The organism is Azotobacter beijerinckii (assembly GCF_900110885.1).
In the GTDB taxonomy this organism is placed as follows: Bacteria; Pseudomonadota; Gammaproteobacteria; order Pseudomonadales; family Pseudomonadaceae; genus Azotobacter; species Azotobacter beijerinckii.
In genome coordinates this window covers 169,464-224,508 of the sequence record NZ_FOFJ01000001.1, presented here as the reverse complement: position 1 = coordinate 224,508, position 55,045 = coordinate 169,464, and the positions used below count along the sequence as shown (strand labels likewise).

39 protein-coding genes (1 of these 39 running past the window's edge) are annotated in these 55,045 nt (G+C 68.9%); 30 read left to right on the top strand and 9 right to left on the bottom strand.

The window, feature by feature from the left end:
* The coding region (gene tnpB, locus BMY22_RS00960; protein WP_143068435.1) for an IS66 family insertion sequence element accessory protein TnpB at positions 1–259 on the bottom strand (259 nt) is incomplete at its 3' end.
* A gap of 298 nt (positions 260–557) precedes the next feature.
* On the opposite strand from tnpB, the gene BMY22_RS00955 reads away from it, so the two are divergent.
* Positions 558–866 carry a DUF1883 domain-containing protein gene (locus BMY22_RS00955; protein WP_090618833.1) on the top strand — a complete coding sequence of 103 codons (309 nt, stop codon included), beginning with the start codon at positions 558–560 and terminating at the stop codon, positions 864–866.
* A gap of 114 nt (positions 867–980) precedes the next feature.
* On the opposite strand, the gene BMY22_RS00950 is transcribed toward BMY22_RS00955, so the two are convergent.
* Complete coding sequence (locus tag BMY22_RS00950; protein ID WP_090618831.1) at positions 981–1,985, bottom strand: nuclease-related domain-containing protein; 1,005 nt, start codon at positions 1,983–1,985, stop codon at positions 981–983.
* 63 nt (positions 1,986–2,048) lie between these two features.
* On the bottom strand, positions 2,049–5,741 hold the full coding sequence (gene metH, locus BMY22_RS00945; RefSeq protein ID WP_090618830.1) for a methionine synthase: 3,693 nt from the start codon (positions 5,739–5,741) through the stop codon (positions 2,049–2,051).
* 501 nt (positions 5,742–6,242) lie between these two features.
* On the opposite strand from metH, the gene mnxG reads away from it, so the two are divergent.
* From mnxG to BMY22_RS00865, 16 genes are all read left to right on the top strand, one after another.
* Positions 6,243–11,987, top strand: coding sequence for a manganese-oxidizing multicopper oxidase MnxG (mnxG, locus tag BMY22_RS00940; RefSeq protein WP_244158759.1), 5,745 nt, complete (start codon positions 6,243–6,245; stop codon positions 11,985–11,987).
* Between the two features lie 108 nt (positions 11,988–12,095).
* Positions 12,096–12,389: a hypothetical protein gene (locus BMY22_RS00935; protein WP_090618828.1), complete on the top strand. Its 294-nt coding sequence runs from the start codon at positions 12,096–12,098 to the stop codon at positions 12,387–12,389.
* Positions 12,390–12,470: 81 nt separating this feature from the next.
* Positions 12,471–14,225, top strand: coding sequence for a cytochrome D1 domain-containing protein (locus BMY22_RS00930; RefSeq protein WP_090618827.1), 1,755 nt, complete (start codon positions 12,471–12,473; stop codon positions 14,223–14,225).
* Positions 14,226–14,227: 2 nt separating this feature from the next.
* Positions 14,228–14,887, top strand: coding sequence for an SCO family protein (locus BMY22_RS00925; protein ID WP_090618825.1), 660 nt, complete (start codon positions 14,228–14,230; stop codon positions 14,885–14,887).
* The gene (locus tag BMY22_RS00920; RefSeq protein ID WP_090618824.1) at positions 14,884–15,489 is read left to right on the top strand and encodes an SCO family protein; all 606 of its coding nucleotides are present in this window, start codon (positions 14,884–14,886) and stop codon (positions 15,487–15,489) included. The genes BMY22_RS00925 and BMY22_RS00920 overlap by 4 nt, the downstream gene beginning before the upstream one ends.
* 80 nt (positions 15,490–15,569) lie before the next feature.
* Positions 15,570–17,195, top strand: coding sequence for an ABC transporter substrate-binding protein (locus BMY22_RS00915; protein WP_341865003.1), 1,626 nt, complete (start codon positions 15,570–15,572; stop codon positions 17,193–17,195).
* A gap of 128 nt (positions 17,196–17,323) precedes the next feature.
* On the top strand, positions 17,324–17,704 hold the full coding sequence (locus tag BMY22_RS00910; protein WP_090618822.1) for a response regulator: 381 nt from the start codon (positions 17,324–17,326) through the stop codon (positions 17,702–17,704).
* A gap of 47 nt (positions 17,705–17,751) precedes the next feature.
* A complete protein-coding gene (locus tag BMY22_RS00905; RefSeq protein WP_090618821.1) occupies positions 17,752–19,470 on the top strand; it encodes a GspE/PulE family protein in 1,719 nt (572 codons plus the stop codon).
* On the top strand, positions 19,451–20,236 hold the full coding sequence (locus tag BMY22_RS00900) for a hypothetical protein (protein ID WP_244158758.1): 786 nt from the start codon (positions 19,451–19,453) through the stop codon (positions 20,234–20,236). Before BMY22_RS00905 ends, BMY22_RS00900 begins: the two co-directional genes overlap by 20 nt.
* Before the next feature lies 1 nt (position 20,237).
* Complete coding sequence (locus BMY22_RS00895; protein WP_090618818.1) at positions 20,238–20,780, top strand: pilus assembly protein; 543 nt, start codon at positions 20,238–20,240, stop codon at positions 20,778–20,780.
* Entirely contained in the window at positions 20,767–21,315 is a 549-nt protein-coding gene (locus BMY22_RS00890; RefSeq protein ID WP_090618817.1) for a GspMb/PilO family protein, read from the top strand. Before BMY22_RS00895 ends, BMY22_RS00890 begins: the two co-directional genes overlap by 14 nt.
* On the top strand, positions 21,315–21,842 hold the full coding sequence (locus BMY22_RS00885) for a hypothetical protein (protein WP_090618815.1): 528 nt from the start codon (positions 21,315–21,317) through the stop codon (positions 21,840–21,842). The genes BMY22_RS00890 and BMY22_RS00885 overlap by 1 nt, the downstream gene beginning before the upstream one ends.
* Positions 21,839–23,683 (top strand): secretin N-terminal domain-containing protein, encoded by a 1,845-nt coding sequence (locus tag BMY22_RS00880; protein ID WP_090618813.1) that lies wholly within the window; start codon positions 21,839–21,841, stop codon positions 23,681–23,683. The genes BMY22_RS00885 and BMY22_RS00880 overlap by 4 nt, the downstream gene beginning before the upstream one ends.
* Positions 23,680–24,162 carry a type II secretion system protein gene (locus tag BMY22_RS00875; RefSeq protein WP_090618812.1) on the top strand — a complete coding sequence of 161 codons (483 nt, stop codon included), beginning with the start codon at positions 23,680–23,682 and terminating at the stop codon, positions 24,160–24,162. The genes BMY22_RS00880 and BMY22_RS00875 overlap by 4 nt, the downstream gene beginning before the upstream one ends.
* Entirely contained in the window at positions 24,162–24,536 is a 375-nt protein-coding gene (locus tag BMY22_RS00870; RefSeq protein ID WP_090618811.1) for a type II secretion system protein, read from the top strand. Before BMY22_RS00875 ends, BMY22_RS00870 begins: the two co-directional genes overlap by 1 nt.
* Positions 24,537–24,540: 4 nt before the next feature.
* Positions 24,541–25,005 (top strand): type II secretion system protein, encoded by a 465-nt coding sequence (locus tag BMY22_RS00865; protein ID WP_425265952.1) that lies wholly within the window; start codon positions 24,541–24,543, stop codon positions 25,003–25,005.
* A 60-nt stretch (positions 25,006–25,065) separates the two neighbouring features.
* On the opposite strand, the gene fabB is transcribed toward BMY22_RS00865, so the two are convergent.
* Together fabB and fabA are read right to left on the bottom strand one after the other, a co-directional pair.
* Positions 25,066–26,283, bottom strand: coding sequence for a beta-ketoacyl-ACP synthase I (gene fabB / locus BMY22_RS00860; RefSeq protein WP_090618808.1), 1,218 nt, complete (start codon positions 26,281–26,283; stop codon positions 25,066–25,068).
* 11 nt (positions 26,284–26,294) lie between these two features.
* Positions 26,295–26,810: a 3-hydroxyacyl-[acyl-carrier-protein] dehydratase FabA gene (gene fabA / locus BMY22_RS00855; RefSeq protein WP_090618806.1), complete on the bottom strand. Its 516-nt coding sequence runs from the start codon at positions 26,808–26,810 to the stop codon at positions 26,295–26,297.
* A 356-nt stretch (positions 26,811–27,166) separates the two neighbouring features.
* Here fabA and BMY22_RS00850 point away from each other — a divergent pair, with 356 nt between their 5' ends.
* The 4 genes from BMY22_RS00850 to BMY22_RS00835 all read left to right on the top strand — a co-directional run bounded on the left by BMY22_RS00850 (position 27,167) and on the right by BMY22_RS00835 (position 31,785).
* Positions 27,167–28,189 (top strand): NAD(P)H-dependent glycerol-3-phosphate dehydrogenase, encoded by a 1,023-nt coding sequence (locus tag BMY22_RS00850; RefSeq protein ID WP_090618805.1) that lies wholly within the window; start codon positions 27,167–27,169, stop codon positions 28,187–28,189.
* A 31-nt stretch (positions 28,190–28,220) separates the two neighbouring features.
* Positions 28,221–28,688, top strand: coding sequence for a phosphohistidine phosphatase SixA (gene sixA, locus BMY22_RS00845; RefSeq protein ID WP_090618803.1), 468 nt, complete (start codon positions 28,221–28,223; stop codon positions 28,686–28,688).
* Positions 28,689–29,017: 329 nt separating this feature from the next.
* Complete coding sequence (locus BMY22_RS00840) at positions 29,018–30,364, top strand: sensor histidine kinase (protein ID WP_244158757.1); 1,347 nt, start codon at positions 29,018–29,020, stop codon at positions 30,362–30,364.
* A 2-nt stretch (positions 30,365–30,366) separates the two neighbouring features.
* Positions 30,367–31,785: a sigma-54-dependent transcriptional regulator gene (locus BMY22_RS00835; RefSeq protein ID WP_090618800.1), complete on the top strand. Its 1,419-nt coding sequence runs from the start codon at positions 30,367–30,369 to the stop codon at positions 31,783–31,785.
* A 29-nt stretch (positions 31,786–31,814) separates the two neighbouring features.
* Here the strand turns inward: BMY22_RS00835 and BMY22_RS00830 are convergent, their stop codons facing one another.
* Positions 31,815–33,044 (bottom strand): MFS transporter, encoded by a 1,230-nt coding sequence (locus tag BMY22_RS00830; RefSeq protein ID WP_090618797.1) that lies wholly within the window; start codon positions 33,042–33,044, stop codon positions 31,815–31,817.
* A gap of 192 nt (positions 33,045–33,236) precedes the next feature.
* A complete protein-coding gene (locus BMY22_RS00825; protein WP_090618795.1) occupies positions 33,237–33,515 on the bottom strand; it encodes a peptidylprolyl isomerase in 279 nt (92 codons plus the stop codon).
* A gap of 121 nt (positions 33,516–33,636) precedes the next feature.
* On the opposite strand from BMY22_RS00825, the gene BMY22_RS00820 reads away from it, so the two are divergent.
* Positions 33,637–34,794 carry a PilT/PilU family type 4a pilus ATPase gene (locus BMY22_RS00820; RefSeq protein ID WP_208599205.1) on the top strand — a complete coding sequence of 386 codons (1,158 nt, stop codon included), beginning with the start codon at positions 33,637–33,639 and terminating at the stop codon, positions 34,792–34,794.
* A 70-nt stretch (positions 34,795–34,864) separates the two neighbouring features.
* On the opposite strand, the gene BMY22_RS00815 is transcribed toward BMY22_RS00820, so the two are convergent.
* Together BMY22_RS00815 and xthA are read right to left on the bottom strand one after the other, a co-directional pair.
* A complete protein-coding gene (locus BMY22_RS00815) occupies positions 34,865–36,241 on the bottom strand; it encodes a substrate-binding domain-containing protein (protein WP_090618792.1) in 1,377 nt (458 codons plus the stop codon).
* 133 nt (positions 36,242–36,374) lie between these two features.
* Positions 36,375–37,187 carry an exodeoxyribonuclease III gene (gene xthA, locus BMY22_RS00810; RefSeq protein WP_090618790.1) on the bottom strand — a complete coding sequence of 271 codons (813 nt, stop codon included), beginning with the start codon at positions 37,185–37,187 and terminating at the stop codon, positions 36,375–36,377.
* A 130-nt stretch (positions 37,188–37,317) separates the two neighbouring features.
* On the opposite strand from xthA, the gene BMY22_RS00805 reads away from it, so the two are divergent.
* The 8 genes from BMY22_RS00805 to BMY22_RS00770 form a co-directional block, all read left to right on the top strand.
* Positions 37,318–37,962 (top strand): GNAT family N-acetyltransferase, encoded by a 645-nt coding sequence (locus BMY22_RS00805; RefSeq protein WP_208599207.1) that lies wholly within the window; start codon positions 37,318–37,320, stop codon positions 37,960–37,962.
* 77 nt (positions 37,963–38,039) lie between these two features.
* On the top strand, positions 38,040–39,764 hold the full coding sequence (locus tag BMY22_RS00800) for an autotransporter assembly complex protein TamA (protein WP_167363676.1): 1,725 nt from the start codon (positions 38,040–38,042) through the stop codon (positions 39,762–39,764).
* Complete coding sequence (locus tag BMY22_RS00795; RefSeq protein ID WP_090618787.1) at positions 39,761–43,453, top strand: translocation/assembly module TamB domain-containing protein; 3,693 nt, start codon at positions 39,761–39,763, stop codon at positions 43,451–43,453. Before BMY22_RS00800 ends, BMY22_RS00795 begins: the two co-directional genes overlap by 4 nt.
* Positions 43,454–43,943: 490 nt before the next feature.
* Positions 43,944–45,224, top strand: a complete 1,281-nt coding sequence (locus BMY22_RS00790) for an MdtA/MuxA family multidrug efflux RND transporter periplasmic adaptor subunit (protein WP_090618786.1) — start codon at positions 43,944–43,946, stop codon at positions 45,222–45,224.
* Positions 45,221–48,316 (top strand): MdtB/MuxB family multidrug efflux RND transporter permease subunit, encoded by a 3,096-nt coding sequence (locus BMY22_RS00785; RefSeq protein ID WP_090618784.1) that lies wholly within the window; start codon positions 45,221–45,223, stop codon positions 48,314–48,316. The genes BMY22_RS00790 and BMY22_RS00785 overlap by 4 nt, the downstream gene beginning before the upstream one ends.
* Positions 48,317–48,404: 88 nt before the next feature.
* The gene (locus tag BMY22_RS00780; protein ID WP_090618783.1) at positions 48,405–51,512 is read left to right on the top strand and encodes an efflux RND transporter permease subunit; all 3,108 of its coding nucleotides are present in this window, start codon (positions 48,405–48,407) and stop codon (positions 51,510–51,512) included.
* Complete coding sequence (locus BMY22_RS00775; protein ID WP_090618781.1) at positions 51,509–53,044, top strand: efflux transporter outer membrane subunit; 1,536 nt, start codon at positions 51,509–51,511, stop codon at positions 53,042–53,044. Before BMY22_RS00780 ends, BMY22_RS00775 begins: the two co-directional genes overlap by 4 nt.
* A 75-nt stretch (positions 53,045–53,119) precedes the next feature.
* Positions 53,120–55,045, top strand: the 5' portion of a protein-coding gene (locus tag BMY22_RS00770) for a fatty acid cis/trans isomerase (RefSeq protein WP_090618780.1). The gene runs 345 nt beyond the window's last position; only the first 1,926 of its 2,271 coding nucleotides appear in the window; the start codon lies at positions 53,120–53,122; its stop codon lies off the right edge, out of view.

The following is a 55,045-nucleotide window of genomic DNA, read 5'->3' as shown; positions in this document are numbered from 1 at the left end:
CTTCGTCACCCACATCCGGCTTGGTCTTGAACCGCTCGGCCTCCAGGCGCTTGAGCCACAGACAGAAGCCGTTGCGATGCCAGTACAGAATTTTCACTTGGTTGCGTGTGCGATTGAGGAAGACGAACAACACAGGGTCGAACACCGCGACCTTGATATCCAACTCGACCAGGGCTGCCAGGCCATTGATGGATTTACGGAAATCGACCGGCTTGGGGTAGAGGTAAACAGCTTTGACGTTGGGGGCGGGACGCATCATGCGGGGCAAGTTCCAGAAGGAATCGGGAGCTCAGCATCAGATCTCAGGGCGCGGTTTCGAAGGTAGGGTTTATGGAGCGGTTACGGTCAGACGCTGGGGCCGGAACGGATGTTTTTCAATCTGGAGGAGGCCGTTGCACGCTACGAAGCCTTGTCGGCGTCAGTGAGTCCCTCGTAGTTCCGCAAAGCCTGTTGGGCGCTCTTGATCGGTCATGCAGCCGGCGGCCGGATGGCTCTCAGGGGGTTGGCTCCGTGTGCTATCGTCGCGTCCCGCTTTGCAAGCAGCTCTGGAACCCGCGATGAAATTTATCCACCAGCGCGAGCAACTGAACGAGGGCGATCTGGTCGTCATCGAAAGCTCGCAGCCGTGCAATATCCGCCTGATGAACGATGCGAATTTCCGCAGCTTCAAGAACGGTGGGCGGCATGGCTACCACGGCGGCGCCTTCGACCGTTTTCCGGCGAAGATCCGGGTGCCGAGCAGCGGCTTCTGGAACATCACCTTCGACACCGTGACTCGCCGGGCGATCAGCGTGACGCGCAAACCGAATCTGCAATACAAGATCAAGATCGTGCGGCGTTCGGGCTCGCCGACAGCCGATCGCTGAAGCTGCCAGGCTGCTATCGGTTGGCCCTTTTCGGGGCATGCCGAGGTGCAGATAGTCCGTAGATGCGCTCCCAGGCGGAGTAGCATGGGAGCACACATTTACACTGTCTATTGTTTATGCAGACTCCGTTGCCTTGTTTTGAAATATCAGGCTACTGTGGGCGCAGTCTTCACAAGCTAGGAAGTATTTATCCAGTTGCTTGGTCACGCGGGTCTTTTCGGAGTGACAGCGTGGACAGGATTTTTTCATTGGGGTATTGCCTTGGCAATGCCCGCATTTGACGTAATAGCCATATTTTCCCCACATGTCGGTAAGGGCGTCGCTTTTACCGCACTTCCGACAAGGCAGCGGCATTGGCGATAGGCTGAGGGTTGGCGGCTCGATTTGGGGGGCGGGGGGCGCCGCTTCGCATGGTGTGGAAACAACCGGCGATTGTACTGTTGGCGTGGCGAGTGTGTGGTCAGTTTGGGTATGATTTGCAGGTTGCTTTTCAAGAATAAAGCTTGAAAGTTGCTCCAAGGCTTTCTGTGTGTAGAGCGGCTGAGTAGTGACGAAGGAGTGCAGGAGCCCTTTTGTAGCACTAACTTCCTTTACTTTTATTGCAATGAACTCCGCTTTTATGACTTGCTCGGAGACTTTTTGGGGCATCCCTTCGCGGTGCAGGATAGCGTTACTGCTGACGGCGCATAGAACTTTCCATTCATAACCTACCACGCCCAATGTTCTGCCAAGCAACGGAATCTTGTCGAAAAAGGACTCGCGGTGGGTATTCAGCCAGTCACGCAGCAAGTCGGCCTGAATCTCTGCCTGGCGAATGGGGGAGGCCATACCCATCCACTGCTCTTTGTAACTCCGACTCCACTCGCCCTGGGCATTAACCTTCAACTCGCCACAGATGCTCTTGGATTCGATAATGAGGAATCCTTTGGGGTGCAATACGAGATGGTCGATCTGTGCCTTCTCGCCGGCGTGCTCGATACGAATGTCATTGAGCACGAGAACATCTTTCGCATCGGCAAACTCTCTGCGCAGGTAGTAGGCAACGTCTTTTTCGTGGTTATTACCGGCGGCTGCCTTTATATCCTGGCTTACAGCCGAGTCCTTTTCCTTCAAGATCACTGGCGATCTCCGTTCAGTCCAAACGAAAGGCCCGGGTACGGGCCTTTACCAATCCATCACCGATCAGGCGTCATACCCCAGGTTCGGCGCCAGCCACCTTTCGCTCACGCCCACATCCTGCCCCTTGCGCGCGCTGTAACTCTCCACCTGATCCTTCTCGACTTTGCCCACCGCGAAGTATTTCGCCTCTGGATGGGCGAAGTACCAGCCGCTGACGGCGGCGGCGGGGAACATGGCGTAGTGCTCGGTGAGAGTCACGCCGCTGGTGCCTTGCGGGTCGAGCAGTTGGAACAGGGTGCCCTTCTCGGTGTGGTCCGGGCAGGCCGGGTAGCCGGGGGCGGGGCGGATGCCCTTGTACTGCTCCTTGATCAGCTCCTCGTTGCTCAGCGCCTCGTCCTTGTCGTAGCCCCAGTAGTCCTTGCGCACGCGCTCGTGCAGCCATTCGGCGCAGGCTTCGGCGAGGCGGTCGGCCAGGGCCTTGACCATGATCGAGTTGTAGTCGTCGCCCTTGTCCTGGTAGGCCTTGGCCAGCTCTTCGGCGCCGATGCCGGCGGTGACGATGAAGCCACCGACGTAGTCGGTGACGCCCGAGTCCTTCGGCGCGACGAAGTCGGCCAGCGAGTAGTTGGGCTTGCCGTCGGGCTTGGCGGCCTGTTGGCGCAGGTGGTGCAGGGTGGTCAGTTTCTCGCCGTTGGCGCCGTAGACCTCCAGGTCGTCGTCCCGCACCTGGTTGGCCGGCCAGAAGCCGAACACCGCCTTGGCCTTGATCAGCCTCTCGTCGATCAGCTTCTTCAGCATGGCCTGGGCATCGGCGTACAGCGCGGTGGCCGCTTCGCCGACCACATCGTCGGTGAGGATGCGCGGGAACTTGCCGGCCAGGTCCCAGGACATGAAGAACGGCGTCCAGTCGATGTACTCGGCGAGCACGGCGAGGTCGATGTCCTCCAGTTCCCTGACGCCGGTGAAGGAGGGTGCCGTTGCCTGGTAGCCGGCCCAGTCGAACGGCGGCTTGTTGGCCACCGCCTTCTCGTAGCTCAGGCGCTCGGTGCGCGCGCTGCGGTTGGCGGTGCGTTCGCGCACCTCGGCGTATTCCGTCTTCAGCTTGGCCACGTAGTCGGGCTTCATTTCCTTGGACAGCAGGGTGGTGGCCACGCCGACGGCACGCGAGGCGTCGGTGACGTAGATCACCGCATCGTTGTTGTACTGCGGCTCGATCTTCACCGCGGTGTGCGCCTTGGAGGTGGTGGCGCCGCCGATCATCAAGGGCAGGCTGAAGCCCTGGCGCTGCATTTCCCTGGCGACGTGAACCATCTCGTCGAGCGACGGGGTGATCAGGCCGGACAGGCCGATGATGTCGCACTTCTCTTCCCTGGCGACCTGGAGGATCTTCTCCGCCGGCACCATCACGCCCAGATCGACGATATCGTAGCCGTTGCAGCCGAGCACCACGCCGACGATGTTCTTGCCGATGTCGTGGACATCGCCCTTCACGGTGGCCATGAGGATCTTGCCCTTGGCTTCCGGCTTGTCGCCCTTTTCCGCCTCGATGAACGGGATCAGGTGGGCCACCGCCTGCTTCATCACCCGGGCGGACTTGACCACCTGGGGCAGGAACATCTTGCCGGCGCCGAACAGGTCGCCGACCACGTTCATGCCGCTCATCAGCGGGCCTTCGATCACCTCGATGGGCCGCGCGCATTGCTGGCGGCACTCCTCGGTGTCCTCGACGATGAAGGCGGTGATGCCCTTGACCAGCGCGTGCTCTAGGCGTTTTCCAACCGGCAGGCTGCGCCATTCCTCGGTCTCGGCTTCCTTGACCGAGCCGTCGCCCTTGTACTGGTCGGCGATGGCCAGCAGCGCTTCGGTGGCGCCCTCATGGCGGTTGAGCACCACGTCCTCGACCTTCTCGCGCAGCTCCTTGGGGATCTCGTCGTAGATCTCCAGCTGGCCGGCGTTGACGATGCCCATGGTCAGGCCGTTCTTGATCGCGTGGTAGAGGAACACCGAGTGGATCGCCTCGCGCACCGGGTTGTTGCCGCGGAACGAGAAGGACACGTTGGACACGCCGCCCGAGGAGAGGGCATAGGGCAGGTTGTCGCGGATGTAGGCGCAGGCCTCGATGAAGTCGACCGCGTAGTTGTTGTGCTCGTCGATGCCGGTGGCCACGGCGAAGATGTTCGGGTCGAAGATGATGTCTTCCGGCGGGAAGCCGACTTCGTTGACCAGGATGTCGTAGCTGCGTTGGCAGATCTCGCGCTTGCGTGCGGCGGTGTCGGCCTGGCCGGCCTCGTCGAAGGCCATCACCACCACCGCGGCGCCGTAGCGCTTGCACAGGCGGGCGTGGTGCTTGAACGCCTCGACGCCTTCCTTCATGGAGATCGAGTTGACGATGCCCTTGCCCTGGATGCACTTGAGGCCGGCCTCGATCACCTCCCACTTGGAGGAGTCGATCATGATCGGCACGCGCGAGATGTCCGGCTCGCCGGCGATCAGGTTGAGGAAGGTGACCATCGCCGCCTTCGAATCGAGCATGCCCTCGTCCATGTTGATGTCGATCACCTGGGCGCCGGCTTCCACCTGCTGCAGGGCGACTTCGAGGGCCTCGGTGTAGTTCTCCTCGCGGATCAGCCGGGCGAACTTGGCACTGCCGGTGATGTTGGTGCGCTCGCCGACGTTCACGAACAGCGACCGGCGGTCGATGGTGAAGGGTTCCAGGCCGGACAGCCGGCAGGCCTTGGGAATGTCCGGAATGGCGCGCGGCGGGTACTTGGCGACCGCCTCGGCGATGGCCTTGATGTGCGGCGGGGTGGTGCCGCAGCAGCCGCCGACGATATTCAGGAAGCCCGAGGCGGCGAATTCCTCGACCACCGCGGCCATTTCCGCCGGTGTCTCGTCGTATTCGCCGAAGGCATTGGGCAGGCCGGCGTTGGGGTGGGCGGAGACGTTGGTCTCGGCCTTGGTGGCCAGCTCTTCCAGGTACGGGCGCAGGTCCTTGGCGCCGAGGGCGCAGTTCAGACCCACGGAAATCGGGTTGGCGTGGCGCACCGAGTTCCAGAACGCCTCGGTAGTCTGCCCGGAGAGGGTGCGCCCGGAAGCGTCGGTGATGGTCCCGGAGATCATGATCGGCAGCGTGACGCCATCCTCCTCGAATACCTGCTGCACGGCGAAGATCGCCGCCTTGGCGTTGAGGGTGTCGAAGATGGTCTCGATCAGGATCAGGTCCGCGCCGCCCTCGATCAGCCCGCGGGTGGCCTCGGTGTAGTTCTCCACCAGCTCGTCGAAGGTGACGTTGCGGTAGCCGGGGTTGTTGACGTCCGGGGAGATCGAGCAGGTGCGGCTGGTCGGGCCGATCACCCCGGCGACGAAGCGCGGTTTCTCGGGCGTTTCGGCGGTCTTGGCATCGGCCACCTGGCGGGCCAGGCGCGCGCCTTCCACGTTCAGCTCGTAGACCAGCGCCTCCATGCCGTAGTCGGCCTGGGACACGCGGGTGGCGTTGAAGGTGTTGGTCTCGAGGATGTCGGCGCCGGCGTCCAGGTAGGCCTTCTCGATGGCCTGGATCACGTCCGGGCGGGTCAGCAGCAGGAGGTCGTTGTTGCCCTTGACGTCCTGCGGCCAGTCGGCGAAGCGCGCGCCGCGGTAGTCCTCTTCCTGCAGCTTGTAGCTCTGGATCATGGTGCCCATGCCGCCGTCGAGGATCAGGATGCGTTCCTGGAGGGCGTGCTGGAGGGCCTGGAGACGGGCGGCGCGGTCGGACATGAAGGAAGTACCTGGGTCAAGCCTGGAAAGAGGGTGGCAGATAATAGCAAAGCTGCATGGCTTTCGAGGCGGGCAGGGGTTTGCATGAGCAGTGCTCATGATGGGAGCGGCGCCTGCCATGCCTGTGCCTTGTTGGGGCCAGCTGGCGGGCGATGCTCTTGGCAGAGCGCCGATCGCCAGCAGAGACTGGCCGCACCTTCCGCCGGCGAGGCCGGGGCCGCGCATCCCCATTTCTGGGGCATCCCACTCCCCGGCTTCGGGGGTGTTTCCCCGCGCAGGGAATCCCCGACGGCAGAGCCGTCCGCCTTGCCGGCAGATTTGCCGGAGAATCCCTGCAAAAAGCGCGGTAAATCCTCCGGATTCGGCGGGGGGCTATGCGCAGCTATCTGAAGTCGCTGGAGCGTTTCAGTGGCACGCCGGTTGCTGAGAGGCTTGGGCGCCCCCTGTATTGGCGTCCGTAACCGCCACCGAAGGTAAGCCACGATGAACAGGAACCGCATCATGGCCAGCCGTGCTTTCCGTCGAGACGACGACGCAGTCAGGTTTTTCGTTCGCCTTGGTGGGCTGCTCGCGCTGACCGCTGCAGCATTGCTGCCCCACCGACAGGCCGAGGCCGCGATCAGCTGTGCACGCACCCTGGTCGCCGACGTGGTGGCGCTCGACCAGCCGCTGATGTTCAACCGCCTCGGCGCGCAGAACGTCAACGGCATGATGTTCGCGCTGCGCCGGGATGTTCTCGACGAGAGCGGCAAGCCGCTGCACCAGGGCGGCTCGGCGCAGCCCGGCAGGGTCGCGCTGCGCCCGGACAAGCGGCCGCGGCCGCTGGTGCTGCGGGTCGCCGAAGGCGACTGCCTGAAGATCAACCTGCAGAACCTGCTGGCCGGGCAGGCCAATCCGCGCAATGCCGAGGAGCCCGAACTGCAGGTCGACGACCAGGTGCGCGGCCGGCAGATCGGTTTCAAGGTCAACGGCCTGCAGGCGGTGGGCGGCATCGGCGACATCGCCGCGAACAGCGGGCGTAACGGCAGCACCCTGCTGGCGCCGGGCGCGACGCGCAGCTACACCCTGTACGCCGAGCGCGAGGGCGTGTTCCTCGCCACCAGCGACGGCGCGACCTTCGGCGGCGAGGGCGCGGCCGGCAACGTTGGCAACGGTCTGTTCGCCCAGGTGGTGGTGGTGCCCAAGGGCGGGCGGATCTACCGCAACACGGTGACCGAGGAGGAACTGCGCCTGGCCACCACCGGCCGCACGCCGGCCGGCCAGCCGATCATCAATTACGAGGCGCGCTATCCCGATGCCGAGCCCTGGCGCCGCGAAGGCAAGGCCGGCGCGCCGATCCTCAACATGATCGACGGCAGCCAGATCGTCGCCAGCCACAGCGACGCCATCGTCATGGGGCCGAACGAGGACGGCAGCTTCCCGGCCTCCACCTATCCGCTGGAGCGGATCGGCCGGCGCAATCCGGCGCTGCCCAACCGGCTGGAGCCGTTCCGCGACTTCGCCGTCGCCTTCCAGGACGAGGCGGTGGCGGCCCAGGCCTTCCCCGGCTACTGGAGCGACCCGGTGTTCGGCCATGTGCTGGAGCCGGCCCGCGACGCCTTCATGATCAACTACGGCGCCAACGGCGTCGGTGCCGAGGTGCTCGCCAACCGCCTCGGCGTCGGGCCGATGCACGACTGCCTGGGCTGCCAGTACGAGGAGTTCTTCCTCAGCTCGCACGCGGTGGGCGACGCCGCCATGCTGGTGGACGTGCCGGCCAACGTCGGCCTCGAGTCCCTGCGGTCGGGGCAGACGCCGCCGGCCAATGCCACCGGAATCAAGGCCGGCATGGCGCTGTATCCGGCCGAGCCGTCGAACGTCAGCCACAGCTACATCGGCGACTTCGTCAAGTTCCGCAACACCCATGCCGGCCACGAGCAGCACGTCTTCCACCTGCACGGCCACCAGTGGCTGTACAACCCCAACGACGACAACTCCGACTACGTCGACGCCCAGGGCATCGGTCCGGGCGCGGGCTACACCTACGAAATCGCCTTCGGCGGTTCGGGCAACCGCAACCGGGTGGCGGGCGATGCGATCTTCCACTGCCACTTCTACCCGCACTTCGCCCAAGGCATGTGGAGCATGTGGCGGACGCACGACGTCTTCGAGGAGGGTACCCGGCTGGAGGTCAGCGAGGAGGGCCGGAACGGCTTCCACGATGAGCCCTTCGAGCTGCGCAGCGGCCTGCCGGCGGAGGGCGCGCGCGCCCTGCCGGACGGCGAGATCGTCGCCGGCACGCCGATCCCGGGCAAGGTCCGGGTGGTGGCGAAGATCGGCCATGGCCCATCCGACGATGACGATGACGACGAGGGCCGGGTCGTCGGCTCGGTCGCCCGGGTCGACCGCGGCGAGGCCAACCGCAACGCCGACGGCACCCTGAAGAACCCCGGCTTCCCGTTCTGGATCGCCGGCCTGGAGGACAGCGTCGGCCAGCGTCCGCCGACCCCGCCGCTGGACATGCTCGACCGTGCCAAGGCGCAGGCGCTGCGCGACAGCGGCAAGGCGCTGTGGGCCAACATCGACCCGGCCCAGGCCGGCGGCTGGAGCGGCGGCCTGCCGCGCGGCACCCTGGACGGCTGGTCGGCCGGCGGCGAGGCCCATGTCATCACCAGTGCCCTGGACTTCAGCAAGACCGTCGAGAAGGCCAGGCCGATCTACTTCCCCGAGGAGGGCACCGAGGTCGAACAGGCGGCCATGGCCTTCCATGCCAAGGGCGAGTACGCAAGCTATGCGGTGCTGCCCGGCGGCACCGTGCAGCAGAAGAACTTTCGCACCAACGGCGCGCTGCCGGTGGCCGGCGCTCCCTTCTTCGAGCCGTGCATGGACGACCGCCAGATGCGCCTGACCGCGTCGGCCGGCAGCGGGCGCTTCTTCGGCGCCTCCGGGCTGTCGTTTAGCGGCTCCTCGACCTTCACCGCCGACCGGCCGCGGGTCTACAAGGGCGCCAACATCCAGTTCGACGCGGTGTTCAACAAGGTCGGCTACCACTTCCCGCAGGCGCGCATCCTCACCCTGTGGGAAGACGCGGTGCCGACGATCGACAAGCGCAAGCCGCCGGAGCCTTTGGTGATGCGGATGAACACCTTCGACTGCACCATGTACCACCACACCAACCTGGTGCCGGCCTTCTACGAGCTGGACGACTATCAGGTGCGCACCCCGACCGACGTGATCGGCCAGCACATCCACCTGCCGAAGTGGGACCTGACCTCTGCCGACGGCTCGGCCAATGGCTGGAACTACGAGGACGGCGTGCTCTCGCCGGTCGCCGTGGTCGAGCGCATCCAGGCCATCCGCGCGTTCAACCGCTGCACCGCGGGCGATCCGCGCGACGGCACGCCGGTTGACCACCGGGTCGGCGAACCAGCGCTGCATCGTGGTCCGCGCGCCCACCCAGTCGGCACGCCCGAACTGGCCGAAATACGGGTGCGCCAGGGCCTGCGGACCAACACCCACGACGTCGACCGCGGCCTGGGCAACATCTTCACCCACGACCACCTCGGGCCGTCCACCCACCAGCAGGTCGGTCTTTACGCCACGGTGCTGACCGAGCCGGCCGGCTCGAGCTGGTACCACGCGGAAACCGGCGAGCCGCTCTACACCCGCGCCGACGGCGGGCCGACCTCCTGGCAGGCGGTGATCGCCACCGGCGACTACGACGGCGACGGCAAGAACGACAGCTTCCGCGAGTTCTTCCTGGAGTACAGCGACTTCCAGCACGCCTACGAGGCCGGCGTCTACGTCGGCGCCGGTCCCGACGGGGTGCCCGACCCGGCGGCCTATCCGGCGACGGTCGAGACCTTCCGCCAGGCCATCAACCCGCCGGTGCGTCGCAACGCCTCGACGCTGCTGGAGGCGGTGGTGGAACTCGCCGGCGGGCAGGCACCCGGTTGTCCGGCCCGTCCCTGCCCGCAGGCCATCTCGGTGGACGATCCGGGAATCTTCGTCGTCAACTACCGGCACGAGCCGCTGGCGCTGCGGGTGTTCGACCCCAACCGCCGCGGCCCGGACGGCAAGCCGGGGATGCAGGCCGAAGGGCTGGCCGGGGACCTGGCCCATGCCCTGCAGAGCCGCACCGACCGGATCATCGCGCCGCTCAACCTGGCGCCCTCGGCGATCCGCGAGGCCGAAGGGCCGGCCGGCAGCACCGCCTTCCCGCCGCACGTCAACGTGGCCGGCGACCTGCCGGGCGATCCTTTCACGCCGCTGCTGCGCAGCTATTCCGGCGACAACGTGCGGCTGCGGATGCATGCCGGCGGCCACGAGGAGGTGCACAACGTCACCCTGCACGGGGTGAAGTGGCTGCAGAACGGCACCGGCTACGGCAGCGGCTACGGGCGCAGTCCCAACTCGGGCTGGAAGGCCGCGCAGATGGTCAGCATCTCCGAGCAGTTCGGCTTCGTCGCGCCGGTGAGCATGATGTCCAGCGCCATCGCGGAAACCGGCGACTACCTGTACAGCATCAACGCCTCGCTGGAGGGCTACTGGAACGGCCTGTGGGGCGTGATGCGCAACTACACGGTCAGCCGCGGCGACCTCTATGCACTGCCGAACAACCCGCGACCGGTGGCGGCGCGCAACACCGCGGCCTTCGACGGGGTATGCCCGCGCGTCAGCCCCAATCCCACCGGCAACGGCAACCGGCCGACGCCCCTGCGCAGCTACGAGATCGTCGCGGCGCTGGCCAACGACATCCTCGGCAACCCCCTCGGGCTGACCATCGGCGATCCGCAGGGCGCCGGCCAGCACGTCGGCGCGCCGCTCAACCCGGCCGGCGGCACCCTGGTGTTCAACCCGCGGGCGACGACCATCGCGCAGACCACGGTGGTCGACGAGGAGACCGGCGAGAGCGAGACCCTCGGCGGCCAGTCCGGTCCGTTGCACGACCCCACCGCGATCCTCTACGTGCACAAGGCCGACCTCGATCCGAACACCGGCAAGCTCAAGGCCGGCGTTCCGGTCGAGCCGCTGGTGCTGCGTGCCGCGGCGGGCGACTGCATCGACATCACCCTGGAGAACCGCCTACCGGAGCAGATGCCCGACCTGCCGACCTACGCCATCCTGCCGGGCACGGCGAAGCGCGACCGCGCGGGCGCCGAGGGTTCGACCACCTTCAACAACAACCTGCTGCGTCCCTCCAGCCATGTCGGCCTGCACGCCCAGTTGCTGTCCTACGACGTGACCCAGTCGGACGGCTTCAACGTCGGCATCAACCCGGAGCAGACGGTTCCGCCGCGGGTCGCCGGAGGCGCCTACCCGAGCCGGACCTACCGCTTCTACGCCGGGCACCTGGAGCGCGAAGGCAAACCCTCCGAGAATGGCCAGCGCAACCTCGACAAGATCGACGCCACGGCCGTCGAGTTCGGCGGCCTCAACCTGCTGCCGGCGGACCCGATCAAGCAGGGCCAGAAGGGACTCGGCGGGGCGATGAGCGTGCTGCCGCTGGCCTCGACCTGGACCACGGATGCGGCGATGCGCGCGGCGGCCACGGTGACGCAGTCCGGGCAGGCCGACTACCGCGACTTCTCGCTGGTCTGGCAGAAGGGGCTGAACCTGCGCTGGGCGAACGGCCGGCCGGTGGAGAACATGGCTGCCGAGGGCTTCGGCGTGCCGGTCGATTCCGAGGACAACTCCGGCATGGCGATCAACTACAAGAGCGAGCCGCTCTGGTACCGCTTCGCCCAGGCGCCCGACGCGCCCTTCGGCCACGGCGGCTGGGGCGATCTTGCCAATGTCCACATGGCCTACGCCAACGATCTGGTCAATGGCGATCCGGTGACCCCGGTACTGACCGCCAGCCCCGGCCAGCCGCTGCGTGTGCATGTGACCATGCCCTCCGGCGGCAGCCGGGGCGCCACCTTCCAGCTCGACGGCCATCTGTTCCCGCAGGAGCCCTTCCTCGCGCAGTACACGGAGAACGGCTACCCGGCGAAGGACGCCGGCATCGGCTCGGTGCGCTTCGGCCTCAACCCGCTGACCCGCCATGCCGGGGCCCAGGAGAGCGTGCTGCCGGCGGCGCACTTCAACTTCCTCTACCCCAGCGCCGGCGGCGGCAACGCCGTGCCGGGCGACTACCTGTACAGGGACCAGGCGGCCTTCGGCAACGCCGGTGGGCTGTGGGGTCTCCTGCGGGTACAGCAGCAGGGCAGCCAGACGGCGACGGGCACCCAGACCAACGGCAATGGCAATGGAAAAGTGAAGTGACCGAGGGAGCGGACCGGCCTGCGTTCGAGCCGGTCCGCCCTGTACCTCGGGGCGTATGAGCCCTTCCCGGGTCGCAGCGGCAACCAGAACAAGAAGAGGGATACAGCCGTGAAAAACCTTCGCAGGGGACTGAGCCTGCTGCTCCTGCTCGGCCTGCCGCTCGGCGCCGGCATCTTCGCCGGCCGCCCGTCGGAATCCGCGGGCACGCGGGCCGACGGGCCGGCACTGTCCGAGGCTGCCGGCAGCGGCCGGCTGGTGCGCGACGGCATCGCCGTCGAGTTCGCGGTGCAACCCGTCGACGGCACCAAGCCGACCGAGGGGATGTTCGCCGACCTGCGCTTTCGCCTGAGAGGCTGTGAAAAATTCAAGCCGCTGCTGAGCCCCCTTCAAAACCCCCGCTAAAACGTTGCGCTACGTGAAAAGTGAGACTATTTGGTCCGCAAACTCTCCTGCATTTCACGTAGCACGCCGTTCTGAAGGTGGTTGGAGAGGTTCTCGCGGCGCTATTCGATTTTTTCACAACCTCTGAGCGATGCCGCCACTGGTCAGCCGCTCGCCGGCCAGGTGCCGGGCGCCTGGCTTGACCGGGCGCCCGCCGACGACGCCAAGGACGGGCCGGGCGCCTGCCGCAGCCGTATCGGCCTCTACCTCAAGGGGCTGCCGGGGGTACGCCCGCTGCTCGATCTGACCAGCTACTACCTGCTGATCCTCAACCAGGACCCGAGCATCACGGTGATCGACCCGCTGACCTCGGTGGGCGGAGTGACCAGCATGCTCACCCGCATTCCCCTCAAGCGTCCGCCGATGGACTGGGTGGCCAGCCCCGCCGAGCGGCGCCTGTACGTGTCGCTGCCGGAGGCCGGCGAAGTGGCGGTGATCGACGCCGAGCGCTTCCAGGTGATTGCCAGCGTCCCCGCCGGGCGCCGCCCGGTACGCCTGGCCCTGCAGCCCGACGGCCGCTACCTGTGGGTCGGCAACGATGCCGAGGCGGCAGCCGACAGCGGGGTGACGGTGATCGACACCCAGAGCCTCAAGCCGGTGCTGCAGGTGGCTACCGGCGGAGGGCACCACGAAATCGCCTTTGGCGCCGACTCCCGGCATGCCTTCGTCACCAGCCGCGAGGCCGGTACCCTGACGGTGTTCGACGTGGCGAGCCTGGGCAAGCTCCGCGAGATCCGCACCGGGCCGCATCCGCTCGGCGTGGCCCTGTCGCCGCTGTCCGGGGCGGTCTACGTCAGCGACGGCGAGGCCGGCACGGTCAGCGTGATCGACGCCGCCAGCCTGGAAACCCGCAAGACGATCCCGGTCGGGCGGGGCATCGGCCCGCTGGCGTTCGCCCCGGACGGCCGCTACGGCTTGGTCCTCAACACCCCGGAGAGCCGCGTGGCGGTGATCGATGCCGCCAGCGACGAGGTCGTGCATCGCCTGGAGGTCGCCGCCGAGCCCTACCAGATCGCCTTCACCCGCGCCTTCGCCTACGTGCGCGGGCTGGCTTCGCCGAGGGTCTCGATGATCGACCTGGCCTCGCTGGGCAAGGGGCGCGAGCCGGGCGTGCTGGGCTTCGAGGCGGGACCTGCGGCGCCCCGGCTGGCCGGCGACCTGCCGCTGGCGAGCGGTCTCGCCCCGGCCGGCGACGATGCCGCGCTGTTCGTGGTCAACCCGGTGGACAACACCGCCTACTTCTACATGGAGGGGATGAACGCACCGATGTCCGGCTACCTCAACCGGGGACACACGGCCCGCGCGGCGACCGTCGTCCAGCGCAGCCTGCGCGAGCTGGAGCCGGGGCTGTTCGGTGCGCGGGTCCGGCTGCCGGCCTCCGGCCGCCTCGACGTCGCCTTCCTGCTCAATCAGCCGCAGATCGCCCACTGCTTCGGCCTGGAGGTGCAGGCCAACCCCGTCCTGCAGCGCCGGCGGGCGAGGCTGCAGGTGCAATACCTGGTCGCCGGGGCGCCCCTCGCGCTGCGCTTTCGCCTGTTGACGGGCGACGAGGCGCCCCAGGCCGGCGTGCGGGACCTGCGCGTGCGCTACTTCCTCGCCCCGTCCTCGCGGCCCCGGGAAGTCGCGGCGCGGGAGGTCGGCGAGGGGATCTACGAGGTGCCGGTCGAGCTGGAGCAGGTCGGCGCCTACTACCTGCATGTGGGGGCGGCGTCGCTCGGGCTGAAGTTCGGCGATCTGCCCTATCTCGGCCTGCGGGCCGTGCCTGCCGAAAGCGGCCTGGCCGCGGGAGGGCACTGATCATGGGACGACTCCATCCCAGCCTGGCCGGGGTGCTCTGCGTCCTGGGGCTGACGGCCGGTGCGCTGCCGGTCGGCGCGGCGGAAGAACATACCGGCCACCCGATTTCGCAAGCCCGGGCGGAGGGCGCCGAGGTGCGCTTCGCCGACGTGCCGCTGACCGACCAGCACGGCCGCGAGCTGCGCCTGGCGGACGCGGTGGGCGAACGCATCGTGGTGATGGGCTTCGTCTACACCAGCTGCACCACGGTCTGCCCGGTGATCTCGGCGATCATGCAGAAGGTCCAGGTGCAGCTCGGCGAGCGGGTCGGCGCCGAGGTGGGCCTGCTGTCGATCAGCGTCGATCCGCTGCGCGACAGTCCGGCGCGGCTGCTGGAGTATTCCCGCGCTTACCAGGCCGGCCCCGGCTGGCGCTGGCTGACCGGGCAGGCCGCCGCGGTGGACGAAACCCTCAGGGGCCTCGGCGTCTGGTCGGCGGATTACGCCAGCCATCCGCCGATCCTGCTGGTCGGCGACGGGCGCAGCGGCCAGTGGACGCGCTACTACGGGTTCACCGATCCGGCGGTGCTGGTCGGGCGGGTCGAGGCGCTCGCCGAAGCGCGCCAGCATGCCGGGCACGGGCATATCGCCCGGCGGGACGCAGCGCCGGAGGGCCGGCCATGAAGGCCTTGCGCTGGATAGCCCTGGCGCTGCTTGCCGCAAGCGTACAGGCCCACGAGGGCCACGCCCCGGCCGCCGGAGCGACGGCGCAGGACGTGAAGGGCGGCATCCCGGATGCGCGCAGCTACTTCACCGACACGCCTTTGCTCGACCAGGACGGCCGCGAGCGGCGCTTCTACAGCGACGTGCTGGCCGGGCGGGTGGTGCTGCTCAACGTGATCTACACCCGGTGCAAGGATGCCTGCCCGCTGATCACCCGCAAGCTCCGCGAGGTGCGCACGGCCCTCGGCGAGCAGGCTGGCCGGGTGTATTTCGTCTCCCTCAGCAGCGACCCCGAGCACGACTCGCCCGAGGCGCTCAAGGCCTTCGCCCGCCAGCAGGGCGCGGACGATCCCAACTGGATCTTTCTCACCGGCGACAAGGCCAACCTGGAGCGGGTTCTTGCCCGGCTCGGCCAGCTTTCGCAGAGTCCCGAGGCGCATTCGACCCTGCTGATCGCCGGCGACGTGCCGAACAAGCGCTGGAGCAAGATCCGCCCGGACGCCCCGCCCGCGGCCATCGCCCAGCGCCTGCAGCTGCTCGCCGAGCCGTTGGTCGGGCGCTGATGGGCGCGCGGGCCGCTCCGGACGCTCGGCATCCGGTGGCAGCGAAGTCGCGGACGCGAAGGGTTCACTCCCCGGTTCCCATGCCGGAGCGCGGGAAGCATCGCCTGCATCGCTGGCGGGTCTGGCTGCTCGCCGCACTGCTCGGCTGGGCAGGGCTGGTCGGGGCGCTCGAGCTGACGGCCGAGGAGGCTGCCGGGCGGCGGCTCTACCGGGAGGGGGTCGGCGCCGGCGAGACCCCGGTCGAGGCGCGCCTCGGCCCGGCCGGCACGTCGCTGCCGGCCAGCGCGGTGCCCTGTGCCGGCTGCCACGGCCGCGACGGGCGCGGTCGCCCGGAGGGCGGAATACGGCCGCCGGAGATCACCTGGCGGCACCTGACCTCGGCTCGTTCCGCCTACGACGAGGCGAGCCTGGCCCGGGCGCTGGGCGAGGGGATCGATCCGGCCGGCGAGCGCCTGGACCCGGCGATGCCGCGCTTCGTCATGAGCTGGCGCGACCTGGCCAATCTCGGCGCCTATCTCAAGCGCCTCGAGGAGGACCGCGACCCCGGCCTGCACGAGGCGCGGCTGCGTCTCGGCACCTTGCTGCCGTCCGCCGGTCCGCTCGCCGCGGCGGGCCGGACCGTCGGCGCGCTGCTGCAGGCGGCGCTCGACGAATTCAACCGGGCCGGCGGCGTCCACGGCCGCCAACTGGAGCTGGTGATCGCCGATCCCGGCCCCGACCGCGCCTCGGCCGAGGCGGCGCTGGCCGGGTTGGTCGAGGGCGGCGATGTCTTCGCCCTGCTCGCGCCCCTGGCGCCGGCGCTGGCGGAGCGCTATGGCGAGCTGCTGGCACCGGGCGGGATGCCACTGGTCGGGCCGCTGCCGGGACCGGGCGGGGAGGCCAGCCGGCTGGTCTTCGCACCGTTGCCGGGGCCGGGCGAGCAGCTCTCCGCCCTCGCCGAGTTCGCCGCCGGCGAGTCGGCGCCGGGCGAAACCCCGGCGCTGATCGTCTACCCGCCGGAGGCCGCCCGGCAGGCCGAGGCGCTGGCGACCCGCCTGCGGGCGCGCGGCTGGCAGCGACTCGGCCTGCTCGGCTACGGCGCGCCGGCGCCGAGCGGCGCGAAACCGCTGGCGGCGGACCTGCAGGCGCTGTTCTTCCTCGGCTCCGGGGAGGCGCTGGTCGCCCTGGGCACGGCGCTGGATGGGGCCGGGCTGGCGCCCCGCCTGTACGCCAGCGCCCAGCAGGTGGCCGGCGCAGCACTGCGCCTGCCGCCGGCCTTTTCCGGACGGCTGTTCCTCGCCTATCCGCTGCTGCCGGCGGACGTCACGCCCGCCGGTGCGCAGGCGCTCGAAACCCTGCGCCGGCGCGCCGGTCTGGACGAGCACCAGCCGGCGCTGCAGATCGGCGCCTACAGTGCGGCGCTGCTGCTCGCCGAAGGCCTCAAGCGCGCCGGCCGCGACGCCAGCCGGGAACGCCTGGTGAGCGAGCTGGAGAACCTGCACGCCCTGCAGACCGGAGTGACCCCGCCCCTGGGCTTCGGGCCAGGACGGCGGGTGGGGGCGGCGGGGCGCACATCGTCGGCGTGGACCTGGCGGCGGGGTGCTTCGTCCCCACCGGGCGCTATGTCGAGGCGGCCCCGTGAGCGGCCGGCGATCCTCCCCGGTTTGGGGGCGGCGGGCCGGAGGCGGGTGGGGTTTTCCCCGAAACTGGGGAACCGAGCGTTCTAGAGAACTCTGAAAAATCAGCTGGATAGCGATATGCAGGGAGCTGGCCCGAGCCGTGCATCTGCCAAGCCGAGCGTTCGTTTTCACGCTTTGGGGATGGTGCAGGTTTCAGGAGCGGAGGGGCAGCCGTCGTGGCGATCAGGAAAGTCTTGCTTGTCGAGGACGAGCCGATCCTTGCGGAAAATCTCCAGGCCTATCTCGAAACGAGGCGCTGCGAGGTGCGCAGGGCCCGTGACGGAGCCGGTGCCCTCCTGCTGGCGGCGAACTTCGGGCCGGACATCCTGGTGCTCGACTACCGGCTGCCGGACATGGACGCCTTCCAGGTGCTCGATGCCCTGCGCGGTCGCTACGACGGCGAGCGGGTGCTGATGACCGGCCATCCGAGCGGGGAGATCTGCGAGGGCGCGGCGCGCCGCGGCATCGTCCATATCCTGCTCAAGCCCTTTCCGCTGGCGGATCTGGCCCGGGTGGTGTGCAAGCCGCAGGTCCTGGGCCGGGTGCGCAGCGAGTAGCGGAGCCCGCCCGGGGCGGGCGATTGCGTTGGACGAGGGGAGGTTGCATGGACAGTCTTTCTCCCACGCTTTCTTCCGAGCCGGCTGCTGTGCCGGACGGCGTGGAGCGGGCCGGTTTCGCGGCGGCGCTGCTGCGCGAGGCCCGCGAGCGGGCCGCGGCCGAGGGGGAGCCGGTGGTCGAGGCGCTGGAAGCGCTGAGCGGGCTCGACGCGGGTGCGTTCGTCCGCCGCCTGGGGGCGACCCTGCGCTACCCGGTGCTCGACGGCGAGGTGCTGTTCGCCTGCCTGCCGGTCTTCGAGCGGCTGGCGCTGGCCCAGGCGCTCAAGCGCGAGTTCGCCGTGGTCCGCCTGGACGAGCGCGAGGTCGGGGTGTTCGCCGATCCCTTCGACGATGCCCGGTTGGCCTGGATCGATGCCTGCCTGGAAGGCGCGCCGCTGTACCTGGTGCATTCGGCCGACCTGGCCGGCTACCTGGCGCGCCACGAGGAGGCCTTCCACGCCGTCGAGTCGCTGGGCGCCGACGCCGCCGGGGCGGCCGAGGTCGAGGCAGTGGAGACGCTGTCGCTGGCGCGGATCAGCGAGGACTCCAGCGTGGTGGTCAAGCTGGTCAACTCGACCCTCTACGACGCGCTGAAGATGCACGCCAGCGACATTCACCTGGGCATGACCGGCAACGGGCTGGCGATCAAGTACCGGATCGACGGGGTGCTCAACGCCATCGGCCGGGTGCAGGGCAGCGAGATCGCCGACCAGGTGATCTCGCGGGTCAAGGTGCTCGCCGAGCTGGACATCGGCGAGAAGCGGGTGCCCCAGGACGGCCGCTTCAAGGTCGGCATCCACGGCCGGCAGATCGACTTCCGGGTGTCGATCATGCCGAGCATCTTCGGCGAGGACGCGGTGCTGCGGGTGCTCGACAAGCAGGACCTGGCCGACCGCGTCAGCGGCGTCAGCCTGGAGGCGCTGGGCTTCGAGGAGGCGACCCTGCGCAGCCTGCGCCGGCTGGCCGCCGAGCCCTACGGCATGGTGCTGGTGACCGGCCCCACCGGCAGCGGCAAGACCACCACCCTGTACGCGATGATCACCGAGATCAACCACGGGGTGGACAAGATCATCACCATCGAGGACCCGGTGGAGTACCAGTTGCCCGGCGTGCTGCAGATCCCGGTCAACGAGAAGAAGGGCCTGACCTTCGCCCGCGGCCTGCGCTCGATCCTCCGCCACGACCCAGACAAGATCATGGTCGGCGAGATCCGCGACCCGGAAACCGCGCAGATCGCCGTGCAGTCGGCGCTCACCGGCCACCTGGTGTTCACCACCATCCACGCCAACAACGTGTTCGACGTGATCGGCCGCTTCGTGCAGATGGAGGTCGACCCCTACAGCTTCGTCTCCGCGCTCAACGCGGTGCTCGCCCAGCGGCTGATCCGCCTGGTCTGCCCGGACTGCGCCATGCCCGTCGAGCCGGGTGCCGACGAGTTGCTGAGTTCCGGGCTGAACCCGGCCGAGGTCGGCGACTTCCGCTTCGTCCAGGGCAGCGGTTGCGGGCGCTGCCGGGGCTCGGGCTATCGCGGCCGCAAGGCGATCGCCGAACTGCTGCTGCTCGACGACGAGATCCGCCAGCTGATCGTCGAGCGCCAGCCGATCTCGCAGATCAAGGAACTGGCCCGGCGCCGCGGCCTGCGCCTGTTGCGCAGCTCGGCGCTGGAGCTGGTGCGGACTGGGCGGACCACCCTGGAGGAAATCAACCGTGTCACTTTCGTGGGGTGAACGGCGCATCGCCGTGCTCGGCGCCACGCGCCTGGCGCTGTTCCGAAGGCGGCGCGGCGCGCTGGATCTGCTCGGCGGGGCCGAGTACGGCCCCGCCGAAGGGCCGGTCTGGAGTGGCGCGGCGCAGGCCCTGGAGCGTCTGCTGGGCGAGCCGGGCCGCAGGCGCGGCAGCCTGACCCTGGTGCTCTCCAGCCGCTTCGTGCGCTTCGCGCTGGTTCCCTGGAGCGAAGCGATCGTCTCGCCGGAGGAGCTTGAGGCCTATGCGCGCTTTCGTTTCCAGGAGATCTACGGTCCGTCCGCCGACGACTGGCTGCTGCGCCTGTCGCCGTCCCCGGCCGGGCAGCCGCGGCTGGCGGCGGCCGTCGAGCGGGGACTGGTCGAGCGCCTGCAGGTCGCGCTGAAGGGCGCCGGGCTGCGCCTTTGCTCGGTGCAGCCCTACCTGATGGCGGCCTTCAATCGCTTCGCCGGGGAACTGCCGGCGGGCGACTTTCTCTTCGTGCTCGCCGAACCGGGGCGCAGCAGCCTGCTGCTGGCCCGCGAAGGGCGCTGGGCCAGCGTGCGTTCGGTGGCCGGCAGCGACGACGATGCGGCGCTGCTCGCGCTGGTCGAGCGGGAATGCGAGCTGCAGGGCCTGGAGGGCGAGGTGCGCGCGGCGCGCTACCTGCATGCGCCGGGGCGCACGGCGGCACTGGCCGGGCTGCGTGCGCTGGATCTGCCGGGGACGCCGGCGGATGTCCTGCAGGCCATGGCCCTGGCGGTGCACTGAGATGCGCGCCCTCGATCTCGACTTCCAGCGCAGATCCCTGGCCAGTCCGCTCGGCTGGACGCTGTTGGCCGCCGGCCTGCTGCTGGCCGGGCTGCTCTGGGCGCTGCAACGGCAAGTCGCCGCGGATACCGTGCGCGACGCGCAGGAGCTTGCCCGGCTGCAACAGGGGCAGGGCGGCGAGGTCCGCCAGGCGTCGCTGTCGAAGGCCGACAGCCTGGCCCAGCAGGCCAGCCTGGCGGAAATGCGCCGGGTCTCGGCGGCGCTGAACCTGCCGTGGAACGGGTTGTTCGCCACCCTGGAGTCCTTGCCGCTCCAGGATGTCGCCCTGCTCGGCCTGACCCCGGATGCCCGCAAGCGGCTGCTGCGGATCAGCGCCGAGGCGCGCAACCTGGAGGCCATGCTGGAGTTCCACCGGCGGCTCGAGGACAGCGACGGGCTGAGCGACGTCTCCCTGCTCGACCACGAGGTGCTGGTCCAGGTAGCCGAGCGGCCGATCCGCTTCAACCTGCTGGCGACCTGGGAGGTGCCGGATGGCCGTCCATAGGCTGATCCTCCTCGAGCACCTGCGCCGGCTGGGCTGGCCGGCTGCCGGAGGCGCCGCACTGCTGGTACTGGCTGCCGCTTACGGGCTGTTGGTGCTGTGGCCGGCCTGGCAGACGCGCGAGGTGCTGGCCGGGCAGATCGTCGAGGCCCGCGAGCGCCTGGGGCGCATCGCGCGCGGCGTCGAGCTGCCGCCGCAAGGCCCCGGCCGGCAGCTGGCCGACTTCCATCGCCAGCTGCCGGCACAACCGGCGGCGACCGCGACCATCGACCGGATCTACGCGGCGGCACGGGCGGAGAACCTGTCGCTGGCCCGCGGCGAATATTCCCTCGGCATCGATCCGAAGACCCGTCTGGCGCGCTACCGCATCCTCCTGCCGGTGCGCGCCGGCTATCCGCAGCTGCGCCGCTTCCTGCACCGTCTGCTGGCCGAGGTGCCGGCGCTGGTGCTGGAGGATGTCGAGTTCAAGCGCAAGGACATCCATGAAACCGAACTCGAGGGGCGCATCCGCATGACCCTCTATCTGTCGAGGTGGTGATGGGCCGGCGGCGGCTGCTGGGCTGGCTGGCGTTCCTCGCCTGCGCGGGGCTGCTGGCGCTGTTGCCCGAGTTCTTCCCGCCGGAGGCCGAGCCCCTGGCGGTGGCGCCGCGCAGCCGGCCGGCCGCGGTGCCGACCGAGCAGGCCGCCGCCCCGCCGGACGTCCGGGCGCTGCGGGCCGGGCCGGCGAGCCGGGCGGTGCCGCAGGCGAACCTGTTCGCCGCGCGCAGCTGGCGCGTGGAGCCACCGCCGCGTCCGCCGGTCGATACCGCGCCGCCGCCGGTGGCCGCACCGCCGCCGCCACCCCCGCCGGCCGCGCCGTCGCTGCCCTTCGAGTTCATCGGCAGGCTGGACGACAGCGTCCGCCTCCGGGTCTTTCTGCTGCGGGGGGATCGCCTGCACACGGTGGCGGCCGGCGACGTGATCGACGGTACCTACCGGCTGGAGAAGATCGCCGCCGACGAGCTTACCCTCGTCTATCTGCCGCTGAACCAGACCCAGTCGCTGCCCGTGGGAGAGCATCCATGACCATCGCAACGCGCAAGGCTGCAAGCGCCCTCTGGCGGCCCCTGCTGCTGGGCGTCGTGCTGCTGTCCGGCTGTGCCGGCCAGCCGAGCAAGGAAGGCATCGAGCTGATCGATCAGGGCAAGTACGAGGAGGGCCTGGCGCAGCTGGCCGAGGCGGCGCACCGCAATCCCGAGGACCCCAGCGTGCAGATCGCCCTGACCACTCAGCGGACGCGGGTGGTCACCCGGCTGCTGGGCCAGGCCGAGCAGGCGCATGCCGCGCGCAACAACGAGGCCGCGCAGGTCGCCTACCAGCGGGTGCTGGGCATCGAGCCGGGGAATACCCGGGCCACCGAGGGGATGCGCAGGATCGTCCAGTTGCGCAATGTCGCCGAGCTGTACCGGCAGGCGGAGCTGGCCCTGAGACGTGGCGACCTGGACGGGGCCGAGCGGCTGCTGCGCTCGATCCTCGACCTGGAGCCGCAGCACGAGGGGGCGCTGGCCCTGCAGGAGGGCATCGAGGCCACCCGCGCGCAGACCGCCGTCGCCTATCCGCAACTGCGTGCCAAGCTGCAGCGGCCGGTGAGCCTGGAATTTCGCGAGGCCAACCTGAAGCTGGTCTTCGAGGTGCTGGCGCAGACCGCGGGGATGAACTTCATCTTCGACCAGGACGTGCGCCCGGACCTCAAGGCGACCATCTACGTCCGCCAGGTGGCCATCGAGGATGCGGTGGACCTGCTGCTGCAGCAGAGCCAGCTGAAGCAGAAGGTGGTCAACGACAACACCGTGGTGATCTACCCGAACACCCCGCAGAAGCTCAAGGACTACCAGGAGCTGGTGCTGCGGACCTTCTACCTGACCAACACCGACGCCAACACCGCGCTGAACATGGTCAAGACCCTGCTCAAGACCCGCGACGTGTTCGTCGACGAGCGCCTCAACACCCTGACCATGCGCGACACGCCGGACGCGGTGCACCTGGCCGAGAAGCTCTTCATGGCCCAGGACCAGGCCAACCCGGAGGTGGTGCTGGAGCTGGAGGTGATGGAGGTTTCCCGCAAGCGTATCCTCGATCTCGGCCTGCAGTGGCCGAATACCTTCGGCATCCTCACCGAGGACGGCGCCAGCTCGGTGAGCATCCTCGGCCAGTTGCGCGGGATCGATCCCGACCGCATCTCCTTCTCGCCGTCGCCGACCCTGAAGATCAACGCCAACGACAGCGACATCAACACCCTTGCCAGCCCGGTGCTGCGGGTGAGCAACCGCCAGCAGGCACGTATCCACATCGGCGAGCGGGTGCCGGTGGTCAGCGCCACCTCGACGCCCTCCACCCAGGGGCCGGTGATCACCGAGAGCATCACCTACCTGGACGTGGGCCTGAAGCTGGAGGTTGAGCCGACCATCCACCTGAACGACGAGGTCGCCATCAAGGTGGGGCTGGAGGTGAGCAACGCGACCCAGCAGCCGGCCACCGCGGCGGGCACCATTCCGGTCCAGGTGGACACCCGCAACGCGGTCACCACCCTGCGCCTGCGCGACGGCGAAACCCAGGTGCTGGCCGGCCTGGTGCGCAACGACCACGGCACCTCGGGCGACCGCATTCCCGGGCTGGGCGACATTCCCGGCCTCGGCCGGCTGTTCGGCAGCAACAAGGACGCCCTGAGCAAGTCCGAGCTGGTGCTCTCGATCACCCCGCGCATCGTGCGCAATCTGCCCTACCAGAGCCCCTACGACATGGAGTTCGACTCCGGCACCGAGAGCGGTTTGCGCATGCGTCCGGCGGCGCTGCCCCGCGAGGGCGAGGTCGGCCGGCGGCCGTCGAAGCCCGAGCCGCTGGCCGCCGCCGGGGACGCACGGCGATGAACGGCGGCGTGCGGCAGGGGCGCGGTTTCTCGCTGCTCGAACTGGTGATCGCCCTGGCGATCCTCGGGCTGCTGGCCGGCATGGCCGCGCCGCTGACCGAGACGGTGATCCGCCGCGGCAAGGAGCAGGAGCTGAAAACGGCGCTGTACCGTATCCGCGATGCGATCGATGCCTACAAGCGGGCGACCGACGCCGGCTTCATCGAGAAGTCCGCCCTCGGCAGCGGCTATCCGCCCTCGCTGGCGGTGCTGGTGGAGGGCGTGCGCGACCTGCGCAATCCCTCGGGGAGCAAGCTCTATTTCCTTCGGCGAATTCCCCGCGACCCCTTCGCCGAGCCGGACATGAGCGCGCCGGAGAGCTGGGGGCTGCGCAGCTACGACAGTTCCGCGGAGAACCCGCAGGAGGGCGAGGACGTCTTCGACGTCCATTCGCTGTCCAAAAGCCGCGGGCTCAACGGCATTCCGTATCGGGAGTGGTAATGAAGCGACAGGGCGGATTCACCTTGATCGAGCTGCTGGTGGTCATGGCGATCATCGCCAGCCTGCTGACCATCGCCGTGCCGCGTTATTTCTCCAGTCTCGAGTACTCCAAGGAAACCACCCTCAAACAGAGTCTGACGGTGATGCGCGATGCCCTGGACCAGTACTACGGCGACACCGGTCGCTACCCGGAAAGCCTCGAGGCGCTGGTGGAGCAGCGCTACCTGCGCAACTTGCCGGTGGACCCGATCGTCGAGCGCAGCGACCAGTGGGTGTTGCTGCCGCCGCCCGAGGGCGTTGCCGGCGGTGTCGCCGACGTGAAGAGCGGGGCGGACGGGCGAGCCAAGGACGGCAGCCTGTATGCCGAATGGTGAGGCGATGGACGGGCAACGGGGCTTCACCTACCTGGGCGTGCTGTTTCTCGTCGCGCTGATGGGCGGCGCGCTGGCCGCGGCCGGCCAGCTGTGGTCGACCGCCAGCCAGCGCGACCGGGAGCGCGACCTGCTGTGGATCGGCAACCAGTACGCCCTGGCGCTGCGCAGCTATTACCGCAACTCGCCGGGTATCGCCCAGTATCCGCAGAGCCTCGAGGAGCTGCTCGAGGATCGCCGGCAGATCAAGCGCCAGCGGCACCTGCGCCGTCTCTATGCCGATCCGGTCACCGGCGGCGGCGAGTGGGGACTGGTCCGCTCGGTCGACGGGCGCATCGCCGGGGTCTACAGCCTGTCCGAACGACGGCCGCTGAAAACCGCGAACTTCCCGCCGGACTGGGAGTTTTTCGAGGGGATGACCCGTTATGCCGACTGGCAGTTCGTCGCCGAGCCGTTCTTTCGCCAGGAGTAGGGGCCGGAAAGCAAAACGCCCCGACGAGGCGGGGCGTTTGCCGAATGGCCGAGGTCGGACTCAGCCCTGCCAGCGCTTGAACACCAGGGTGGCGTTGGTGCCGCCGAAGCCGAAGCTGTTGCTCATCACGGTGTTCAGGGTGACGTTCTCGCGAGTCTTCTGGACGATCGGCAGGTCGGCCACTTCCGGGTCCAGCTCTTCGATGTTCGCCGAGCCGGCGATGAAGTTGCCTTCCATCATCAGCAGGGTGTAGATCGCTTCCTGCACGCCGGCGGCGCCCAGGGAGTGGCCGGACAGGCTCTTGGTCGAGCTGATCGGCGGGGCCTTGTCGCCGAACACGATGCGCACCGCCTTGGCTTCGGCTACGTCGCCGACCGGGGTGGAGGTGCCGTGGGTGTTCAGGTAGTCGACCGGGTCGACGACCGTGCTCAGCGCCTGCTGCATGCAGCGCACCGCGCCTTCGCCGCTCGGAGCGACCATGTCGTAGCCGTCGGAGGTGGCGCCGTAGCCGACGATCTCGGCGTAGATCTTCGCGCCGCGCTTGAGGGCATGCTCCAGTTCCTCGACCACCACCATGCCGCCGCCGCCGGCGATGACGAAGCCGTCACGCTTGGCGTCGTAGGCGCGGGAGGCCTTTTCCGGGGTGTCGTTGTACTGGGTGGACAGGGCGCCCATGGCGTCGAACAGGAAGCTCTGGCTCCAGTGCTCCTCTTCGCCGCCGCCGGCGAAGACCATGTCCTGCTTGCCCATCAGGATCTGCTCCATGGCGTTGCCGATGCAGTGGGCGCTGGTGGCGCAGGCCGAGGAGATCGAGTAGTTCACGCCCTTGATCTTAAAGGGGGTGGCCAGGCAGGCGGAGACGGTGCTGCCCATGGTGCGCGGTACGCGGTACGGGCCGACGCGCTTGACGCCCTTCTCGCGCAGGATGTCCATGGCTTCCATCTGGTTGAAGGTGGAGGCGCCACCGGAGCCGGCGATCAGGCCGATGCGCGGGTTGGAGATCTCTTCCGCGGTCAGGCCGGCATCCTTGATCGCCTGCTCCATGGACAGGTAGGCGAAGGCGGCGGCGTCACCCATGAAGCGGTAGACCTTGCGGTCGATCAGCGCTTCCAGATCCAGGTCGACGGAACCGGACACCTGGCTGCGCAGGCCCATTTCGGCATAAGAGGGGTTGTGGCGAATCCCTGGCCGGCCGGCACGCAGGTTGGCGGATACGGTGTCCTTGTCATTGCCCAGGCAGGATACGATGCCGAGGCCAGTGATCACGACGCGACGCATGTGGATGTCCTTCAGAAGCTGTCGGTAGAGGTGAACAGGCCGACGCGCAAGCCTTCGGCGCTGTAGATCTCGCGGCCATCGACGCTGACGATGCCGTCGGCGATGCCGAGGATCAGCGAACGGTTGATGGTGCGCTTGATGTGGATGTTGTAGGTGAGTTTCTTCGCCGTCGGCAGCACCTGGCCGAAGAATTTGACCTCGCCCGAGCCGAGGGCCCGGCCGCGTCCCGGATAGCCTTGCCAGCCCAGGTAGAAGCCGACCAGCTGCCACATGGCGTCGAGGCCGAGGCAGCCGGGCATGACCGGATCCCCTTCGAAGTGGCAGGCGAAGAACCACAGGTCGGGATTGATGTCCAGTTCGGCGACCATTTCGCCCTTGCCGTACTTGCCGCCGGTGTCGCTGATATGCGTGATGCGATCGACCATCAACATATTGGGGGCGGGCAGTTGCGCATTACCCGGACCGAACAGCTCGCCGCGAGCGCAGCGCAGCAGGTCTTCCCGGGTATAGGCGTTTTGTTTGGTCATGCAAATTCCTCAATGGTCCGTTCGTGGAGACGGACTGAACGTCTGGTGGCCGCAGGCAACGGGGGTATGATTCGGCAGCCTAGTCATAGACTGTTGCCTGATGTTGAAAGTCACAGGGCCGAGCGCTGTCATCCCTGCCGTGGCGTTGCTGGCGGCAGCCAAATGCATGGGGTCGGAATGACGAAGGTCAGCCGCAATTGCATAGTTTATCACTTGTCGGTGGGGGGAAGGGTCGCCAACCGGCCATGGAACGGCTTTACGACAGTGTTCGTGACCGTGCAAGGGCCAACCGATGACTGGTCTCGACGGTCTCGCTCCGTAATAATGCGGTCCCATTGCCGTACTGGAGGAACGAGATGACTGCAAGACAACCCATCGCGGTGCTCGGCGGCGGCAGCTTCGGCACGGCGCTTGCCAATCTGCTGGCGGAGAGCGGCCAGACCGTGTGGCTGTGGATGCGCGATCCCGTGCAGGCCGAGGCGATCCGCACGCAGCGGGAGAACCCGCGTTACCTGAAGGGCATCAAGGTGCTTCCCGGCGTCGAGCCGGTCACCGACCTCGCCGCGACGGTCTCGGCCTGCGAGCTGATCTTCGTCGTGCTGCCTTCCAGCGCCCTACGCCAGGCGCTGCAGCCGGTGTCCGGGCTGCTGGCCGGGAAGATGTTGGTCAGCACCACCAAGGGGATCGAGGCGCAGAGCTTCAAGCTGATGAGCCAGATCATCGAGGAGATCGCTCCTGCGGCACGCATCGGCGTGCTCTCCGGGCCCAACCTGGCACGGGAGATCGCCGAGCATGCGCTGACCGCCACGGTCGTCGCCAGCGAGGACGAAGCGCTGTGCCGGGCGGTGCAGGCCGTGTTGCACGGGCGCACCTTCCGCGTCTACGCCAGCGCCGACCGCTTCGGCGCCGAGCTGGGCGGGGCGCTGAAAAACGTCTATGCGATCATGGCCGGCATGGCCGCCTCGCTGGGGATGGGCGAGAACACCAAGAGCATGCTGATCACCCGCGCCCTCGCCGAGATGACCCGCTTTGCCGTGCGGCTCGGCGCCAACCCGATGACCTTCCTCGGTCTGGCCGGGGTCGGCGACCTGATCGTCACCTGCACCTCGCCGAAGAGTCGTAACTATCAGGTTGGCTATGCGCTCGGCCAGGGCCTCAGCCTGGAGGAGGCGGTGGCGCGCCTCGGCGAGGTGGCCGAAGGGGTCAACACCCTGCGGGTGCTCAAGGCCAAGGCCGAGGAACTGGGCGTCTACATGCCGCTGGTCGCCGGCCTGCACGCGATCCTCTTCGAGGGGCGCACCCTGGCCCAGGTCATCGAGGCGCTGATGACCGGCGAGCCGAAGACCGATGTGGACTTCATTTCCACCAGCGGCTTCTGATCCATCCACCCCGGCCGGCGAGGAGATCCCGATGAAACTCTGGCTGCTGCGACACGGCGAGGCCGAGTCCCATGCCCGTACCGATGCCGAGCGCGAGCTGACCCGGCACGGCCGCAAGGAGGTCCGCCAGGCGGCTGCGCACCTGGCCGGGCGCCCGTTGCCGACGATCCTCTGCAGTCCCTATGTGCGCGCCCGGCAGACCGCCGAGCTGCTGGCGGCCTTTCTCGACGGCGCGCCGAAGCTGGTGGTGGTGGACTGGCTGACGCCGGACAGCGATCCGCGCCAGGCCCTCGACCGGCTGGCCGAACGCGGCGAGGAAGAACTCCTGCTGGCCAGCCACCAGCCCTTCCTCGGTGCGCTGGCCGGCTTGCTGATCCACGGCCACCTGCAGGACCCGCTGCCGATGCAGACTGCCAGCCTGGCCGAGCTGGATGGCGAACTGCCGCTGGCCGGTGCGATGTACCTGCGCGCCCTCCATCACCCGGGGCATCGGCCGTAGGGCCGAAGATCGCAACCCGCCACGGCTGCCCGCGACGACTTCGTGGCCGGGGCCGTTTCCCCGTGCTCGTCCCGCCGGCCGGATGAAGCGGGCCGGCCCGCTTCATCCGGCATCTGGGGCCGCTAGGCTGGCAGCTCTTATATCGAATACCGGCCTTCATGATCGCCAATCGTGCTTAGCCACCCTATAGCAATGGGCTATAAAAACACCCACAAGAACGAATACCAGGATGAGCCAGTCGGGGTCCAGAGGCATCCTTCTTTGCAGGGAGGCGAACACCCTTGGGCGCGGAAACCCCGAAGCGGTTCCATCTGATCAGGTATTTCTCCTTGGTCAGCTTCGTCGTCATCACGGCGGTTGTCGTCTCGCTGGCTATCGTTTCAACCCGTTTTCTGTTGATCGAGAGCGTCCGCCGCGAGGGCCTGCTGACCGTTCAGGCGGTCCGCTCGATCGCTGAAATGGAGCGCCGTCATGCCGACATGAGTCTGGACATGACCATGGGCATGCTGCTCGAGCCGGGACGGGAACTCTCCGGCTCCGAACTGCTGCGCAGAACGATCGCCAAGGTCCGCAGCGAGTTCCTCGACCACATCACCCATCTCCCCGAGGTACTGCTGGTCAACCTGTATGGTGCCGACCGGGTCATCTTCTGGTCGACCAACCCGCGGCTGATCGGCAGGAGGGTCGATAACGCGGACCTCGAGGAAGCCTTCGGCAGCGGAGACGCGGTCGCCGCCACGACCGGCGAGCACCTCGGGGAAAACGTCTTCAGCCCGCCAGGGGAACTCTATGTCGGGCACTACATTCCGCTCGGCGACGGCGCGGGCAGGGTGGCGACGATGGTGGAGATCTACAAGGAGCCGGTGGACCTGATCGCCCGTATCCAGCGCAGCTACCTGCTGTGCTGGCTGGCCGCGGTGCTCGGCGGCGTGCTGATCTACCTCGGGTTGTTCTGGATGGTCTGGCGGCTCTCGGGGCTGCTCGCCGCCCAGCAGAAGCAGCTGATCGCCAACGAAACGGCGGTCGCCCTCGGGGAGATGTCCACGGCGGTGGCGCACAGCCTGCGCAATCCCCTCGCGGCCATTCGCTCCAGCGCGGAGCTGGCGCTGGATGTGGATGCGCCGCCGATCCGCAAGAACATCGAGGACATCATCGGCCAGGTCGACCGCCTGTCGAAGTGCGTCAGCGAACTGCTGATTTCCTCCCGCCCGCTCTGTGGCGACCGGGAGGCGGTGGACCCGGTGGCGGCGGTGGACGACGTGCTGCACGCCTTCGACCAGCAGATCCGCGCTGCCGGCATCCGGGTCGACTGGCCGGCACAGCCGGCGCCGGCGGTGATCAGCCATCGGGTGCTGTTCGCCCAGGTGCTCAACAGCGTGATTTCCAATGCCATCGAGGCCATGCCCCGGGGCGGCACGCTGCGCATCCGGATCGCGGTCGATGTCCGGGAGCGGCGCCTGCGCCTGACCGTCGGCGACAGCGGCAACGGCATGACGCGGGAACAGATGGCGATGGCCTTCAAGGCCTTCTATACCACCAAGCGCGGCGGGCTCGGGGTCGGGCTGGTGCTGGTGAAGCGGATCATGGAGCGTTTCGGCGGCTCCATCCGGCTGGATAGCCGTGAACGGGAAGGGACCGACGTGTGTCTGGTCTTCAGGATTGCAGAAGGAGATTAGCGATGGAGCACAGCATTCTGATCGTCGAGGACGACGAGACGCTGGCGGACAATATTCGGACTTATCTCGAACGCCGGCACTACGAGGCGCTGGTCTGCGGCTCGGCCGAGGAGGCGCTGGAGCTGCTCGGGACGCAGCGCCCCGACGTGCTGCTGACCGACCGCTCCCTGCCGGGGATGAGCGGTCTGGAACTGGTCGCCCGGGTTTGCGCCAGCGACCCGCGGATCAAGCCGATCATGATGACCGGCTACGGCAACGTAGAGGATGCGGTGGCCGCGATGAAGGCCGGGGCCTACCACTACCTGACCAAGCCGGTGGTGCTGGCCGAACTCAAGCTGCTGATCGACAAGGCGCTCGAGGCCCAGCGTCTGGAGCATGCGCTGTCCTTCTACCAGGCGCGCGAAGCCCGGGCCGCCGGACTCGACGCGCTGATCGGCAACTCGCCGGCGATGCGGGCGATGAAGGCGACGGTGCGTCAGCTGCTGGAGGCGGAGAGCCGGATGACCGACGCCGATCTGCCGGTGGTGCTGATCGAAGGCGAAACCGGCACCGGCAAGGAGCTGATCGCCCGCGCCCTGCATTTCGACGGCAACCGCCGCGGCGGCCCCTTCGTCGAGGTCAACTGCGCCTCGATTCCGGCGCACCTCTTGGAGGCGGAGCTGTTCGGCCACGAGCGGGGCGCCTTCACCGACGCCAAGGAGCGGCGGGTCGGCCTGGTCGAGGCGGCGGACGGCGGCACGCTGTTCCTCGATGAGATCGGCGAGATCGAGCTGCCCTTGCAGGCCAAGCTGCTCAAGCTGCTGGAGGACCGTAGCATCCGCCGGCTGGGCGCGGTCAGGGAGCGCAAGGTGAACCTGCGCATCATCAGTGCGACCAACTGCAACCTTGAGCGGATGGTCCAGCAGGGCAAGTTTCGCCGCGACCTGTTCTTCCGCCTGCGGGTCATCGAGATCAAGGTGCCGCCGCTGCGCGCGCGCGGCGAGGACGTGATCGCCCTGGCTGAGCATTACTTGGCCCAGCACGGCAAGCGCTACGGCAAGCCCGGCCTTGGTTTCACTGCGGAGGCGAGGGCGCTGCTGAAGAGCTACAGCTGGCCGGGCAACGTGCGCGAGCTGCGCAACATGCTGGAGCAGACCGCCCTGCTGGCGCCGGGCAACCTGATCGGCCCCGCTCAGCTGGCGATCTGCCCGGAGCTGATGGAGGGGGGCGATCCGCGTCCGGCCCTGGTCCGCGACTTCGACCCGGCGCTGCCGGGGGAGGGGCTCAACCTGCCCGAGGTGGAGCGCGACATGGTGTTGCGCACGCTGGACAGGACCGACTGGAACGTGACCAAGTCCGCCCGCCTGCTGGGGCTGACGCGGGACATGCTGCGCTACCGCATCGAGAAGCTCGGGCTGGCGCGGCCGGATCGCCGGCATTAGGCTCGCCCGGCGAGGGACGGGCCCCGGCGCTAATCCGCCTCGACCGGTGCCAGCTCCGCCGCGCTCCCGGCCGGCTGGCGGGCGCTGCGCTGCTGCAGGGCCAGGGTCAGGCCGAGGCCGCAGAAGGCGGCCAGCGCGCAGACCAGAAAGATCGAGCGAAAACCCTGGCTGCCGATCAGCAGGCCGATCAGCGGGCCGGCGACGCCCAGCGCCAGGTCGAGGAACAGCGAATAGGCGCCGATCGCCGCCCCGCGGTTGGACGCCGGCGTGCTCTTCACCGCCTCCACGCCGAGGGCCGGGAACACCAGCGAGAACCCGAAGCCGCTCAGCCCCGCGCCGAGCATGGCCAGCAGCGGGCCGGGCGCCGCCCAGAGCAGCAGTAGGCCGCCGCCTTCGACCAGCAGGCAGGCGATCCCCACCCGGTAGCCGCCCAGGCGGTCGATCGCCTGGGCGAACAGCAGGCGGGCGGCGATGAAGCTGAAGCCGAAGGCCGTCATCGCGTACTCCGCCCAGGCCCAGCCGCGGCTGTCGTAGTAGAGGGTGATGAAGGCGGCGATGGTGCCGTAGCCGAGGGTGCCCAGGGCCATCGCCAGGCCGTAGGGGCCGACTCGCCCGAGTACGCTCATGAAGCTCAGCCGATCGCCGGCGACCACCGGCACGCCCGTCTTGCGCCAGGCCAGGGCGAGCCCGCACAGGGCGATCAGCAGCACGCTGGCGCCCATCCAGGGCAGGCCGAAACGGCCCGCCAGCCACACCCCGAGCGGTGCACCCAGGCCGATCGCGCCGTAGCTGGCGATGCCGTTCCAGGAAATCACCCGGGCGGTGCCTGCGCTGCCGACCTGGCCGATGCCCCAGGCGATTGCGGAGGCGCCGAGTACGCTGTGGGCCATGCCGAGCACCAGGCGGCTGAGCACCAGGACGAGCAGGCTGAAGAGCGGCAGGGCCAGCCAGAGGGTGGCCAGCAGCATCAGCAGGCCGCCCAGGGCGCAGCCGGTCAGGCCGTAGATCAGCGCCTGTTTCGGTCCCGCGCTGTCGATCACCCGGCAGGAGAACGGGCGCACCAGCAGGGTGACCAGATACTGCAGGCCGATCACCAGGCCGGCGACCAGGGTGCTGAAGCCCAGGTCGTGATGGATCAGCCCCGGCAGAACCGCCATGGGGATGCCGACGCTCATGAAGCCGATGAAGGAGAAGCAGACGATGGAGAGGATCTGCAGGGTGGTGCCCTGGACGGGCTCTGTGGGCGGCGCGCTGGACATGGCGATTTTCCGGATGGCTGGGTTGCTTGAATGAGATATGTCATCAGACAACTGTTTTTGCCAGGAAGCAACCATTGATCGGTTCCGGGGATGATGCGTTCCCGGCGGCTGGCACGGGAAGCCGTCGGGGCGTACCGGCCGGAAAAGACGTTCGCTGATCGCGCGGTTCGGGCATGCGCGTTCGCTGGCCGTTCAGTCGCGGTAGAACACCTGCACCAGGTGATAGCCGAACTGCGACTTCACCGGGCCATGGATCTCGCGCAGGGCCTTCTTGAAAATCACCTGGTCGATCGCCCGCACCATCTGCCCCGGACGGACCTCGCCGAGGTCGCCGCCGCGCTTGCCCGAGGGGCAGGTCGAGTGGCGGCGGGCGAGCTGGGCGAAGTCCTCGCCATTGGCCAGACGCTTCTTCAGCTGCGCCGCTTCGGCCTCGCTGCCGAGCAGAATGTGACGTGCCATCGCTTTGGCCATGAAGGAGTCCTCAACTTGGAAGTCTGCGCATTGTGCCAGATCGGAAGGGGTGGCTAGAGTGCCGCGGGCCGGTTTGACAACCGATTGATTTTGAACGACATACGCCTTGCGGACCTATTCCATGGATATTCAATCGATGCTCAGAGTCCTGGCTACCCAGGACGGTTCGGACCTTTACCTGTCCACCGGCGCGCCGCCCTGCGCGAAATTCAACGGCGTGCTCAAGGCGCTCGGCCAGGAGCCTCTGCAGTCGGGCGCCGTGGCGAAGATCGCCGAAGGGTTGATGGACACCGAGCAGCGCGTCGAATTCGAGCGCGAGCTGGAAATGAACCTGGCGATCTCCCTGCCGAACATCGGCCGCTTCCGCATCAACATCTTCAAGCAGCGCAACGAGGTGTCCATCGTCGCGCGCAACATCAAGCTCGACATCCCGCGTTTCGAGGACCTCAAGCTGCCGAAGATCCTCCTCGACGTGGTGATGGAGAAGCGCGGCCTGGTGCTGTTCGTCGGCGGTACCGGCTCGGGCAAGTCGACCTCCCTGGCGGCCCTGATCGACTACCGCAACCGCAACAGCGGCGGGCACATCATCACCATCGAGGATCCGGTGGAGTACGTGCACCGGCACAAGAAGTCGATCATCAACCAGCGCGAGGTCGGGGTGGACACCCGCAGCTTCCATGCCGCGCTGAAGAACACCCTGCGCCAGGCGCCGGACGTGATCCTGATCGGCGAGATCCGCGACCGCGAGACCATGGAGCATGCCCTGGCCTTCGCCGACACCGGCCACCTGGCGATTTCCACGCTGCACGCCAACAACGCCAACCAGGCGCTGGACCGCATCATCAACTTCTTCCCCGAGGAGCGCCGCCCGCAGCTGCTCAACGACCTGGGCAACAACCTCAAGGCCTTCGTTTCCCAGCGCCTGGTCAAGACCCAGGACGGCAAGCGCCGCGCCGCGGTGGAGGTGCTGCTCGGCACGCCGACGGTGCGCGACCTGATCAAGCGCAGCGAACTGAGCGAGATCAAGGAGATCATGGCGAAGTCGCGCAACCTCGGCATGCAGACCTTCGACCAGGCGCTGATCGAGCTGGTCAACGAGGGGGCCATCGGCGAGGAGGAGGCGCTGAAGAACGCCGACTCGGCGAACAACGTGCGTCTCCAGCTGAAGCTGCACCGCGACGGCGGGGTGGCCGGCGCCGACAAGGCGGACGGGGAGAAACCCTGGCAGGGGCTGAGCCTGGAGGTTCTGGAAGAGCCGGAGGAGGCCGGCAACAGCTGAATCGTCGGCGGGGCCCCGCTCGGGCGCCCCGCCATCTGCGTGGGCCGCCGGGCGACGGCCCCGGCGCGCTTCAGTACACCCAGACCTCCACCCGGCGGTTCTTGATCCGTCCCTCCTCGCCGTTGTTGGCAGCCACCGGCAGGGCATCGCCCTGTCCGACGATCTCGCGGAAGGTCGCGCCGCCCTTGGCCAGTTCGCGGCGCACCGCCATCGCCCGCAGCTTCGACAGCAGGGTGCTGCGCTCCTTGTCCTGCTTGGGGTCGCCGAAGCCGACCAGCACCAGCGAATTCTCCAGCTTGCCGTGCTCGCGCAGGTAGGCGAGCACGCGCTCGATGTCGCGCTGGGCCTTGTTGTCGAGCAGGGCGCTGCCCTCCTGGAAGCGGAAGTTCACCGACAGGCGTTGCGCCTCGCGGGCCAGGTTCAGGTAGCCCGGCGGCATGTCGGGGCGGGGCTCGACGCGCACCGCCTGGACTTCCTGGGCGATGAAGCCGTTCTGCGCGACCACCTTCTGGCCGTTCGGGCTGTGGGCGAACTCCACCAGGGCCTTGACCCAGGGACCGGGCTGCTGCGGCGGGTTGTAGAAGAACAGCCGTCGCGACAGGGGATAGTCCTCGGTGGCGACCAGGCTGGGCTCGGGCGGCATCGGCTGGGACTCGCCGGAGGAGATCGCCAGGGCCTTGGCCTTGCGCACATAGGGCAGGCCGATGAAGCCGATGCCGGCCGGGTCCTGGGTCACCGCGCTGGAGAGCTGGCCGCTCGACTCGTAGCGCCGGGCCGTCGCGGCGAGGGCCTTGCCCTGGGGCTTGAGCACCAGCTCGTTGAAGGTGTCGAAGGTGCCGGACTGGGCGTCGCGGGCGTACAGGTGGATCGCTCCGCCGCGCCCGCCGAGTTCCTCCCAGGTCTTCACCTCGCCGGCGAACACCCGGGCCAGCTGTTCGAGGCTGAGGGCGCGCAGCGGGTTGTCCGGATGGAGGATGACCGCCAGGCCATCGATGGCGATCACCTGTTCGGCCTGCGGGCTGCGCAGGTCGCCCTGCGCAGCCAGCGCGGCGACCTCGTTGTCCTTGATCGGCCGCGAGGAGGCGGCGAGGTCGGCCTTGCCTTCCTGCAGGGCGACGAAGCCGGTGCTCGAGCCGTGGGCGCTGATTTCCGCCACCACCTGGCGGCCCTGGGCATCCAGACCGACGACTCGCTGTTCGTTCGCCGCGGTGCCGTTCTCGACGCGCACCTGATGCAGACCCTGCTGCGCGAACAGGCCGGCCACCAGGGCCGGGCCGAGTTCGGCGCCGATGGTGTTGGAGCCCTGGATGCGCAGCACGGGGTCGGACGCGGCAGCGGCGGGCTGGGCTGCCGCCGCGCTCCACGGCAGGCTGGAGCAGAGCAGGACGACCAGCAGGGAGCGGGCCGGGTGGGAAAAGCGGGCAGGCAAAGGCAGGGCGCGCAACATCGGGGGCACCTTCTTACTACGTCAGGTGGGAGGGTTGCGCGAGAATAAGTCTGTTTGGTTGCGCTTATGTGACGACCGACCGGTGGTATGGACCATCGTGCCAAACCGTGAGGCGGTTCACGGTCTGCGGCACTCAGTCGAGTTCCAGCCACACCGGCGCATGGTCTGAGGGCTTGTCCATGGCGCGCAGTTCGTAGTCCACGTCGGCCGCGCGCAGGCGCGAACGCAGGGCGCGGGAGGTCAGGATCAGGTCGATGCGCAGGCCGCGCCGGGGGTCGTCCTCGAAGCCGCGGCTGCGGTAGTCGAACCAGCTGAAACGGTCGCCGACCGCCGGGTGCAGCTCGCGGAAGCTGTCCTGCAGGCCCCAGCCCTTGAGCCGGGCCATCCATTCGCGCTCCTCCGGCAGGAAGCTGCACTTGCCGGTGCGCAGCCAGCGCTTGGCATTCTCCGCGCCGATGCCGATGTCGCAGTCTTCGGGGGCGATGTTGAAGTCGCCCATCAGCGCCAGGGCCTGGTCGGGGCCGAAGCGGCTGTCCAGCAGGGCCTGCAGGTCGGCGTAGAAGCGCGTCTTGGCGGGGAATTTCAGCGGATGGACGCGGCTCTCGCCCTGCGGGAAGTAACCGTTCATCACCGTGACCGGCTGCCCGGCGGCATCGGCATAGACGCCCCAGATGAAGCGCTTCTGCGAGTCCTCGCCGTCGTCGGGAAAGCCCTTGTGTACCTCCAACGGCGGCTGCCGGGAGAGTAGGGCGACCCCGTAGTGGCCCTTCTGCCCGTGGTAGTGCACCTGGTAACCCAGCGCCTCGACCTGCTCGAGGGGGAATTGCTCGTCGGCGACCTTGGTCTCCTGCAGGCCGATCACGTCCGGGAGGTGCTTGTCGATGAGCGCCGAGAGCTGGTGCAGGCGGGCGCGCAGGCCATTGATATTGAAGGAGACGATCTTCATGAAGGGCTGCCGGGTCGAAGCGGGGGCGCCATGCTAGCCGATCACCGCGTCGCCGGGCCAGCCGCCTGGCGGCGGTCGGATGCCGATGCTAACGTGCAGGGAGGGAACAGCGAACCGCCGCCAGGAGGCCCTGCCCATGACCGCACCTACCGAAGTTCGGCTCATCGACGGGGGCTACTTCCGCGAGTCCTGCTCGCTGCTCTACCAAGCCTACCGCCACACGCCGACCTTCGCCTATCTCTTCGAGTCCGACCGGCCCGGCTACGAGCAACGGGTGCGCGCCACCGTACGCGAGCTGCTGGTGCGCCACTTCGCCGATGCCCTGCCGGCGCTCGGCCTGCTGCTCGGCGAGCGGCTGATCGGCGTGGCGCTGATTTCTCCGCCGCAGCGCCGGCTGGAGATCACCGAAAGCTGGAGCTGGCGGATGCGCATGCTGCTGACCGCCGGATTCCGCTGCACCCGGCGCTACCTGGACTACCACGAGGCGGTGATCGCCTGCCTGCCGCCGGGCGCCTACCACATGCTGCCGCTGCTCGGCGTGCGCCCGGAGTTCCAGGGCTGGCACTACGGTGAGCAACTGCTCGAGGCCCTGCAGCGCTGGTGCGCCGAGGATGTCAACTCGCGGGGCATCGTGCTCGACACCGGCGATCCGCACTGCCTGGAGTTCCTCCGCCGGCAGGGCTACCGGGAGGTCGGCCAGGTCGAGCTGGGTCCGGTGCACGAGTACATCCTCGTTCATCCCGGCCCGCAGCCGACGGCGGAGAGGGGCGCCTGAGCCGTCGGATAGGTGCGATGTAAACGCTTGGTAAGCACGGTCGGAGCAGTCGGACAGTCGTGCTAGCATCCGGGGCCATGAGAGTTTCAATCCATACAGGGACGTTCCTGGGCCTTCTGCTCTGCGGCTCTGCGGTGTTCGCACAGGCCCGGCTGGAGGTGCGGGTCGAACCGGACAATGCCGATCTTCGGGGTAATATCGGCGGCTATATCGGCGAGCTTGGCGAGCGGGACGAACAGGCGCTGCACCGCCTCGCGCCGGCCGCCGAGGAGCAGGCCCGTCGTGCGGCCGAGGCGCTGGGCTACTACCACGCCGAGGTTGCCAGCGAGGTCCGCCCCGGTACTTCGCCGACCCTGAGCCTGCGCGTGACTCCCGGCGAGCCGGTGCGCCTGCGCCATGTGGAGATTCGCGTCGAGGGGCCGGCGGCGCAACTGGGGGCGTTCCACGTGCCGCAGGGCCGCCGCCTCAGGCCCGGCGCCCAGCTCAACCACGGCCGCTACGAGAGCGCCAAGAAGCTGATCCAGAACCAGGCGTCGCGCCTCGGTTTCTTCACCGGCCGCTTCACCCGCCAGCGGCTGTTCGTCGACCCGGCCGCCGGGGTCGCCGACATCGAACTGGTCTACGCCAGCGGGCCGCGCTTTCGGCTGGGCGAGGTGCTCTTCGAGGGCGACACGCCGTTCGACGAGGCCTTCCTGCGGCGCATGGTGCCCTTCGAGGCCGGGGCGCCCTACGACGCCGACCTGATCGCCAAGCTGCAGCAGAACCTCCAGGGGCGCAACTACTTCCAGGGCGTGCGGGTCGACGCCAGTCCCGCCGCCGCCCGCGGCGAGGTGGTTCCGGTGGTGGTCCGGCTGCAGATGCGCAAGCCGCACAGCTTCGGCATTGGCGCCGGCTTCTCCACCGACGTCGGTCCGCGCGGGCGGGCCAACTGGACGCGCTACTGGGCCAACTCCCAGGGGCATAGCTACGGCACGGAAATGGAGCTGTCGCAGCCCAAGCAGAACGTCGGCTTCTGGTACGACGTCCCCCTCGACCCGCCGATGACCGACAAGTTGCGCTTCGCCGGCGGCTACCAGTTCCAGGAGCTGGCCAATACCGACACCCGCAGCCGCCTGCTCAAGATCGGCCCGGAGTGGCACCGGCTGCTGGACAACGGCTGGCAGCAGGTGTTCTCGCTGAGATGGCAGGGCGAAGAGTTCCGCTACGGCGACGACAACGGAACGAGCACCCTGCTGCTGCCGGGGGTGGCCTATTCCTATCTGGAGAGCGACCACCCCCTCGACCCGAGCCGGGGCTATCGCCTGCAGGTCGAGATGGCCGCGGCGAGCGAGGCGCTGCTATCGGATGCCAACCTGCTCTACGGCACCGTCATGCTCAAGGGGCTGACCACCCTGGCCGGGCGGCACCGCCTGCTCGGCCGGCTGCAGGGCGGCGGCAACTTCACCGACCAATACACCACGGTGCCGCCGTCGCTGCGCTTCTTCGCCGGCGGCGATCAGAGCGTGCGCGGCTACGACTACCAGACGCTGTCGCCGACCAACTCCGACGGCGACCATGTCGGCGGGCGCTACCTGATCGCCGGCAGCCTGGAATATCAGTACACGTTGCGGGACAAATGGCGCATCGCCACCTTCGTCGATCAGGGCAACGCCTTCAACTCGGAAATCTCCCCCCACCTCAAGACCGGCGTGGGTTTCGGCGTGCGCTGGGTGTCCCCGGTCGGTCCGCTGCGCGTCGACCTGGCCCGCGGCCTCGACGACAACAGCGTTCGCCTGCACTTCTCCATGGGGCCGGAATTATGAAAAGCCTGAGGCTGGGGCTGTGTGGCCTGCTGCTGGTCCTGGCGCTGGCACTGATTGCGCTGGGGGCGCTGCTCGGCAGCAGTGCCGGCAGCCTCTGGCTGCTCGGGCGGGTGCCGGGACTGCAGGTGGAGGGCTTCTCCGGGCGCCTCGCCGGCGCCTGGCAGGCCGAGCGGCTGAACTGGCGGCAGGGCGAGCGGGGCGTCGAGTTGAGCGATGTCGAGTTCGCCTGGCGCCCCGCCTGCCTGTTGCAGCTGACCCTCTGCGTGGAGCGGCTGGTTGCCGGGCAGGCGAGCCTGGCATGGCCCCCGGGCGAGGACGGGGCGGGCGGGCCGCGGCAGTTGCCGGCGCTGCAGCTGCCGTTTCCGATCCGTCTCGGCGAGGCCCGGCTCGGCCGTCTGTTGCTGAATGGCCGCGAGCAGGTGGGGGATCTGCAGCTGAGTGCGCAGTGGAGCGCCGAGGGCATTCGCATCGACGTACTCAAGGCCCGCCGCGACGGTTGGAGGGTAGACCTGCAGGGCCATCTCGCCCCCACCGCCGGCTGGCCGCTGACGGCGAGCGGCAGTCTGGCACTGCCGGCGCCGGGCGGTCAGCCCTGGGCGCTGGCCGTGCAGGTGGACGGCGACCTGCAGGAGCGCCTGAGGCTGCAGGCCGACAGCCAGGGCTACCTGACGGGACGGCTGAGCGGCGACATCCGGCCGCTCGCCGAGCAGCTCCCGGTCAGCCTGAAGCTGACGGCCGACGGCTTCAAGGCCGCCGCCGGCCTGCCGGATACCCTGCGTCTGGAGCAGATCGAGCTGGCGCTCGACGGCGACCTGCAGGAGGGTTACGCAGTGCAGGGCAAGGCTCGTCTGCCGGGCGAGGGCGGTGCCGTGGCGCTGGTCCTGCAGGGCCGGGTGAAGAGCGACGGCGCAGAACTCGCGGCGCTCCGGCTGGATGCCGGCGGCGCGCAGCGCCTCGAGCTGGCCGGCCGCCTGGGCTGGCGCGATGGGCTGGCCGGCGAGCTGCGCCTCGACTGGCGGGACTTCCCCTGGCGGCGGCTCTACCCGACCCGCACCGAGCCGGCGGTGAGCCTCAAGCGCTTCACCGGCGAACTGTCCTACCGCGACGGCGGCTATCTCGGCAATTTCGACGCCGAACTGCAGGGCCCGGCCGGTCCCTTCAGTCTGGCCAGCCCGCTGAGCGGCGACTTCACCCAGCTCCATCTGCCGCAGCTCAAGCTGGTCGCCGGTCAGGGGCGGGCGCAGGGCGTGCTCGGCCTGCGCTTCGCCGACGGCATCGGCTGGAATGCCGACCTGCACTTGAGCGGACTCGACCCCGCCTACTGGCTCGCCGAGCTGGCCGGCAGCCTCGGCGGTCCGCTGAAGACCCAGGGGCGCTTTCGCGACGGCCGCCTGCAACTGGACGCCGCCGTCGACCTGAGCGGCCGCCTGCGTGGCCAGCGGGCGCGCCTGCTGCTCGAGGGGCAGGGCGCGGACGACGCCTGGAGCCTGGCGAAGCTCGACCTGGCGCTCGGCGACAACCGCATCCAGGGCAGCGGGCAGCTCGGCGAGCGCCTCGGGGGCCGGCTGGAACTGGCCCTGCCGCAGCTCGGCCAGCTCTGGCCGGGATTGCAGGGCAGCGCCAACGGGCGTCTCGATCTGGCCGGCACGCCAGCGGCGCCGCAGGGCACGCTGGATCTCGCCGGTCGCCGGCTGCGCCTCGGCGCGCGGCGCCTGGACAGCCTGAAACTGGCCGCCAGCCTCGACGCCGCCCAGCGCGGCCGCATGGCGCTGGACGCCGGCGGCATTCAGTTCGGCGACACCCGCCTGGGCCGGCTCCAGGCGCTGGGGCAGGGCGACCGGCGCACCCAGACGCTGACGGTCGATCTCGACGGCCCGCAATTGGTGCTGGTGCTGGCCTTCGACGGCCGCCTGGAGGCGCTGGCGCAGGGCTGGAACTGGCGCGGTCGGCTGAGTCGCGGCGAACTGCGCAGCGGTGGCCAGGACTGGCGCCTGCAAGGTCCGGCGCGCCTCGAGCGCCTGGCCGACGGCCGCCTGAGCCTCGGCGCGCACTGCTGGCGCTCCGGCCCGGCGAGCCTCTGTGGCGAGGATCAGCGGCTGCTGCCGGAGTCGCAGCTGAACTACCGGCTGCGCGACTTTCCGCTGGACAGCCTGGCCGCCTGGTGGCCGCAGGACTTCGCCTGGCAGGGTCGGCTGAACGGCGAGCTGCGGCTCGAACTGCCGGCCGCCGGGCCGCGCGGGCAGGTCCGCCTGGACGCCGGCAACGGCGTGCTGCGCCTGCGCGAGAAAGGCCGCTGGCAGGATTTTCCCTACCGCCAACTGCTCCTCGACAGCCGCCTGCAGCCGCAGCGCATCGATGCCCGGCTGGCTTTCGCCGGGCCACGGCTGGGCGAGCTGGACGTCGCGGTGCAGATCGACCCGCAGGGCAAGAACAAGCCGCTCTCCGGCCGCTTCGCCCTGCGCGGGCTGGAGCTGGGCGTGCTGCGCCCCTTCGCCGGCCCGGTCGAGGAGCTGGACGGCACGCTCGACGGCAACGGCACCCTGCGCGGCAGCCTGCTGCAGCCCCTGATCGACGGTCGCTTGGAGCTGCGCGGTGGGCGGATTGCCGGCAGCGGCCTGCCGATCCGTTTCGAGGATCTCGGGCTGCAGGCGCAGATCGCCGGCGACCGCCTGCAACTGAGCGGCGGCTGGCGCAGCGGCGAGCACGGCCAGGGCAGCCTGGACGGCACCCTGGACTGGCGCCAGGCGCCGGATCTGGACCTGCGCGTCCGCGGCAGCCGCCTGCCGGTGAGCGTCCCGCCCTATGCCGAGCTGGAGGTGGCGCCGGACCTGCGGGTGCGCCTGGCCGGAGAGACGGCCGATCGGCAACTGGCCCTGAGCGGCGCGCTGGCGGTGCCGCGCGGGGCGATCACCCTGCGCGAGCTGCCGGTCTCGACCGTCCGGGTTTCCGAGGACGCGGTGGTGGCCGGTCGCGAGGTCGAGCCCCGGCGGCAGCTGGCGATGCGGATGGATATCGAGGTCGAGGTCGGCAAGGACAAGCTGACCTTCAGCGGCTTCGGCCTGACCTCCGAGCTGGCCGGCCACCTGCACATCGGCGACCAACTGGACGCCCGCGGCGAGCTGAGCCTGAACAAGGGGCGCTACCGCGCCTACGGGCAGCGCCTGGATATCCGCCGGGCGCGGCTGTTGTTCATCGGCCCGATCGACCAGCCCTACCTGGACATCGAAGCGGTCCGCACGGTCGACGATGTGGTGGCCGGCCTGCGGGTCGGCGGCAGCGTCCTGGAGCCGCGCACCGACGTGTTCGCCGAGCCGGCGATGAGCCAGGAGCAGGCGCTCTCCTACCTGCTGCTGGGCCGGGCGCCGGGCAGCAGCGACAGCGCCGACAGCAACCAGTTGGCCGGCGCCGCGCTCGGCCTCGGCCTGGCCGGCAGCTCCTCGATCACCGGCGGCCTGGCGAAAAACCTCGGTATCGAGGAGTTCGAGCTGGGCACCCAGGGCAGCGGCACGACGACCAGCGTGGTGGCCAGCGGCAAGCTTTCCGAGCGGCTCAGCCTGATCTACGGGGTCGGCGTGTTCGAGCCGGTGAACAGCATCGCCCTGCGCTACCAACTGACCCGCCGGCTGTTCCTCGAGGCGGCCAGCGGTCTGGCTAGTTCGCTGGACCTTTTCTATAAGCAGGATTTCTGACGAGGCGGACGCTTTCGGTGTCTCGATCCGGCGGATCGCTGTTCGCGATCGGAAGCGGCATGCAGCCGCTGGCCGGCACTTGTATCGTTTCGCCTCTCCCTTGCCGTGCGTTGCGCCGCTCCGGCAGGGGGCATCGGCCATCGGGCCTGTTGACGTTTTGGCGTAGGCCGCGACGGAGGCCCGTCTGGCGCAGAACAAGGAACGAGGAGAGAAGTTTGGTCATTCCAAATGAACGACGAGCGACGCCGTGCTGCGCCAGACGGGCCCCGTCCCTTCGGGTTGCGCGTCAAATGCTGCCATGCGGCGTTGCGGGACTTGGCAAGGGAATGACCATTGCCGGCGCCCCGCGCCTTGCCTGGCGGCATTTGACGCGGCAACGCGGCTCACGCCAAAACGTCAACAGGCCCTAAGGTAAAAGACCCGTAAAGGCCCTTTGCTTGGTCGACGCGAATACTTATCGTTCGGCGTCCTTTGAAAGCGGTTGCCCGTCATGTCCGAGTCGAACCTGAATTCTCCGTCTCCAGCACCCCGCCGCTGGCCCTATTGGCTGCTGGCGGTGCTCGTCGCCGTCGGGCTTGCCGCCTGGTGGCAGTGGCCGGCGCTTTCCGGTGCCAAGGTTTCGGCCGGTGCGGCGGCAGGCCGGCCGGGCGGCCCGGGAGGACCCGGTGGACCGGGCGGGGCCTTCGGTGGTCCGGTGCCGGTGCGGGTGGGCGAGGTGAAGCAGGGCGATTTCCCGGTCGAGCTCAAGGCGCTGGGCACGGTCACCGCCTACAACACGGTGAACGTGCGTTCGCGGGTCGACGGCGAACTGGTCAAGGTGCTGTACCGCGAAGGGCAGCAGGTCAAGGCCGGCGACCTGCTGGCGGTGATCGACCCGCGGCTCTACGAGGCGGCGCTCAAGCAGGCCGAGGGCACCCTGCAGCAGACCCGCGCGCAGCTGCGCAATGCCGAGATCGACCTGGCCCGCTACAAGGGGCTGTACGCCGAGGATTCGGTCGCCAAGCAGACCCTCGACACCCAGGAGGCGCTGGTCGCCCAGTACCAGGGCACGGTCCGCTCCAACCAGGCGGCGGTCGAGCAGGCCCGGGTCAACCTGGAGTACACCCAGGTGCGCGCGCCCATCGCCGGGCGCCTCGGCCTGCGCCAGGTGGACGTCGGCAACCTGGTCAGCAGCGGCGACACCACGCCGCTGGTGAGCATCACCCAGACCCTGCCGATCTCGGTCAGCTTCACCCTGCCCGAGGGCGAGCTGCCGCAGGTGCTGGAGCAGCTGCACGCCGGCCAGCGCCTGGGCGTGGAGGCCTGGGACCGCAGCGAGCGCAACCGCCTGGCGGTGGGCGAGCTGGAGAGCCTGGACAACCAGATCGACCTGACCACCGGCACCGTGCGTCTCAAGGCGCGCTTCGAGAATGCCGAGCAGCGCCTGTTCCCCAACCAGTTCGTCAACGTCCGGCTGCGCGTGACCACCCGCCGGCAGGCCCTGCTGGCACCGGCGGCGGCGCTGCAGTTCGGCTCCCAGGGCACCTTCGTCTACGTGGTCGGCGACGACGGCAAGGCGCAGCTGCGCTATGTGACGGCCGGCCCCGGCGACGGCACCACCACCCTGATCGAGCAGGGCCTGAGCCTCGGCGAGCGGCTGGTGCTGGAGGGCACCGACCGCCTGCGCGACGGCGGCAAGGTCGAGGTGATCGACGACAGCCGCCCGCCCGCCGGCGAGGCGCCCAAGCCGGCGCCGGCGGGCCGGCCGCAGACAGCGAAGCCCAGCGCATGAACCTCTCGCGCCCCTTCATCCTCCGGCCGGTCGCCACCACCCTGATCATGGTCGCGGTCTTTCTCTGCGGGGTGATCGCCTACCGCCTGCTGCCGGTTTCCGCGCTGCCCGAGGTGGACTATCCGACCATCCGCGTGATGACCCTCTATCCCGGCGCCAGCCCCGAGGTGATGACCAGCGCGGTGACCGCCCCGCTGGAGCGCCAGTTCGGCCAGATGCCGGGCCTCAAGCAGATGTCCTCGACCAGCTCCGGCGGCGCCTCGGTGATCACCCTGCGTTTCAGCCTGGAGGTGAACCTGGAGGTCGCCGAGCAGTCGGTGCAGGCGGCGATCAACGCGGCCAGCAACCTCTTGCCCGACGACCTGCCGACACCGCCGGTGTACAACAAGGTCAATCCGGCCGACACCCCGGTGGTGACCCTGGCGGTCACCTCGGCAACCATGCCGCTGCCGGAGATCAACGACCTGGTGGACACCCGCATGGCGCAGAAGCTGGCGCAGATCACCGGCGTCGGGATGGTCAGCCTGGCCGGCGGCCAGCGCCCGGCGGTGCGCATCAAGGTCGATCCGCAGGCGCTGGCCACCTACGGCCTGAACCTCTCCGACGTGCGTTCGCTGATCACCGCCTCCAACGTCAACCAGCCCAAGGGCAACTTCGACGGCCCGACCCGGGTGTCGCAGCTCGACGCCAACGACCAGCTCAAATCCGCCAACGAATACCGCGACCTGATCCTCGCCCACCAGAACGGCGCGACCCTGCGCCTCAAGGACGTCGCGCGAATCGTCGACGGCGCCGAGAACGACCGTCTGGCCGCCTGGGCCAACCGCAACGCGGCGGTGCTGGTGAACATCCAGCGCCAGCCGGGGGCCAACGTCATCGAGGTGGTCGGGCGCATCCAGGCGCTGCTGCCGCAGATCGCCGCGACCCTGCCGGCCAGTCTCGAGGTGATTCCGCTCACCGACCGCACCCAGACCATCCGCGCCGCGGTGCACGATGTGCAGTTCGAGCTGGTGCTGGCGGTGGGCCTGGTGGTGCTGGTGACCTTCGTCTTCCTGCGCAAGCTGTCGGCCACGCTGATCCCCTCGATCGCCGTGCCGCTGTCCTTGATCGGCACCTTCGGGGTGATGTACGTGGCCGGCTTCTCCATCAACAACCTGACGCTGATGGCGCTGACCGTCGCCGCCGGCTTCGTGGTCGACGACGCCATCGTCATGCTGGAGAACATCGCCCGCCACCTGGAGGAGGGCGCGACGCCGCTCGAGGCGGCCCTCAAGGGGGCGAAGCAGATCGGTTTCACCCTGATCTCGCTGACCTTCTCGCTGATCGCCGTGCTGATCCCGCTGCTGTTCATGGCCGATGTGGTCGGCCGGCTGTTTCGCGAGTTCGCCATTACCCTGGCGGTGGCCATCCTCATCTCGCTGGTGGTGTCGCTGACCCTGACGCCGATGATGTGCGCGCTGTTCCTCAAGCAGGAGGAGCCGGAGGAGCGCCAGGGCCGCTTCTACCGCGCCAGCGGCGCCTGGATCGACGCCCTGATCGCCGGCTACGACCTCGCCCTGCACTGGGTGCTGCGCCACCAGGCGCTGACCCTGCTGATCGGCGTGGCCACCCTCGGTCTCACTGTGGTGCTCTACCAGGCGGTGCCCAAGGGCTTCTTCCCGGTCCAGGACACCGGGGTGATCCAGGGGATCTCCGAGGCGCAGCAGAGTATTTCCTTCCGCGCCATGAGCGAGCGCCAGCAGCACCTCGCCGAGGTCATCCTGCAGGACCCGGCGGTGGCCAGCCTCTCTTCCTATATCGGCGTGGACGGCGACAACGTCACCCTCAACAGCGGGCGCCTGCTGATCAACCTCAAGCCGCATGCCGCGCGCACGGTCACCGCCAGCCAGGTGATCGAGCGGCTGCGTCCGCAGCTCGCCGCGGTGCCGGGCATCCAGCTGTTCCTCCAGCCGGTGCAGGACCTGACCATCGAGGACCGGGTCAGCCGCACCCAGTTCCAGTTCACCCTGGAATCGCCGGACGGTGCGCTGCTCGAGACCTGGACGCCGAAGCTGGTCGAGGCGCTTGCCGCGCTGCCGGAGCTGACCGACGTGGCCAGCGACCTGCAGACCCGTGGCCTGCAGGTCTACCTGAACATTGATCGCGACGCCGCCGCGCGCCTCGGGGTGACCGTTGCCGCCATCGACGACGCGCTCTACGACGCCTTCGGCCAGCGGCAGATCTCGACCATCTACACCCAGGCCAGCCAGTACCGGGTGGTGCTGGAAAGCCGGGCTGTCGACAGCCTCGGCCCGGCGGCGCTGGACGAGGTGCATGTGGCCAGCGCCGAGGGCGGCCAGGTGCGGCTGTCGTCCCTGGCGCGTATCGAGGAGCGGGCGGCGGCGCTGCTGATCAACCACATCGGCCAGTTCCCCGCGGTGACCCTGTCGTTCAACCTGGCGCCGGGCATCTCGCTCGGCGCGGCGGTGGCGGCGATCGAGGGCGTGGAGCGGGAGATCGGCCTGCCGGGCGGCATCGAGAGCCGCTTCCAGGGCGCCGCCGAGGCGTTCCGCGCCTCGCTGTCGAGCACCCTGCTGCTGATCCTCGCCGCCGTCGTCACCATGTACATCGTGCTCGGCGTGCTCTACGAGAGCTACATCCACCCGATCACCATCCTCTCCACGCTGCCTTCGGCCGCGGTGGGGGCGCTGCTGGCGCTGCTGCTCTCCGGCAACGACCTGGGGCTGATCGCGATCATCGGCATCATCCTCTTGATCGGCATCGTCAAGAAGAACGCGATCATGATGATCGACTTCGCCCTGGAGGCCGAGCGCCATCAGGGCATGGACCCGCAGGCGGCGATCCACCGCGCGGCGCTCTTGCGCTTCCGGCCGATCCTGATGACCACCCTGGCCGCGCTGTTCGGCGCCATCCCGCTGATGTTCGCCACCGGCTCCGGCGCCGAGCTGCGCCAGCCGCTGGGCCTGGTGCTGGTCGGCGGGTTGCTGCTCAGCCAGCTCCTGACGCTGTTCACCACCCCGGTGATCTACCTGGCCTTCGACCGCCTGAGCCGGCGCTTCATGGGCCGCAGCGCGGCGGGGGTGACGGCATGAGCCTCAAGCCGTTTTGTGTGGGAGCGAATTCATTCGCGATTTGCGTTGCACCTGTCGCAAATGAATTTGCTCCTACAGGGGGGGCGGCATGAACCTCTCGGCTCCCTTCATCCGCCGTCCGGTGGCGACCCTGCTGCTCAGCCTGGCGATCCTCCTGCTCGGTGCGCTGAGCTTCGGCCTGCTGCCGGTGTCGCCGCTGCCGAAGATGGACTTCCCGGCGATCACCGTGGAGGCCAGCCTGGCCGGGGCCAGCCCGCAGATCATGGCGTCCACCGTGGCGACGCCGCTGGAGCGGGCGCTCGGCGGCATCGCCGGGATCAGCGAGATGACCAGCCGCAACAGCCAGGGCAGCACGCGGATCATCATCCTCTTCGACATCGGCCGCGACATCGACGCCGCCGCCCGCGAGGTGCAGGCAGCGATCAGCGAGGCGCGCACCCTGCTGCCCAGCGGCATGCGCAGCATGCCCACCTACCGCAAGGTCAATCCCTCCCAGGCGCCGATCATGGTGCTCTCGCTGACTTCCAAGGTGCTCGACAAGGGCCAGCTCTACGACGTTGCCTCGACCATCGTGGCGCAGAAGCTCTCCCAGGTCGACGGGGTGGGCGAGGTGCAGGTCGGTGGTAGTTCGCTGCCGGCGGTACGGATCGAGCTGGAGCCGCGCCTGCTCGACCAGTACGGCATCGCCCTCGACGAGGTACGCCAGGCGATCGCCGCGGCCAACGTGCGGCGTCCCAAGGGCGACGTGGAGGATGCCCTGCGCCACTGGCAGGTGCAGGCCAACGACCAGCTGGAGCGCGCCGCCGACTACCGGCCGCTGGTGATCCGCTACCAGAACGACGGGCCGGTGCGCCTGAGCGACGTGGCACAGGTGCACGACGGCGTGGAGGACCGCTACAACAGCGGCTTCTACAACGACAAGGACGCGGTGCTGCTGATCGTCAACCGCCAGGCCGGCGCCAACATCATCGAGACCATCGCCGAGATCCGCGCCCGGCTGCCGGCGCTGCGCGAGGTGATTCCGGCCAGCGTCGAGCTGGAGGTGGCGATGGACCGCTCGCCGGTGATCCGCGCCACCCTCCACGAGGCCGAGCGTACCCTGCTGATCGCCGTGGGTCTGGTGATCCTGGTGGTGCTGGCCTTCCTCGGCCACTGGCGTGCCGCACTGATTCCGGCGCTGGCGGTGCCGGTGTCGCTGGTCGGCAGCTTCGCGGTGATGTACCTGTGGGGTTTTTCCCTGAACAACCTGTCGCTGATGGCGCTGATCATCGCCACCGGCCTGGTGGTGGACGACGCCATCGTGGTGCTGGAGAACATCGCCCGGCACGTCGAGGACGGCGAGCCGCCGCTGGCGGCGGCGCTCAAGGGCTCGCGCGAGGTGGGCTTCACCCTGCTGTCGATGAACCTGTCGCTGGTCGTGGTGTTCCTCTCCATGCTGTTCATGGGCGGCATCGTCGAGCGGCTGTTCCGCGAGTTCTCGATCACCCTGGCGGTGGCCATCCTGATCTCCCTGCTGGTTTCGCTGACCCTGACCCCGATGCTCTGCGCGCGCTGGCTCAAGCCCGAGACCGAGGCACGCGCGCCCAGCCGCCTGGGGCGCTTCGCCAGTGGCCTGCAGGCGCGGGTGATGGCCGGCTACGCGCGCAGCCTGGACTGGGCCCTGGCGCATTCGACGCTGATGCTGTTCGGTCTGTTGGCGACCATCGCGCTGAACGTCTACCTGTATGTCGCGGTGCCCAAGACCTTCCTCCCGCAGCAGGACACCGGCCAACTGATCGGCTTCGTCCGCGGCGACGACGGGCTGTCCTTCCAGGTCATGCAGCCGAAGCTGCAAGCCTATCGCCGGGCGTTGCTCGCCGATCCGGCGGTGCAGAGCGTGGCCGGTTTCATCGGCGGCAAGGGCGGGATCAGCAACGCGATGGTCATCGTGCGCCTGAAGCCGATCGCCGAGCGCGGCCTCTCCGCCCAGCAGGTGATCGACCGCCTGCGCAAGAGCCTGCCGAAGGTTCCGGGCGGCCAGCTGTTCCTCATGGCCGACCAGGATCTGCAGTTCGGCGGGCGCCAGGGGCGCAGCTCGGAGAACGAGTACGTGCTGCTTTCCAGCGATCTGGAGCTGCTGCGCATCTGGCTGCCCAAGGTGCGCGAGGCCATGGCCGCGCTGCCCCAGCTCACCGACATCGACGCCAACCAGGGCGAGGGCGCCCAGCAGATCCGCCTGGTTGTGGACCGCGAGACCGCCAAGCGCCTCGGCGTGGACATGGACATGGTCACCGCGGTGCTGAACAACGCCTTCAGCCAGCGGCAGATCTCGACCATCTACGACGACCTCAACCAGTACCAGGTGGTGATGGAGATCGACCCGCGCTACGCCCAGTCCCCCGAGGCGCTGGACATGGTCCAGCTGATCACCGACGGCGGGCTGCGCGTGCCGCTGTCGGCCTTCTCCCACTGGGAGCGCAGCCTGGAGGAGGACCGGGTGCAGCACCAGGGCCAGTTCGCCGCGGAGAACATCGGCTATTCCATCGCGCCCGGCCATAGCGCGGTGGAGGCCAACCAGGCGATCCAGCAGGCGGTGGCGCGGGTCGGGCTGCCCACCGACGTGCAGGGCCAGCTCGGCGGCACCGGCGGCGCCCTGCTGCAGGCGCAGAAGGCCCAGCCGCTGATGATCCTCGGCGCGCTGCTGGTGGTGTATATCGTCCTCGGCATCCTCTACGAGAGCTACGTCCACCCGCTGACCATCCTCTCCACGCTGCCCTCGGCGGGCGTCGGTGCGCTGCTGGCGATCGAGCTGGTCGGCGACCAGTTCAGCCTGATCTCGCTGCTTGGCCTGTTCCTCCTGATCGGCGTGGTGAAGAAGAACGCCATCCTGATGATCGACCTGGCGCTGCAGCTGGAGCGCCACGCGCGGCTCGGCCCGGAGGAGTCGATCCGTCGTGCCTGTCTGCTGCGCTTCAGGCCGATCCTGATGACCACCCTGTCGGCGATCCTCGGCGCCCTGCCATTGCTGCTGGACACCGCCGAGGGGGCGGAAATGCGCCGCCCGCTGGGGCTCGCCATCGTCGGCGGGCTGGTCCTCAGCCAACTCTTGACCCTCTACAGCACGCCGGTGGTCTATCTGTTCTTCGACCGCCTGCGTCACCGCTTCAACCGCTGGCGCGGCGTGCGCAGCGATGCCGCCCTGGATACCTCGTTATGACCGCCTCCGCTCCATCTTCCCGACCCCAGCGGCTCGCCTGGTCGCTGACCTTCGCCCTGAGCCTGGCCCTGACCGGCTGCGCCCTCGGCCCGGACTATGAACGTCCCGTGTTGTCCACCCCGGACAGCTTCAAGGAGGGCGAGGGCTGGAAGCTCGCCACACCCGCCGACGAACTCGAGCGCGGCCGCTGGTGGGAGATGTACGCCGACCCCGTGCTGAGCGATCTGATGCGCCGCCTGGACGACGCCAACCAGACCGTCGCCCAGTCGGTGGCCCAGTACCTGCAGGCGAAGACTGCGGTGCGCGGGGCGAAGGCGGCGTTCTTCCCGACCGGCGGGGCCAGCGTCGACAAGACCCGCTCGTCGTCGGCCTCGGGCGGCGGCGGTTCGGTGCGCCTGGCCGACGGTTCGACGGTCAGCACCGGCGGCGGAGGCGGCAGCATCACCGACAGCTACAACGCGGTCACCAACATCAGCTGGGAGCTGGACATCTGGGGCAGGCTGCGCCGCCAGCTGGAGTCGGATCGCGCCAGCCTGCAGGCCAGCGCCGCCGACCTCGCCGCGGTGCGACTCAGCCAACAGTCCACGCTGGCCCAGAGCTACCTGCAACTGCGTGTGCTGGACGGTCAGCGGCGCCTGCTCAAGGCCACGGTGGAGGCCTATGCGCGCAGCCTGCGCCTGACCGAGAACCAGTACCGCGCCGGCATGGTCACCAAGTCCGACGTGACCCAGGCGCGCACCCAGCTGAAGAGCACCGAGGCCCAAGCCGTCGACCTGGACTACCAGCGCGCCCAGCTGGAGCATGCCATCGCCGTGCTGGTCGGCGTGCCGCCGGCCGAGTTCGCCCTGGCCGAGCGGGACGCCCTGCCGACCCTGCCGGAAATCCCCACCCTGTTGCCGTCGCGCCTCCTGGAGCGGCGCCCGGACGTGGCCTCCGCCGAGCGCCAGGTGATCTCGGCCAACGCCCTGATCGGCGTGGCCAAGGCCGCCCGTTTCCCGACCTTCAGCCTGAGCGCGGCGGGTGGCTATCGCTCCAGCACTACGAGCAACTGGTTCGTGACGGACAACCGTTTCTGGAATATCGGCCCGGAGATGACCCTGCCCCTGTTCGATGGCGGCCTGCTGCGCTCCCAGGTGGATCAGGCGCGGGCCACCCACCAGCAGGCGGTAGCGACCTACCGGCAGACCGTGCTGGACAGCTTCCGCGAGGTGGAGGACTACCTGGTGCAACTGAGCGTGCTGGAGCGCGAGAGCCGGGCCCAGCAGGAGGCTGTGGACGCCGCCAACGAGTCCCGCCGGCTGATGGAGAACCAGTACAAGGCCGGTACCGTCGACTACACCAGCGTGGTCACCGTGCAGACCGCGGCGCTGTCCAACGAGCGCACCGGCCTGACCCTGCTGAGCAACCGGCTGACTGCCAGCGTGCAGCTGATCGCCGCCCTCGGCGGCGGCTGGGACAGCGCCGAGCTGGACGATCTGGAGACGCTCGACGAGCGGCTGGATAAGGCGCGAGCGAAGCCGGAAGAGGATTGACGGCTTCGGGCGATGAGGGCCGGTGACGAGGCGCGCCTGCGGTTAGAATGCCGCCCCGCCTCAAGGACTTACTCCATGCCGCTTCGCCTTTTCCTCTTCGTGCTGCTGGCGCTGGGCGCCGCGGCGCGGGCCGAAGAGTTGTCGTACCGTCGCGACATCCAGCCGATCTTTACCGCCAAGTGCGTGGTCTGCCATGCCTGCTACGACTCGCCCTGCCAGCTCAACCTGGGCAGCGGCGAAGGGGCGTTGCGCGGTGCCCACAAGCGCTCGGTGTACAACGGCCTGCGCACCGAGGCCGATGAACCCACCCGGCTGTTTCTCGACGCCCGGGGAGAGGCAGCCTGGCGGCGCAAGGGCTTCCAGTCGGTGCTCGAGGCCGGCGGCCAGGCGGCACTGATGGCGCGCATGCTGGAACTCGGCCGCAGCCGGCCGCTGGAGCACAATGTCCGGCTGCCGGAGGACCTGGAGATCGGCATCGGCCGCCGGAACAGCTGTCCGCTGCCCGGCGAGTTCGCGGCCTTCGCCCGGGACAATCCCAGGGCCGGCATGCCCTTCGCCGTCGCCGGCCTCACCGACGGCGAATACGCGACCCTGATGCATTGGCTGAAGCAGGGCGCGCCGGTCGACGAGGTGCCGCTCGAACCGTCGCCGGCCGAGTCGGCGCAGATCGCCGACTGGGAGCGCCTGCTGAATGCCCGGGACATGCGCTCCCGGCTGGTCGCCCGCTGGCTGTACGAGCACCTGTTCCTCGCCCATCTGCATTTCGAGGGCGGCGCGCCGGGACACTTCTTCCAGCTGGTGCGCTCGCGCACCCCCGCCGGCCAGCCGGTCGAGCCGATCGCCACGCGACGCCCCAACGACGACCCCGGCAGCGACTTCCACTACCGGCTGCGGCCGATTCGCGAGGTGATCGTGCACAAGACGCACATCACCTATCCGCTCGGTCCGCAGAAGCTGGCGCGGGTGCGCGAGTTGTTTTTCTCCGGCGACTGGCCGGTGGCGGAGCTGCCCGGCTACGGCGTCCAGCGCCGCGCCAATCCGTTCGACACCTTCGCGGCGATTCCGCCGCAGGCGCGCTACCGTTTCATGCTGGACAATGCCGAGTACTTCGTGCGTACCTTCATCCGTGGTCCGGTGTGTCGCGGGCAGATCGCCACGGACGTGATCCGCGATCACTTCTGGACGCTGTTCCAGGCCCCCGAAAGCGACCGCTACCTCACCGATGCGCGCTACCGCGCCGCGGTGACGCCGCTGCTCGTGCTGCCCGGCCAGCTCGACGACATCGCTGGCCTGTGGAGTCTCTGGGGCACCTATATGGAGCGGCTCAAGCGCTACGAAAGCCTGCGCCGCCAGGCCTATGCCGAAGCCCCGGCGCAGTGGTCGGATCTCTGGGGCGGCAACGACAACGCGCTGCTGACCGTCTTCCGCCAGCACGACAGCGCCTCGGTGCGCAAGGGGCTGGTCGGCGCGGTGCCGCAGACCCTGTGGTGGCTGGATTTCCCGCTGTTCGAGCGTACCTACTACCAGCTGGTGGTGAATTTCGACGTATTCGGCAATGTCTCCCACCAGTTGCAGACGCGCCTGTACTTCGACCTGATCCGCAACGGCGCCGAACAGAACTTCCTGCGCCTGCTGCCGGCCGACTCGCGCCAGGCGATCCTCGACAGCTGGTACGAGAACAGCGGCCAGCTCAAGCTCTGGCTCTCCTATACCGAGATCGACGGCGTAACCCCGTCGGCACTCGGACTGCCGCAGCACCAGCCGATCCGCAGTTTCGCCGAGCATCTTCTGGAGCGGCATGCGGCAATCAACGCCCGTCCCGATCCGCTCAACCGCTGCCGCTCGGCGCATTGCTACCGTCCCGGGGTAGCGCGGGAGCTGCAGTACGCCGAGCAGACCCTCAGTCGTCTGGCCAGCCGGCCCGCCGCCAGCCTGCCGGCGGTGCTCGCCCTGCCGGAGGCCAGCCTGCTGCGCATCGAGTACGGCGAGGGGCAGCGGGAG

Coding starts and splice junctions, on each gene's coding strand:
- BMY22_RS00865 (WP_425265952.1), top strand. CDS start 24,541: ATGGACGGGCAACGGGGCTTCACCTACCTGGGCGTGCTGTTTCTCGTC.
- BMY22_RS00790 (WP_090618786.1), top strand. CDS start 43,944: ATGTCCGAGTCGAACCTGAATTCTCCGTCTCCAGCACCCCGCCGCTGG.
- BMY22_RS00925 (WP_090618825.1), top strand. CDS start 14,228: ATGGGACGACTCCATCCCAGCCTGGCCGGGGTGCTCTGCGTCCTGGGG.
- mnxG (WP_244158759.1), top strand. CDS start 6,243: ATGGCCAGCCGTGCTTTCCGTCGAGACGACGACGCAGTCAGGTTTTTC.
- BMY22_RS00880 (WP_090618813.1), top strand. CDS start 21,839: ATGACCATCGCAACGCGCAAGGCTGCAAGCGCCCTCTGGCGGCCCCTG.
- BMY22_RS00785 (WP_090618784.1), top strand. CDS start 45,221: ATGAACCTCTCGCGCCCCTTCATCCTCCGGCCGGTCGCCACCACCCTG.
- BMY22_RS00815 (WP_090618792.1), bottom strand. CDS start 36,241: ATGTTGCGCGCCCTGCCTTTGCCTGCCCGCTTTTCCCACCCGGCCCGC.
- BMY22_RS00905 (WP_090618821.1), top strand. CDS start 17,752: ATGGACAGTCTTTCTCCCACGCTTTCTTCCGAGCCGGCTGCTGTGCCG.
- BMY22_RS00780 (WP_090618783.1), top strand. CDS start 48,405: ATGAACCTCTCGGCTCCCTTCATCCGCCGTCCGGTGGCGACCCTGCTG.
- BMY22_RS00870 (WP_090618811.1), top strand. CDS start 24,162: ATGAAGCGACAGGGCGGATTCACCTTGATCGAGCTGCTGGTGGTCATG.
- BMY22_RS00875 (WP_090618812.1), top strand. CDS start 23,680: ATGAACGGCGGCGTGCGGCAGGGGCGCGGTTTCTCGCTGCTCGAACTG.
- BMY22_RS00915 (WP_341865003.1), top strand. CDS start 15,570: ATGCCGGAGCGCGGGAAGCATCGCCTGCATCGCTGGCGGGTCTGGCTG.
- metH (WP_090618830.1), bottom strand. CDS start 5,741: ATGTCCGACCGCGCCGCCCGTCTCCAGGCCCTCCAGCACGCCCTCCAG.
- BMY22_RS00825 (WP_090618795.1), bottom strand. CDS start 33,515: ATGGCCAAAGCGATGGCACGTCACATTCTGCTCGGCAGCGAGGCCGAA.
- BMY22_RS00775 (WP_090618781.1), top strand. CDS start 51,509: ATGACCGCCTCCGCTCCATCTTCCCGACCCCAGCGGCTCGCCTGGTCG.
- fabB (WP_090618808.1), bottom strand. CDS start 26,283: ATGCGTCGCGTCGTGATCACTGGCCTCGGCATCGTATCCTGCCTGGGC.
- BMY22_RS00830 (WP_090618797.1), bottom strand. CDS start 33,044: ATGTCCAGCGCGCCGCCCACAGAGCCCGTCCAGGGCACCACCCTGCAG.
- BMY22_RS00895 (WP_090618818.1), top strand. CDS start 20,238: ATGCGCGCCCTCGATCTCGACTTCCAGCGCAGATCCCTGGCCAGTCCG.
- BMY22_RS00820 (WP_208599205.1), top strand. CDS start 33,637: ATGGATATTCAATCGATGCTCAGAGTCCTGGCTACCCAGGACGGTTCG.
- BMY22_RS00800 (WP_167363676.1), top strand. CDS start 38,040: ATGAGAGTTTCAATCCATACAGGGACGTTCCTGGGCCTTCTGCTCTGC.
- BMY22_RS00955 (WP_090618833.1), top strand. CDS start 558: ATGAAATTTATCCACCAGCGCGAGCAACTGAACGAGGGCGATCTGGTC.
- BMY22_RS00890 (WP_090618817.1), top strand. CDS start 20,767: ATGGCCGTCCATAGGCTGATCCTCCTCGAGCACCTGCGCCGGCTGGGC.
- BMY22_RS00835 (WP_090618800.1), top strand. CDS start 30,367: ATGGAGCACAGCATTCTGATCGTCGAGGACGACGAGACGCTGGCGGAC.
- BMY22_RS00795 (WP_090618787.1), top strand. CDS start 39,761: ATGAAAAGCCTGAGGCTGGGGCTGTGTGGCCTGCTGCTGGTCCTGGCG.
- fabA (WP_090618806.1), bottom strand. CDS start 26,810: ATGACCAAACAAAACGCCTATACCCGGGAAGACCTGCTGCGCTGCGCT.
- sixA (WP_090618803.1), top strand. CDS start 28,221: ATGAAACTCTGGCTGCTGCGACACGGCGAGGCCGAGTCCCATGCCCGT.
- BMY22_RS00920 (WP_090618824.1), top strand. CDS start 14,884: ATGAAGGCCTTGCGCTGGATAGCCCTGGCGCTGCTTGCCGCAAGCGTA.
- BMY22_RS00850 (WP_090618805.1), top strand. CDS start 27,167: ATGACTGCAAGACAACCCATCGCGGTGCTCGGCGGCGGCAGCTTCGGC.
- xthA (WP_090618790.1), bottom strand. CDS start 37,187: ATGAAGATCGTCTCCTTCAATATCAATGGCCTGCGCGCCCGCCTGCAC.
- BMY22_RS00885 (WP_090618815.1), top strand. CDS start 21,315: ATGGGCCGGCGGCGGCTGCTGGGCTGGCTGGCGTTCCTCGCCTGCGCG.